We start from the raw sequence: 55,707 nt of genomic DNA, 5'->3' as shown, positions 1-55,707 counted from the left end.
ACCGCCGCGCGGATGGACGACGTCGCCCAGGCCGCCGGCATGTCCAAGCGCACGCTCTACCAGCACTACGCCTCCAAGTCCCTGCTGTTCGAGGCGGTGATGCAGGACAGCCTCTGCCCCGTCGGCATCGATCCGGCGGCGGAGGCCGAACCCGACCTCGCCACCGCGCTGCGATCCATGCTCGTCTCCGTCGCGCGGCACCTGTTCGAGCCGCAGCAGGTCGCGATCTTCCGCCTGATCATCGCCGAGGTGCGCCGCGCGCCAGAACTGGCCGACGCCTTTCACCGCGCCGGACCCGGCCGCGGCGCGAGCTCCATCGAACGCCGCCTCGCCGCCGAGATCGCGGCCGGCCGGCTGTGGCTGACCGATGCGCGTCAGGCGGCGCGCATGCTGTTCGGCGCGGCGATCGGGGCGGCGCACATGTTCCTGCTGCTTGGCCTGAACGGCCCGCCGACCGAGGCCGAGATCGAAAGGCTCGCCAGCGACGCCGTCGAGACCTTCCTGCGCGGGGCACTGGTCCCGGCGACGGGCTGACCCGCCCCGCCTTGCGCTCACGCAAGGCCGCCACGCCGCGCCGGGACTAAGCGCTTCGCAACCCCAACCGTGCCGGACGCTGCCCGTGAGGTCACGCCACCCCATCCTCAACACGCTCGTGGTCGCGGTGCTGCTCGCCGCGGCTGCGGCGGCAGCCTATGTCGGCTGGGAATCCGTGCGGCCCGCGCCGCTGCCGCCCGGCATCGCCCGCGGCAATGGACGGCTGGAGGCGGTAGAGATCGACGTCGCCGCCAAGATCGCCGGCCGCATCGCCGAGGTGCTGGTGAACGAGGGCGACGTCGTCGCCGCCGGCCAGGTCGTCGCCCGGATGGACACCGCCGCCCTCGAGGCCCAGCTGCGCGAGGCGGAGGCCCGGCTGCGGCGCGCCATGATCGGCATCGAGACCGCCAACGCCCTTGTCGTGCAGCGCGAGGCCGAGCGCGGCGCCGCCCAGGCCGTGGTCGCGCAGCGCGACGCGCAGCTCGACGCCGCGCGGCGTCGCCTATCGCGCACCGAGGAGCTCGCCGCCCGCGGCAACGCGCCGCAGCAGACGCTTGACGACGACCGCGCCACCTTCGAAGGCGCCCGCGCCGCCCAGGGTGCCGCGCGCGCCCAGGTCGCGGCGGCCGACGCTGCAATCAGCTCCGCCCGCGCCCTGGTGGTCGGCGCGGATGCCGAGGCCGAGGCCGCGCGCGCCACCATGCAGCGCATCCAGGTCGACATCGACGACAGCGCCCTGCGCGCCCCGCGCGCCGGCCGCGTCCAATACCGCGTGGCCGAAGCCGGGGAGGTGATCGCCGCCGGCGGCCGCGTGGTGAACCTGGTCGACCTGGCCGACGTCTACATGACCTTCTTCCTGCCCACGACCGATGCCGGGCGCGTCGCGCTGGGCACCGAGGTGCGCCTCGTGCTCGACGCCGTGCCGCAATTCGTCATCCCGGCGCAGGTCTCGCTTGTCTCCGACGTCGCGCAGTTCACCCCGCGCACGGTCGAGACGGCGGAGGAACGCCTGAAGCTGATGTTCCGCGTGCGCGCGCGCATCAGCCCCGAGCTGCTCCGCGAGCACGCCAGCCAGGTCAAGACCGGCCTGCCGGGCGTGGCCTATGTGCGCGTCGACCCGCGCGTCGAATGGCCCGCGCGCCTGCAGGTGCGGCTGCCCCGGCCATGACCGCGCCGGTCGCGAGGCTCCGCGAGGTCGGGCTGCGCTACGGCCGCACCGTCGCGCTCGACGCCGTCAGCCTCGACATCCCGGCGGGCTGCATGGCGGGGCTGATCGGCCCGGACGGCGTCGGCAAGTCGAGCCTGCTCGCCCTCGTCGCCGGCGCGCGGGCGATGCAGGCGGGCAGCGTGGAGGTCCTCGGCGGCGACATGCGCCGCGCCCGCCATCGCGCCGAGGTCGGCCCGCGCATCGCCTACATGCCGCAGGGGCTCGGGCGGAACCTCTATCCGACGCTCTCGGTCGCGGAGAACATCGACTTCTTCGGCCGCCTCTTTGGCCACGACCGGGCCGAACGCGAGCGCCGCATAGCGACGCTGACCGAGGCGACGGGCCTCGCCCCCTTCCTGGACCGGCCGGCGGGCAAGCTGTCGGGCGGGATGAAGCAGAAGCTCAGCCTCTGCTGCTCGCTCATACACGACCCGGACCTGCTGATCCTCGACGAGCCGACGACGGGCGTCGACCCGCTCTCCCGGCGCCAGTTCTGGGAGCTGATCGAGCGCATCCGCGCCGGCCGCCCGGGGATGAGCGTGCTGGTCGCGACCGCCTACATGGAGGAAGCGGCGCGCTTCGACTGGCTGGCGGCGATGGATGGCGGGCGCGTGCTCGCCACCGGCACGCCGGGCGACCTGCTCGCGCGCAGCGGAACGGCGACCCTTGAAGCCGCCTTCGTCGCGTTGCTGCCCGAAGACCGTCGGAACGGCCACAGCACGATCGACATCCCGCCCCGGCCCGCGGCGCTGGACGGTGAGACGGCGATCGAGGCCCGCGGCCTGACCATGCGCTTCGGCGACTTCACCGCGGTGGACCAGGTCTCCTTCCGCATCGGGCGGGGGGAGATCTTCGGCTTCCTCGGCTCCAACGGCTGCGGCAAGACCACGACGATGAAGATGCTGACCGGCCTGCTGCCGGCCAGCGAGGGCGAGGCCTGGCTGTTCGGCCGCCAGGTGGATGCCCGCGACCTCGGGACGCGCCGGCGCGTCGGCTACATGTCGCAGGGCTTCTCGCTCTACAGCGAGCTGACGGTGCGGCAGAACCTCGACCTCCATGCGCGGCTCTTCGGCATGCCGCACGCGGCGATCCCCGCGCGCATCGAGGAGATGGCCGCGCGCTTCGGCCTCGGTGGCATCATGGATGCGCTGCCGGACGCGCTGCCGCTCGGCCAGCGGCAGCGGCTCTCGCTCGCTGTCGCGATGATCCACGGGCCAGAGATGCTGATCCTCGACGAGCCGACCTCGGGCGTCGACCCGGTCGCGCGCGACGGCTTCTGGCGCATGCTGGTCGAGCTGTCGCGCCGCGACGGCGTGACCATCTTCATCTCGACCCACTTCATGAACGAGGCCGAGCGCTGCGACCGCGTCTCCTTCATGCATGCGGGCAAGGTGCTGGTCAGCGACACGCCCGTGGCGCTGAAGGCGAGGCGCGGTGTCGCGACGCTCGAGGACGCCTTCATCGGCTACCTCCAGGACGCGACCGGCGCGGCGGAGGCCCCCGCCGCCGCGCCCGTCGCGGCGCCCGCCGCCCCGCCGCCGCCGCGCCGCCGCTTCGACCCGCGCCGCATGGGCAGCTATGCGCGGCGGGAGGCGCTGGAACTGCGCCGCGATCCGGTCCGCGCCACGCTCGCCCTGCTCGGCACCGTCATCCTGATGGTCATCATGGGCTACGGCATCACGCTGGATGTCGAGGACCTGACCTTCGCCGTGCTCGACCGCGATCAGACCACGACCAGCCGCGACTACACGCTGAACATCGCGGGGTCGCGCTACTTCACGGAACGCCCGCCGATCACCGATTACGAGGAGCTCGACCGGCGGATGCAGTCGGGCGAGGTGACGCTCGCCATCGAGATCCCGCCCGGCTTCGCCCGCGACATCGCACGCGGCCGCCCGGCCAAGGTCGCCGCCTGGATCGACGGCGCCATGCCATCCCGCGGCCAGACCATCCGCGGCTACGTCCAGGGCATGCACGCGCAATGGCTGGCGCAGCGCGCCGCGCTGTCCGTCCAGGGCAGCGCCACGCCGCTGTTCACCATCGAGACGCGCTACCGCTACAACCCCGACGTCCGCAGCCTGGTCGCCATGGTGCCGGCGATCATCCCCATCCTGCTGATGATGATCCCCGCCATGCTCACCGCGCTCAGCGTGGTGCGGGAGAAGGAGCTGGGCTCGATCGTCAACTTCTACGTCACGCCGGTCACGCGGCTCGAATTCCTGCTCGGCAAGCAGCTGCCCTACCTGGCGCTGGGGATGCTGAACTTCCTGCTGATGGTGATCCTGGCGCTGACGCTGTTCGCCGTGCCGCTGAAGGGCAGCCTGCCGGCGCTGGTCCTGGCCACGCTGCTCTACCTGGGCGCGGCGACTGCGCTGGGGCTGCTGTGCTCGACCTTCCTGCGCAGCCAGATCGCGGCGATCTTCGCCACCGCCATCGTCACCATCCTGCCCGCGGTGCAGTTCTCCGGCGTGATCGATCCGGTGGCCTCGATGGAAGGGGTCGGCGCCGTCATCGGCCACATCTACCCGACGGCCTACTACGTCACGATCGCGCGCGGGACCTTCTCGAAGGCGCTGGATTTCGGCGACCTATGGCCGGCGATCCTGCCGCTGGCGGCGGCGGGCCCGGTGCTGATCGCCCTCAGCGCGGCACGGCTGCGCAAGCAGGAGCGCTGAGCGATGCGCGTGGCCAACATCGGCAATCTGGGCGTCAAGGAACTGCGCAGCCTGCTGCGCGACCCGGTGCTGCTCATCCTCATCGTCTATTCCTTCACCGTCGCGATCCACGCCGCCGCCACCGCGATGCCCGAGACGCTGAGCCGCGCGGCCGTCGCCATCGTGGACGAGGACCGTTCCCCGGTCGCCAACCGCATCGCCGGCGCCTTCTACCCGCCCTTCTTCCTGCCCCCCGTCGCGATCACCCAGGGGGAGATGGATGCGCGCATGGATGCCGGGCAGGACACCTTCGCGCTCGACATCCCGCCTGATTTCCAGCGCGACCTGCTGGCCGGTCGCAACCCGACCATCCAGTTGAACGTGGATGCGACGCGCATGAGCCAGGCCTTCACCGGCGCCGGCTACATCCAGTCCATCGTGACCGGGGAGGTGACGGACTTCGCGCGCCGCTACCGCGCGGTGGACCAGGCCCCGGTGGATCTGGTGCTGCGCGCGCGCTTCAACCCGCAGCTCGAACCCGCATGGTTCGGCGCGATCATGGAAGTGATCAACCACGTCACCCTGCTGTCGATCGTGCTGGCCGGCGCGGCACTGATCCGCGAACGGGAACACGGCACGATCGAGCACCTGCTCGTCATGCCCGTCACGCCGTTCGAGATCATGACGGCCAAGGTCTGGGCCATGGGCCTGGTGGTTGTCGCCGCGACCGCGATGGCCATGCTGGTCGTGGTCCAGGGCGTGCTGCGCGTGCCGATTCACGGTTCGCTCGCGCTGTTCCTCGCCGGGACGGCGCTGCATGTCTTCGCCACCACCTCGATGGGCATCTTCCTCGGCACCGTCGCGCGGTCGATGCCGCAATTCGGCCTGCTGGTGATCCTGGTCCTGCTGCCGCTGCAGATGCTGTCGGGCGGGGAGACGCCGCGCGAGAGCATGCCGCAGGGCGTGCAGCTGGTGATGATGGCCGCGCCGACGACGCACTACGTGATGCTCGCGCAGGGCATCCTGTACCGCGGCGCCGGGTTGTCGGTGGTCTGGCCGCAATTCCTCTGGCTGGGCGGGATCGGCGCCGCGCTGTTCGGCTATGCGCTGGCGCGGTTCCGCTCGACGGTCGGCAAGATGGCCTGAGCCTTACACCTGCGCCGCACCGAGGATGCGCCCCAGCGTCTCGCGCACATGGCTGACATGGCTCTGGAGGAGCGTGGCGGCGGCCTCGACCTCCCCCGCGCGGCACAGGCGCAGCAGCTCGAGGTGCTCGGCCTGCGCGCGGCGCTGGTATTCCGCGCTCGCGGCGAGCTGCACGCGGGTGTAGCGGTCGGATTCGCGCAGCAGCGTCGCCACCGTCGCTACCGCCCGCGGCCGCCCCGCGCGCGCATAGAGGCCGAGGTGGAACGTCGTGTTCAGCTCGCCCCACCGGTTCACCGCATGCGCCTCGATCGCCGCGGCATAGTCCGCAAGCAGCCGGTCGAGCGCGGCGAAGTCCTCATCGGTAAGCCGCGGCGCGGAGCAGCGCAGCAGGTAGGGCTCGAGGATCGCGCGCAGCTCCAGCGTCTCCGTCATCCGCTCGGGCGAAAGGGAGGAGACGGTGGCGCCGCGCTGCGGCTCGATCGTGACCAGACCCTCGGCGTCGAGCTGGAACAGCGCCTCGCGCACCGGGATGCGGCTGACGCCGAACTCCGCCGCCAGCATGTCCTGCTGCAGCTTCATTCCCGTGGCGTAGCTGCCGTCCAGGATGCGGCGCCGGATCGCCTCGGCAAGCGCGCCGGTGACGGTCTTGTGGCCTTCCCCGAGGGTGGCGGTGCGCGCGGCGCGGCGTCCCATGTCGTTGGATCCGTTGTGTTCGGTGAATTTATAAATTCTGCTTGACGACAGCAATTTATAAATTCTACACAGCGCCACACCCGAAGGAGGGACTGGCGATGGCGCAGAAGGTAAGCTGGCGGGGCGTCTTCCCCGCCGTGACAACGCAGTTCCGCGACGATTTCTCGCTCGACGTCGACGCCACGCGGAAGGTCATCGCCGGCCTCATCCGCGACGGCGTCTCCGGCCTCGTCGTCTGCGGCACCGTCGGCGAGAACTGCTCGCTCTCCACCGCCGAGAAGGTCCAGGTCATCGAGGCCGCCGTCGACGTCGCCAAGGGCAAGGTCCCCGTCGTCGCCGGCGTCGCCGAATTCACCACCGCCTTCGCCATCGACACCGCCCGCGCCGCGCGGAAGGCAGGCGTCGACGGCATCATGCTGATGCCCGCCCTGGTCTATTCCGCCAAGCCGCACGAGACCGCCGCGCATTACCGCACCGTCGGCACCGCCATCGACCTGCCGCTGATGGTCTACAACAACCCCCCCATTTACAAGAACGCGGTGACGCCCGAGATCCTCGCCTCGCTCGCCGATGTCGAGACCATCCAGGCCTTCAAGGACTCCTCGGGCGACACCCGCGCCTTCACCGACCTGCGCAACATGGTCGGCGATCGCTTCACGCTCTTCGCCGGCCTCGACGACACCGTGGTCGAGAGCATCATGCTCGGCGCCGTGGGCTGGGTGTCGGGCATGTCGAACGCCTTCCCCCAGGAAGGCGAGGCGCTGTTCCGCCTGGCCGCCGCCGGGCGCTACGCGGAAGCCCGCGCGCTCTACGACTGGTTCATGCCGCTGCTGCACCTCGATGCGCGACCCGACCTCGTGCAATGCATCAAGCTCTGCGAGCAGATCATGGGCCGCGGCTCCGCGCTCACCCGCCCGCCCCGCCTGCCCCTGCCCGACGCCGACCGCCGCGAGGTCGAGGCCCTCATGGCCTCCGCCCTCGCCAAGAGGCCCTCTCTGCCCGCACTCGCGGCCTGACCGGCCCGCGCGGCGCGCACACCGACTGACAGCCCCGGCCGCCGGCAAGAGCGGCAGGGGCAACGGAGCAGCCAGCCACCGGGCGACACTTCGATCCGGAGGCTCACATGACTTTCAGCCGTCGTTCCCTTCTCGCCGGCGGTGCCGGGCTCGCGCTGCCCGGCGCCGTCATCGGCACGGCGCGGGCGCAGCGTCCGGCGCCGCTGCGCTTCGTGCCGTCGACGCCGCTGCCGGCGCTCGATCCCATCGTCGCGACCAGCTACGTCATCCGCAACCACGGCTACCTCGTCTACGACACGCTCTTCGCGACCGACGAGACCTACCGCGTCCGCCCGCAGATGGTGGCGAACTGGGAGACGGCGGCCGACGGCCTCGCCTGGACATTCGCGCTGCGCGACCGGCTCGTCTTCCACGACGGTGCGCCGGTCACGAGTGCCGACTGCATCGCCTCCATTCGGCGCTGGTCCGCGCGCGATGCCTTCGGCCAGACCATGGCAGCGTCGGTCGAAGGCTATGAGGCAAAGGACGCCCGCACCTTCACCATCCGGCTGAAGCGCCCCTTCCCCCTGATGCTCGAGGCACTGGGCAAGCTCTCCTCCAACGTGCCCTTCATCATGCCGGAACGCATCGCGGCGACCGATCCCTCGCGCCCGATCACCGAGGCGATCGGCTCCGGTCCCTGGCGCTTCCTGCCCGGCGAATGGAATCCCGGCCAGCGCGCCGCCTATGAGCGCTTCGCGCAATACGTCCCGCGCGACGAAGCGCCCTCCTGGGCCGCCGGCGGCAAGATCGCGAAGATCGACCGCATCGAATGGCTCGGCATCACCGAGGCGCCCGCCGCCGCCGGCGCGATGCGCCAGGGCGAGATCGACTGGTGGGAGCAGCCGCCGGTGGACCTGCTGCCGGTGCTCAAGCGCGACCGCAACATCGAGATCCTGAACGTCCCGCTCGGCTTCAAGCTGCTGATGCGGTTCAACCACCTGCAGGCGCCGTTCAACAATCCGGCGATCCGCCGGGCGGTGATGATGGCGGTGAACCAGGACGACTACATGCAGGCGGTGGCCGGTTCGCCGGAATACTACGCGGCGTGCAAATCCTTCTTCACCTGCGGCACGCCGCTCGCGTCCGACGTCGGCTCCGCGGCCGTCGGCGCCAATGTCGAGCGGGCGCGGCAGATGCTGCGCGAGGCCGGCTACGCGAACGAGAAGGTCGTGCTGCTGGCCCCCGCCGACCAGCCGATCGCCTACAACCAGGCGCAGGTCAGCGAGAACCTGCTCAAGCGGCTCGGGATGAATGTGGACTTCATCACCACCGACTGGGCGAGCTTCGTCTCGCGCCGCAACAACCGCGGCCCGGTGGACCAGGGCGGCTGGTCGGCCTTCCACACGCTGTGGTCCGGCGCCGACCTGACCAACCCGGCGATCAATCCGCTGATCCGCGCCAATGGCACGGCGGCCTGGCTTGGCTGGCCGGACGACCCGACGCTCGAGGGGCTGCGCGACCAGTGGCTCGCGACCTCCGACGCGGCCGCGCAGCTGCGCATCGCGAAGGAGATGCAGGAACGCGCCTTCGAGACCGTGCCCTTCGTGCCGACCGGGTCGGTCGAGCAGCCCATGGCCTATCGCAAGGCGCTCACGGGGATGATCGTCTCCCCCGTGCAGTTCTTCTGGAACATGGAGAAGCGCTGAGCCTTCGGCCGGCGCGCGCTGCGCAGCGCGCGCCGGTCAGGGGTTACGCGGGAGGATCGAAGGCGCGGATCGGTGGCAGGTTGCCGGTGAAGCGTTCCACCTCGACGCTCGTCAGCTGCCCCGTGCATCCCTGCGCGAGGCGCGAGGTGCCCACGTCCCGCGTCAGCACGTTCGGGTTGCCGTGGACGCAGAGCGCCTTGTCGTCCTCCGGATCCTCCGGGTCGTACCAGGCACCGGTCGGCAGTTGCACGACGCCCGCGCGCACGTCTTCGGTCACCGCGGCGGTTGCAAGGCAGGCACCGCGCGCGTTGAACAACCGCACGATGTCGCCGTCCGCGATGCCGCGCGGCGCGGCGTCCCGCGGATGGATGCGCATCACCTCCCGCCCGCGTCGCTTCATGCCGCTGCTGTGGCCCCCGAAGTCGAACTGGCTGTGCAGCCGCGTCGCCGGCTGGTTCGCCACCAGCCACAGCGGACGACCTTCCGCCGGCGCGTCCGAGGGCGCGAGCCAGGCCGGATGGCCGGGGCAGTCGTCGTAGCCGAAGGACGCGATCGTCGGAGACGAAAGCTGGATCTTCCCCGTGCGCGTCGGCAGCGGCGCGCCTTCGGGGTCCTCGCGGAAGGCGCGCAGGATGCCGCCATCGTCGGCGTCCTGCGGCAGGATGAGCTCCCCTGCCTCCCAGAATTCGTCGAAGGAGGGCGCGGGCAGGCCCTTCTCCGCCAGCGCCTTGCGCGTCGGCTCATAGAGGTTGCGCAACCAGCCCTGCACGTCGCGCCCCTCGGTGAAGGCCTCCTGCTTGCCCAGTCGTTCGGCGAGGTCAGCGAAGATCGCGTAGTCGTCGCGCGCCTGGCCGAAGGGCTCCGCGATGCGGTGCATAGCGACCATCAGCGGGTCGGTCGGCGCGGCACCGATATCCTCGCGCTCGAGCGTCATCGTCGTCGGCAGCACGATGTCGGCGTGGCGCGCGGTGGCGGTCCAGGCGATCTCGTGCACCACCAGCGTGTCGACCGTCGCGAAGGCGCGGCGCATCCGGTTCAGGTCCTGGTGATGATGGAAGGGATTGCCGCCCGCCCAGTAGACCAGGCGGATGTCGGGATAGGTCAGCTTCTGGCCGTCATAGTCGAAGGCCGCGCCCGGGTTCAGCAGCATGTCGGAGATGCGCGCGACCGGGATGAAGGCGCCGACGCCGTTCTTCCCCTGCGGCAGCGCCGCGGCCGGCACCGCGTTGTAGCGCTTGCCGTAATGCGCGATGGCACCGAGCGCATAGTTGTAGCCGCCGCCCGGCAGGCCGACCTGGCCCAGCATCGCCGCCAGCACGCCCGCCATCCACACCGGCTGCTCGCCATGCTCGGCGCGCTGCAGCGAATGGGCCATGACGATCAGCGACCGCTTGCCCGCCATGCGCCGCGCGAGGCCCGCGATGGTCGCCGCCGGCAGGCCGCAGATCGCCGCCGCCCAGTCGGCCGTCTTCGCCACGCCGTCGGACGCGCCGGTCAGGTAGGCCTCGAATTCGGCCCAACCGGAGCAGTAGCGTTCGATGAAGACGCGGTCGTGCAGCCCCTCGGTCAGCAGCGTATGCGCCATGCCGAGCATCATCGCCGTGTCGGTGTTGGGCACCGGCGCCAGCCATTCGGCATGCGCCTCCTCCGGCAGGTCGTCCCGCACCGGGGAGACATTGACGAAGGCGCAGCCGCGCGCCGCCGCCGCGGCCATGGACCGCCGCTCGACATGCGCGCTGACGCCGCCCGAGGCGACCATCGAGTTCTTCAGCGCCATGCCGCCGAAGGCGACGACGATCTCGCTGTGCGCCACCACCTGGTCCCAGGTGACGTTGCGACGCGACACCGCCTCGAACGGCCCGAGGAAGTGCGGCAGGATCACCGCAGAGGCGCCCGCGCTGTAGGAATTCACCGACTTCACGTAGCCGCCGAGCGCGACGTTCAGGAAGCGGTGCACCTGGCTCTGCGCATGGTGGAAGCGCCCCGCGCTCGACCAGCCATAGGACCCGCCGAAGATCGCGCCGGGGCCATGCGCGTCCCGCACGCGGGCCAATTCGCCGGCGAGAAGGTCGAGCGCCTTCTCCCAGGACACCGGCACGAATGTGTCGCGCCCGCGCCTGTCGCTCGCGCCGGGGCCCTTCTCGAGCCAGCCTCGCCGGACCATCGGCTGGGCGACGCGGGCGCGGTGGCGCAGCGCCTCGGGGAAGTTCTGCAGGATGCCGTTGGGGTCGGGGTCGCTCGGATGCGGCTCGACCACCAGACGGTCGCCCTGCCACCCGGCGCGGAAGACGCCCCAATGCGAGGAATGCGGCTTGAGGCGGGGTGGTGCGTTCATCGGCGTCGGCGTTCCTGCGGGACCAAGGCGACCGTAGCGACCGGAAGCCGCCCGCGGCAATCCACCCCAGCCCTGCTGGACGGGGCGGCGGGGCCGCGGCATCGTGGCGATACAGCGGCTTGATCGCCGTCAAAGACCGCAACGGCCCGTCAGCCCCATCAAGAAGACTGCCGGAGCGCCGTCCACGGAGGAACAGTCCAACGCCATGTCCGCCACCGCCACCGAGGCGTCCGCGCCGACGCAGACCTATGACGCGCTCGTGATCGGCGCCGGCATGTCCGGCCTCTATCAGCTCATCCGCCTGCGCGAACTGGGCCTGAATTCCCTCGTGCTCGAGGCGGGGACCGGCGTCGGCGGCACCTGGTACTGGAACCGCTACCCCGGCTGCCGCTTCGATTCCGAGAGCTATTCCTACGGCTTCTCCTTCGACAAGGACCTGCTGCAGGAATGGAGCTGGAGCGAGCATTTCGCCCCGCAGCCCGAGACCGAGCGCTACCTCAACCGCGTCGCGGACAAGTACGACCTGCGCCGCGACATCCGCTTCCGCGCGCGCGTCACCTTCGCCCATTGGGACGAGGCGAGCCTGACCTGGACCGTCGGCACCGAGGACGGCAACCGCTACCGCACCCGCTTCCTCATCACCGCGATCGGCGCGCTCTCCGCGCCGACCATGCCGACCTTCCCGGGCATCGAGGATTTCAAGGGCCAGTCCTTCCACACCGGGCTGTGGCCGAAGGAACCGGTCGACTTCGCCGGCAAGCGCGTCGCGGTGATCGGCACTGGCGCCTCCGGCGTGCAGACCATCCAGGAAGTCGCGAAGACCGCGGCGCAGCTCACCGTCTTCCAGCGCACGCCCAACTGGTGCGCGCCGCTGCACAACGGGAAGATCACGGCGGAGGAGATGGCGGCGATCCGCGCCCGCTACGACGAGATCTTCGCCCGCTGCAACGAGACCTTCTCCTGCTTCCTGCACACCCCCGACCCGCGCGGCACCTTCGAGGTGAGCGAGGAGGAGCGCAACGCCTTCCTCGAGAAGCTCTACGGCGAGCGCGGCTTCGGCATCTGGGTCGGCAACTTCAAGGACATGCTGACGAACCGGGAGGCGAACCGCGTCATCTCGGACTTCGTCGCCAACAAGATCCGCCAGCGGGTGAAGGACCCGAAGGTCGCCGAGCTGCTGATCCCCAAGAACCACGGCTTCGGCACCCGCCGCGTCCCGCTCGAGACCCGCTACTACGAGGTCTACAACCAGCCCAACGTGCTGCTGGTCGACAGCAAGGCGACGCCGATCGAGCGCATCACGCCGACCGGCATCAAGACCTCCGATGCGGAATACGACTTCGACATCATCATCTACGCCACCGGCTTCGACGCCCTGCGCGGCGCCTTCGACCGCATCGACTTCCGCGGCAAGGACGGCGTGACGCTGAAGGAGCTGTGGAAGGACGGCGCGACCTCGCTGGTGGGGATGCTGCAGGACGGCTTCCCCAACATGTTCATGCTGCTCGGGCCGCACACGGCGCTGGGCAACATCCCGCGATCCATCGAGTTCAACGTCGACTGGGTCACCGCGCTGCTGCGCCACATGCAGACCCATGGCCTGACGCGGGCCGAGGCGACGTCCGAAGCGGTCGAGACCTGGATGGACCACGTCATGGAGGTGGCGCAGGGCCTGCTCTCCATGGAGGTCGATTCCTGGATGACCGGCGTGAACATCAACGTCGCCGGCCGCCAGGTGCGGCGCGTCGCGCGGTACACCGGCAGCGCGCCGACCTATCGCGGCTGGGCGAACGGCATCGCGGAACGCGGCTACGAGGGCGTGGCGCTCCGCTGAGCGCTTGCCAGGCAATGCGCCTTACGGCGCATTGCCCGCACCCCCACCCGGCCACCCAATCCAGGATCCTGACGTGGGTGGCCGGGTGGGGGTGCGGGCCGGTCTCGTCAAGCAGACGCATGCGCGCGCCTCACACCTCGACGCCATACTCCGCGAGATCGGGCGTCATCGCCTCGATGACGAAGTCGACGAAGGCGGCGGGGGCGTCGAGGTAGAATTCCCGGTCGGAATAGGCCCCGACCTGCGCCGCGATGCCGCGCGCCTCGAGCCATCCCTGCAGCACCACCAGGTCATGCTCCGGCGTGTCGCTCAGGAAGGACACCTGCGAGCGCAGCTTGTCCGCATCCCGCCCCGTCGTGTCGCTGCGGCTGAACTGCAGGTCGATGTTGCTGCCCGGCTGGCGCAGCCAGATCGCGCGTTCCGTCCGCCGCAGCGGAACGAAGCTGAGGCAGGTCGCGAGCATCTCGACGACCGTGTCGAAGTGCTCGCGCGCCAGGCGGTTGGCGACGTGGTTGAAGCGCATCCGACGTCCGGTCAGGCCGGCCGCACGCCCCAGGGATAGGGCATGCTGCCCTTCGCCAGGCCCGTGATGCTGCGCCGATGGGCGGTGCGGATGTAGAACTGGCCGAGCGGGATGGTCGCGACGTCGTCCTGCGCCAGCTTGTTGATCTCGTTCGCGAGGCTGCGCTGGCGGTCCGGCTCCCCGGCGTCGAGCCAGGCCTGGATCAGCTCCTCGGCGCGCGGGCTGGTGTACCAGCCGAACCAGCCATTCGCCCCCGGCCCCTTCACCAGCGAGGAAACCGCCGGGTTCAGGTAGGCGAGGGAGGAGCCATAGGTGTGGAAGATGCTCCACCCCCCCTGCTCGACCGGTTCCTTGCGCACGCGGCGCTGCACCACGGTGCCCCAATCGGTTTCCGCGAGCTCCACGTTCATCCCGATGCGGCGCAGGCGGTCGGCGGTGAGCTGCCCATGCGGGCCGATCAGCGGGAAGTCGGTCGGGTTGATGATGACGACCTTCTCGCCCTTGTAGCCCGAGGCCTGCAGCGCCGCGCGCGCGCGATCGAGGCTGCGCGGCGCGCGGTTGAACTCCGACAGGTCCTCGACGCCGAAGGGCGTGCCGCAGGGAAACAGGCTACGGCATTCGCGCCAGACCGAACGGTCGCTGCCGAGCGTCGCCTGCATGTATTCCGGCTGGTCCACCGACAGCGCCACCGCCTGCCGGACCTTCACGTCGTTGAACGGCGCCTGCAGATGGTTCAGGCGCATGATCGACAGCAGGCCGGCCGGGTTCAGGATGTCGATCGCGATGTTGCGGTTGCGCTGCAGCGTCGGGATCAGGTCCGACAGCGGCTGCTCCACCCAATCCACCTCGCCGCTCTGCAGCGCGGCGGACGCCGTCGCGGGGTCGGGCAGGATGTGCCACTCGATGCGCGGGAAATAGGCGACCTTGCCGCCCGAGGCCCAGTCCGACGGCTCCTGCCGCGGCACATAGGCATCGTTCTTCGCATAGACGACGCGGCTGCCCGAGACGAACTCGTCGCGCACGAAGCGATAGGGGCCGGACCCCACGACCTCGGACACCTGGGTGTTGGCGTCGGTCCGCGCCAGGCGCTCCGGCATGACGAAGGGCACGTTCGCATCGGGCTTGGCCAGTGCGTCGAGCAGCAGCGGGAAGGGCCGCTTCAGGCGGATCTCGATGGTGCGGTCGTCGCTCGCGCCCCAGCGGTCCACCACGGCGGCGAGGATCTGGCCGAAGGGGTCGCGCTTCGCCCAGCGCTCGAGGCTCGCGGCGCAGTCCTGCGCGCGGACGGGCTCGCCGTCGTGGAAGCGCAGCCCCTCGCGCAGGCGGATGTGCCAAACGCGGAAATCGGGGCTGACGCTGTGCCCCTGGGCCATCTGCGGCTTGGGCTGCTGGTTCCCGTCCACGGCATAGAGCGTGTCGTAGACGTGGTAGCCGTGCATCTGCGTCACGATGGCGCTGGTCCAGATCGGGTCCAGCGCCGTGAGGTTCGCCTGCGGCACGAAGCGCAGCGTCGCCGTGCGGGCGGGCTGGGCGATGGCGGGCGCGGCGGAGGCAAAGGCTGCAGCGGCGGCGCCCTGCAGCAGCGTGCGACGGTCCATGGCGTTTCCGGCCTTCTCTTCCCAGGGGCGATTGGACCGGAGCCTAGGTGCGCGGATGCGCCGCGGTCAAACGCCTCCGCCTGCGCCTATACTGCGCGCGACGATGCCCAGCCCCGCCATCACCCGCCGCGCGCTGCGGCGCGACGACGCCTTCCCCCTGCGCGCCGAGGCGCTCGGCTTCACCTTCCACACCCCGGACGGTCGCGAATACTGGGCGCGCGATGCCTGCTACGCGGTCACGCCAGAAGCCGTCGCGACGATGGAGGCGGCCGCGCGCGAGCTGAACGGCATGATCGCCGCGGCGGTCGACCGCGTCGTCGCGCGCGGCGACTACGCCGCCTTCGGCTTCACCCCGCGCCTCGCCGCCCTCGTCGAGGACTCACACCGCCTGCGCGAACCCTCGCTCTACGGCCGCTTCGACTTCCGCCTCGATCCCGCCGACGGTTCGGTCAAGCTGTATGAGTTCAACGCCGAGACGCCCGCCGCGCTGCTCGAGGCCGCGACGGTGCAGCTCGCCTGGTTCGAGGAAACCCCCGACGCACCCGGCAGCGACCAATGGAACGCGATCGACGACGCGCTGGTCGCGCGCTGGCCGCGGATGGGTCTGCCGCGCCGGATCCACTTCGCGGCCGAACGCGACCGGGAGGACGAGATCGCCCAGGTCGCCTACCTCATGGCCACCGCCCGCGCCGCGGGGCACGAGGCCGAATTCCTGCCCGTCGACGACATCTCCTGGCAGGCCGAGACCGGCTTCGTCACGCCGGATGGCGCCCCGCTCGCCGCCTGCTTCAAGCTCTACCCGTGGGACTGGCTCGATGCCGAGGAAGGCGGCCGCCTGCTGCCGCTCGGCCGCACGCGCTGGATCGAACCGGCGCGGCGGATGCTGCACGCGAGCAAGGCGATCCTCGTCACACTCTGGGAGATGTTCCCGCGCCATCCTCTGCTGCTGCCCGCCTCGCTCGACCGCGCGGCGATCGATGGGCCGGCCATCGGCAAGCCGGCGCTGGGGCTCGAAGGATGGGGCATGACGGTCGAGGGGACCGCGCGGGATGAATCGACCGAGGTCGCGGAAGGTTTGCCCCCCTCGCCCACCATCTGGCAACAATGGGCGCCGCTGCCGGGACATGCGACGCCGAAGGGCCTCGCCTATCCCGTCATGGGCGTCTGGATGGTCGGCGACGAACCCGCCGGCCTCGGGATCCGGGAGGGGGACGACAGGGTGACGACCTTCGAGGACCGCTTCGTGCCGCACGTCATCCTGTAGACGCGGCCGCCATGCCCTATCCGCCCTTCCGGCGCGAACCGGTGACGACGCCCTCGCTCTTCGAGGGTCGGCTGCGCGAGCTCGGCCTCAACGTGCCGAACCCCGATGGCGAGCCCTGGTGGGTGACGGACGCCGCCTACCTCATCGACGCTGCGGCGTCGGATGCGCTGCTCGAGGCCGCCAAGGGCATCCAGGCGCGCTGCTACCAGGCGGTCGAGGAACTCGTCGCCTCCGGCGACTACGCCTATTTCGGCATCCAGAGCCCCGCGATGCAGGAAGCCATCGCGCAATCCTGGCGCAGCAAGGATGCCCCGCTCTACGGGCGAATGGATTTCTCCTTCGCGCCCGACGGCACGCCCATGCTGACGGACTACGAGGCGGATTCGCCCTTCGGCCTCGCCGAGGCGTCCTTCGTGCAGTGGGAATGGTTCGAATCCTGGCAGTCCGCCAGCGGACGCAGCGGGGATTCGCAGGAAAACCTGCTCTACGAGAAGCTGTCCGAGCACATCCCGCAGATCGGCCTGCCCGCGCGCTTCATGATCGCCTGCGGCGGCGCGACGGAAGCGAACGGCCGTCCCGCCGACACCACGGAACGCTTCGACGCCGAATACCTCGCGGAGATCGCGGGCAAGACGAACCTCGCTGCGCGCATCTGCTCGATCGAGCAGGTCGGCTGGGACGCCGATGCCCAGCGCTTCACCGACGACCGCGACGAACCCCAGGATGCGATGATCAAGATCTATCCCTGGGACTGGATGGAGGACGAGCCGAACGCCGAGGTGCTGCCCCGCTCGCGCACCCGCATCTATCCCGGCGCCTGGGTAAGGCTGCTCGCCGACAAGACGATGATGGCGTTGCTCTGGCACATGTTCCCCGGCGCGCCGAACCTACTGCCGACCTTCCTCGACCGCCCGCCGCAGGGGGAGGTGGTCGCCAAGCCGCGCCGCGGCTGGGACGGCGAGCACGTCTTCCTCCCCGGCCAGCCGATCGGCCCGGTGCCGGAGGCCGAGGTCGGCCCGCTGCTCTACCAGGCCCATTGCCCGCTGCCGGTCTTCCCCTCGGCGCGCGGCCAGGTGCATTGCGCGGCCTCGGTCTGGATGGTCGGCGGGCAGCCGGCCGGCCTGTCCTTCCGGGAATCGCGCGGGCCCGTCACCGGCCCGGCCGCGCGCTTCGTGCCCCATATCCTGCGCGGCTGACGCGCCAAGAAGGAACGACCGGGATGACCGCCGCCGAGATCCTCGCTCATTTTCCCGCCACCCTGCTCAGCTTCCTCGTCGCCTTCTCGCTCGGCGCCGCGTTCTGGGTGGCGGGCCTCGTCATCGTCTCGTTCATCACGCCGCAGAAGGAACTGGAGCTGCTGCGCGCGGGGAACCTGCCCTGCGCGCTGGCCTTCGGCGGCAAGGCGGTCGGCATGGTGCTGCCGATCGCGGCGGTGGCGCGCTCGGCGGCCGGGCCGCTCGACCAGGTGATCTGGTGCATCGTCGCCATCGCGGTGCAGCTGCTCGCGCATCTCGTGCTGACCACGCTGCTCGCGGGCCGTCTGAAGCAGGAGATCGAGGAGGACAAGGTCGGTGGTGCGGCGGTCTTCATCGCCTTCATGCAGGTCGGCGCCGGGATCCTGAACAATGCCGTCATGTCCGGCTGAAACGGCCGGCGTGGCCCGGCGCCGGTCCCGCACCGTGCGGGCCGCGGCGCTGGTCACGCTCGGCATCGGCGCGACCGCCTGCGACGAAGCGCCGCCGCCCGACCTGCCGGGCCAGGCGGAAGCGCGGCTCGATGCCTGCCGCGCCGCGCATCGCCGCCTCGGCGAGGATCCCGCGCGCTGCGACGTGCTCGAACAGGTGATCGCGCGCGAACAGGTGGCGACGCGCCCGCAATTCACCACCGTCGCGGCCTGCGAGGCGACCTTCGGCCGCGGCGCCTGCGAGGGCGAGACCCTCGCCGCCACCGGCCCCAACTGGCGCCCGGTGCTGGCGGGCTGGACCAACGCGCCGGGGGACCAGCGGACGCTCGAACCGGTCCTGCAGGACCGCGCCGCGCGCTACTGGGCGTTGCCCGCCCCGGTGCAGCAGGCCGGCGCCGCCCTCGCGACGCAGCCCGCGCCGCGCAACGTGCAGGTGGCGCAGGTCTCCAGCGGCGCCGCCACCCCGGCGGCGCTGACCTTCGCCTATCTCCGCCTCGCCCCGATCTACCCGGACGAGGCGACCTGCAGCGCCGAATGGCAGGCCTGCGAGCGCAGCCCCGTGCCGCTGCCCAACCGCTTCGCGACGCAGGACTCCTGCCGCGCCGCCTGGGGCCAGTGCGTCGAGGTGGAACTGCCCGAAAGCGCGCTGACCATGACGGTCGCCGAGACCGTGCCGCCACCGACCACGGCAGGCACCACCGGCACCGCGTCGCGGGCGGGCTGGTGGATCGGCTACAATTCCGGCTACCGCAGCACCTATGCCCGCGGCATCGGGCCGCGCTACCAGGGTTGGACCTGGACGGCCGACCGCCAGCCCACCGCGGCCTATCGCCCGGCCAGCGGCACCGGGCCGCTGCAGGCCTGGGACAGCGGCACACGCCGCCTCGCCCCCGCCAATCGCATGGCAGTCTATTCCAGCGGCTCGGGGTCGCGGGTGAGCGGCACCACCGTCTCCCGCCCCGCCTCCACCATCTCCCGCGCAGGCTTCGGCTCGACCGGCCGCGCCTATTCCTCGGGGGGCTGAGCGATGGCCGCGAAGACCCGCGCGCCCACGGCACCGGCCCTGATGGGGGATTGGCAGCGGCGCGTGGTGCTGGTGCTGCTGCTCGCGGGTGTCGCCCTCGCCGCGGTCGGCGCGCTCGTGCCGCCGCGGGGGGGCCTCTACTGGCTCGCCGTGATCGTCGCGCCGCTGCTTGGCGGGGGGCTTGGCCTTGTCCTCGCCGGCGGTCCCGGCCGGGCGCTGGAAGCACGGCTGATGGCCAGCGACGCGCCGAAGGAGGCGCCGCGCCCACCCACGCCCGCCGCCCTGCCGCCGCCCCTGCGCGCCGCCCTGCAGACCGCGATCCTGCCGGTCCTGCTGGCGGAACTCGCCGGCGCCGCCGCGCGCATGGCCCCGCGCGAACGCGCCGCGGCCCTCGCCCTGGTCGAGGCCGGTGCCACTGCGCCGGAGGGCGAGGCCCGCCAGGCCCTGGCGCGCGACCTGCCGGGGCTGATCGCCGCCCTTGCCGCGGGTGGCGCCACGGCCGCCGGCGCGGCGGAGGACCTCGCCCGCCGCCTCGCCCTGCCGGGGGGCGCACGATGAACGACGTCCTGCCCCGCGTGCGGCTCTACCTGGTCGGCGGCGCCGCGATGATCTTCCTGGGCGGGCTGCTGGTCGCGATCGGCCGCTGGAACGGCGCCGAGACCGACCGCGCCTTCGTCGAGGCGTCCGCGCTCGCCGCGCGCTCCCCGCCGCCGCCCGGCGGCATGCGCTACTGGGCCCCGGCGGAGGGCAGCCTGCCCGCCCCCGCCGCGCGCGCCGCCATCGAGGCAACGGAGCGCCTGCGCCAGATCCCGTCCCTGCCCACCCGACCGGCACAGGTGCCGCGCGGCGCGCCGTTGCCCACCGAGAAGCCGCAGGCGGCGCCGCGATGATCCTCGGCATCCTGCTGCTGCTCGGCGGCGGCACCTTCCTGGTCCTGGCCTATCGGCGGCTGCGCGCGGCGCGGGACCCGGATTGGGTGCGGGCGGAGGCCACACGCCTGCGCATCGGCCCGATGCCCGGCCAGGACGAGCCGCGCCTGGCGCTGTGGCGCGGCGACCGCCTGGCCTTCGGCCCGGTCCCGGTCGCCTGGGATCCGCCCGAGGGCATGGCCGCCCTGCCCGCGCCGGTGACCGGCAGCGGCACCTACCGCGTCCTGGGCGCGGTGGACCTGGCCGGGGAAGACGCCTTCGGCACCGGCGATCCGCGCCTCGCGCAGGCGCTGCGCGGCGCGCTCGGGACCACCGCCATGCTGCTCGCGCCCGAGGGCGGGGACCGGCCGGTGCTGCTGCACGGCACCGGTCGCAACGCAGGCGGCAGCGCCGCGGGCTTCGGCATCAAGCAGGCGCAGCTGGATGCGCTGCTCGCTGCGCTGGGCGATCCGGCGGGGCTGCGCGTGGAGGTGGTGCGCCGGCGCGTCCAGCGATCGGGCTGGGGCGGCGCCCAGGGCCAGCGGCGCCGCGGGCGGCAATAAGGGCGACCGCACGCGTCGAGAGCGGGACCGGATGGTCGCCCGGCGCCGTCAGGCCGGGAAAGGCGTCAGCCGCAGGCCGCGCAGGTGAACAGCCCGCGCCGTTCCCGCAGCGGGTCGATGGCGTAGCCGCAGCGCATGCAGTTCGCGCCGTCATCGGCGGCGTCGAAGGGGTCGGCGACACGCCGTTCGGCCGCGCGTGGCGCCTTCTCCCGCCGCGGTGCGACGGCCCTGAGAGGGGGTTCCGGCGCTTCGGCGGGCGGGGCGGGCTCGGCCACGGCCGGCTCCCAGGCCGGCATCACATGGGCGGTCGGTTCCGGCGCCGCGGCGGCGGGCAGCGGCTCCGGCGCACGGGCGGGCGCCTTCTCGCGGGCCGGGAAGCCGCCTTCCCAGGTCAGGGCGCGGACCCGGAAATCCTTGCGGGGCGCGCGGTCCTGGCCGGCCTGGCCGCCGGCCGAGCGCACGTGCACCACTTCCACCGCCCGGCTGCCGGTCGCACCGCCTCGGCGGGGGATGCTCAGCGTCTCGCGGCGGTCTTCCGCGGCCTGCTTGTTGTCGGTGAACCGGGCGAAGACTCGATCAATTTCGGTCATGCATTCTTCGTGCTTCGAGGCGCGCTTCCGGACATGACGGCGCAGCCTGGGTCGATCCGGCCGTCTGCGCGGGGCGATATCGGCCATATGGCCACAGCCAGCGGATTCGGAAGGCCGGTAGCACCACATGGTTGTCGCGGAAAGGGGCGCGGCGTCAATGCCTTGGCACAGGGAGGGCGAACGGCGTCACAGGACGGGGCTGAACATGGTCAGTGTGTTCTCCCACAGCCGGCGGGGAATGGACCGCTTCCCCAGGCTCTCGGGCAGGATCTCGGTCGCGTTGCGCAGGTAGTCGTCCTGCCGGTCGCGCACCTGCCGCGCCACCGCCTCGGAGCACAGCAGGATGTTGTTCTCGAAGTTCAGGTCGATGCTGCGCCGGTCCATGTTGGCCGACCCGACCAGGGCCACGGTGCGGTCGGGCACCAGGGTCTTGGCGTGCAGCAGCCCGCCGTGGAACTCGAATATCCGCACCCCGGCCTCGAGCAGCTGCGGGTAGCAGGCGCGGCTGATCGCGCCCACCGCCCAGGAATCGTTGCGCGCCGGCAGGATCAGCCGGGTGTCCACGCCACGCCGCGCGCAGGCCACCACCGCCGCCAGCAGCGGGGTGTCCGGCACGAAATAGGGGGTCGAGATCACCACCTCGCGCTCCGCCGCGCCGAGCAGCGCGATGAACACGTCCGACATCGCCCCCTTCGGCGAATCCGGTCCCGTGCCGAAGGCGATGGCGGGGAAGCCCTGCCCGGACGCCGGCGCGGGGAGCGGCGTGGCGAACAGCCCCGTCAGGTCCTCCCCCGTCTCGGCCATCCAGTCGCTGGCAAACAGCAGCTGGTTCTCCAGCACCACCGGCCCTTCGAAGGACAGCATCACGTCGACCCAGGGGGCGAAGCGCGGCTTCACCCGGAACTCGGGGTCGGCGCAGTTCTGGCTGCCGCAGAAGGTCAGGCGGTTGTCGACGACGACGATCTTGCGGTGGTTGCGCAGGTCGACCCGGTTGCCGAGGAAGGCGATCGCCCCGCGGGCGATCGGCAGCGCGCTCTGCAGCCGCACCCCGGCGGCGTGCATCGCCGCCCAATGCTCCGAGCGCACCAGCGCGCGGGAGCCGAGCCCGTCGGCCATGACGCGGCACGTCACGCCGCGCCGCGCCGCGCGGCGCAGCGCCTCGACCACCTTCAGCCCGTTGGTGTCGGTGAGCCAGATGTAGAAGGAGATGTGGACGCTCTGTTCCGCCCCGTCGATCGCCGCGACCATGGCGTCGATGGCGGCGTTGGAATCCGGCGCGAGGGTCGCCGCATTGCCCGTCACGGCCGGCAGGCCCGAAAGCGCCTCGCACAGGCGGAAGGCCGCGCGGAAGCGGTCCGGGATCGCCTCCCGCGGCGCCACGGCCGGGGCGCAGGCGGCGCGCGCCGGCACCACCAGCCGGTCGGCCGCGGCCAGCGCGCGGTGCCGCAGTCGCCGGGTCAGCCGCGGTTCGCCCACCAGCAGGTAGGCCACGACGCCGAGCACCGGCACCAGCAGCAGCGCCAGCACCCAGGCGGCGCGCGACATCGGGTCCCGCCCGTCCACCAGCAGGGCGCGCAGGATGACCACCAGTTGCACCAGGGCGAAACCGGCGGCGAGGAGCAGGTGCGTCGAGGTCAGCATCGACGCCATCGCTGCCCTGCTTCCGGCCCCTTGTCCACTGTCGCGTGGCGGGGGCACCGGTCGGGCCGCCCGCCGCGCCTAGCGCAGCACCGCGATGGCGTTGTGGCGGATCAGGTCGAAGTCGATCGCGGCACCGAGCCCTGGCTTGTCCGGCGCGCGCACCAGGCCGTTCGCGTCGATCTCGATCTCCTCGAGCATGCCGTATTTCTGCGCCTCCTCTGGCAGCAGCACCTCGAAGAACTCGGTATTCGGGATGCACATGGCGAGGTGGAGGTTCGCCAGGTTGTTCAGCGAATTCCCGCCGTGGTGGATCTCGTAGTTCATGCGGAAGGCCTGGGCGAGGTGCGCCGTCTTCAGGCAGGTGGTCAGCCCGCCCTTCACGGTCACGTCGCCGCGCAGGTAGTCGGTCGCGTGGTTCATCAGCCAGACCGGATAGCTTTCGAGCCCGGTCATCGGATACTCGGTCGCCATGATCGGGATGCGCAGCGTCTGGCGCAGCTTGACGTAGTTGTAGACGTCCTGGTCGTGCAGCGGGTCCTCGTACCAGTAGAAGCCCATCTCCTCGATCGCGCGGCCCACCCGCAATGCGGTGGGGAAGTCGTAGCCCCAGGTGGAATCGAGCATCAGGCGGTAGTCGTCGCCGACCGCGCGGCGCACCGCCTCGCAGGCGGCGATGTCGTCGCGCAGGCGCTGCGGCGGATGGATCTTGTAGGCCGCCCAGCCGGCCTGCTTGATGCGCTGCGCTTCCTCGGCATAGGCGCTCGCCGAGGGCAACACGGCCGAGCTCGCATAGGCCGGGATCGCGTCGCGCACCTTGCCGATCAGCTTCCACACCGGCACGCCGAGTGCCTTGCCGGCGATGTCCCACAGCGCGATGTCGATGGCGCCGACGGCGCGCGTCGTGGTCTGGCGGATGCGGCTCCAGAGTTTCTGGTTGAGCCTTTCGCGCGCAAAGGGATCCTCGCCCAGCATCATCGGCTTCAGCGTGCGGATCAGGGACGCCGCCTCGCTGTCCGCGCCGTTGGTCGCGCTGCCGAGGAAGGCGTGGCCGGTCACGCCTTCATCCGTCTCGATGGCGAGCAGCCCCATCTTGGTCTCGCCGCCGCCGGCGGCATGCGCGCCGTAGCTGATCTTCGGCAGGTTGCTCCAGGTAAACAGCGTCAGCGTGATGTCGGTGATCTTCATGCGTTTCGTCCCCGTGCGGCACCATGACGCTGCAAGCCCCTTGAGCGGTTGTCAAATTGGCCCTACCAATCTGGTGGGACCAATTTGGACGGCCAGGACATGCCGCCAGCACACACGGCGATCTCGGTGCAGCCCGCCCGCGAGGACGAGCGGTCGGACCTCGTCGCGCGCATCCTCGCCTTCGTCGCGGAACGCCGCCTGACCTCGGGCGAGCGCCTGCCCTCGGAGCGCGAACTGGCCGAACGCCTCGAGGTCGGGCGCAACGCGATCCGCGAGGCGATCGCCGTGCTCGAGACCGTGCGGATGGTCGAACGGCGCCCGAACTCCGGCATCTACCTGCGCGCGATGGACCGCGACGGCAGCCTCGATGCGCTGGTGCTGCGGGCCGATCTCGGCGTGCCGCTGGACGAGGCCGAGGTCTCGGAACTGATCGAGCTGCGCCGCATCCTCGAGGTGCAGGGCACCGAGCTCGCCGGCCTGCGCCGCCGGGAGGAAGACCTCGCGCGGATCGACGCCGCGCTCGAAGTCGGGCGCCGGGCCGTCGCGGCGGGCGAGAACTTCGCCACCTGCGATGCGGAATTCCACCTGGCCGTCGCGGCCGCCACGCGCAACAGCGTGCTGCGGCGCGTGGTCAATTCCTTCTACCTGCTCTCGCGCACGCGGCGCTGGCACTACTTCGCCGATGGCCGCCGCGCGCCCGAGGCGCAGCGCCAGCACGAGGCCATGGCCGCCGCGATCCACGCCGGGAATGCCACCGCCGCCGCCGGCCTGATGCGCGCCCATCTGCAATCGGCCGAAGCCTATTGGCACGAATTGCTGCAGCAACGTCTTCCCGGGGGAAAAGCCGCTTCATGAAGGTCACGTCCGTCACCTGCCACCTGCTGCAATCGAAGGTCGAGAAGCCCTTCGTCTCGGCCCGCGGCTGGGTCTACTCCACGCGTTCCTCCTGCATCGTCGAGATCGCGACGGATGCAGGCATCACCGGCTGGGGCGAATGCTACGGCCCGGCGGCGGTGAACAAGGCGCTGATCGAGACGCAATACGCCCCGCGCATCATCGGCCGCGATCCCTTCGACGTGGAGGTGGTGTGGGAGGACCTGTACAACCGCATCAAGGACTATGGCGCGCAGGGCTTCGCCATCACCGCGCTGTCGGGCATCGACATCGCGCTGTGGGACATCATGGGCCGCGCGGTGGGCAAGCCGATCCACAAGCTGATCGGCGGCGCGCACCGCACCGAGGTCATGGCCTATGCCACCGGCCTGTACTTCATCGACATGAACCGCCTGGTCGAGGAAGCGGTGGAGGAAGCCGTCGGCTATGCCGAGCAGGGCTTCCGCGCCATCAAGATGAAGATCGGCCTGGGCGACCCTGCGCTCGACCATCGCCGCGTGAAGGCGGTGCGCGACGCGATCGGGCCGGACGTCAAGCTCGCCGTCGATGCGAACCACTGCTTCACCGTGCCCCAGGCGATCCGCCTCGGCCGCATGATGGAACCGCTCGACCTGCTGTGGTTCGAGGAACCGATCAGCCCCGAGGACCATGACGGCTATGTCGAGGTCACGCGCGCGCTCGACATGGCGGTGGCCGGCGGGGAGAACGACTTCACCCGCTGGGGCTTCCGCGACATCATCGCGAAGAAGGCGATGGACATCGTCCAGCCCGATGTCTGCGCCGCGGGCGGCATCAGCGAATGCCGCAAGATCGCGACGCTGGCCTCCGCGCATGGCGTGGAATGCGTCCCGCATGCCTGGGGCAGCGCGATCGGGCTCGCCGCGACGGTGCAGTTCCTCGCCGCCCTGCCCGACACGCCGCCCGCCTTCCGGCCTATCCCGCCCATGCTGGAATTCGAGCAGACGCCGAACCCGCTGCGCGACGACCTGGCGCAGGAACCGATCCGCCAGGTGAAGGGCATCGTGAAGGTGCCCGACGGTCCCGGCCTCGGCATCGAGGTGAATCGCGAGGTGCTCGCGCGCTGGAAGGTCGGCTGATGCGCGTCGCCCTGACCGATCCGGTCGAGCCCATCGCCGAACGCATCCTGACCGAGGCCGGGCACGAGATCACCCGCCTGTCGGGCTCAGGCCCCGATGCCTTGCGCGCCCTGTGCCGCGACGCCGATGCGGTGATGGTCCGCCAGAAGCTGCCCGACGACCTGCTGGACCACGCGCCCCGTCTGCTGGCAGCGGTGCGGCACGGCGTCGGCGTGGACATGATTCCGGTGGACTCCTGCACGGCGCATGGCGTGCTGGTCGCCAACGTGCCCGGTTCGAACGCCGATGCCGTGGCGGAATTCCTCGTCGCGCAGATGCTCGCCGCCGCACGGCATGTCGAGGCGATGCACGCCGACCACCTCGCCAAGGGTTGGGGGCCGGCGCGCAGCCGTTCCGCGACCGCGACCGAGTTGCGCGGCAAGACGCTCGGCATCCTCGGCGTCGGCGACATCGGCTCGCGGCTCGGGCGCATCGCCGCCCTCGGCTTCGGCATGCGCGTGCTGGGCCACCGGCGGCACGCCGCGGGGCTGCCGGAGCACATCGCCTATGCCGCCCTGCCGGACCTGTTCGCCGAGAGCGACTACATAGCCCTCGCCTGCCCGCTGACGCCGGAAACGCAGGGCATCGTCGATGCCGCGATGCTCGCCCGCATGAAGTCGACCGCCTGGCTGCTGAACGTCTCGCGCGGCCCGGTGGTGCAGGAAGGCCCGCTCGTCGCGGCGCTGCGCGAAGGGCGCATCGGCGGCGCGGCGCTCGACGTCTACTGGGCGCAGCCGCTCGCGACCGACCATCCGCTGCGCGCCCTGCCCAATGTCATCCTGACGCCGCACGCGGCCGGCCTGACCATGGAAAGCGTCGAGACGATGAGCCGCGTCTCGGCGACCGACACCGTGCGCATCCTCGCGGGCCTCCGCCCGCTCAACTTCTTCAACCCCGAGGCCTGGGAAGCGTCGCGCGCCCGTCGCCGCGCGCTCGGCCTGCCGATGCCCGAGGAAGGCAACGCCGCATGAAGATCACCCGCGTCCAGGCCACCTGGTGCCATGTGCCGATCCCCTATGAACGGCAGCACACCAGCGATTTCGGCCGCGTCACCTCCTTCGATTCCGTCATCGTGCGCATCGAGACCGATGCCGGCATCACCGGCTGGGGCGAATGCAAGGCCGGCGTCGGCAGTGCGGCGGCCTGCGCGGGCCTCGCGGCCATTGTGAACCTCGACTACGCGCCGCTGCTGGTCGGCCAGGATCCGCGCGACATCTCCCGCCTGTGGGACGTGATGTACAACACCCCGCGCGAGGGCTACGCGGTGGCCGAAGGCCATGTGCTGCCGCAGCTCGGCCGGCGAGGGCTGTCGATCTCGGCCATCGCGGGCGTGGACGTCGCGCTGTGGGACATCCTCGGCAAGTCGCTTGGCGTGCCGGTGTGGCGGCTGCTCGGCGGCAGGCGCGCCGAACGCATGCCGGCCTATGCCTCGGGCGGCTGGGCGGACGAGGCCAATATCGGCGCGCAGCTCAAGGGCTATTGCGACAAGGCCGGGTTCCGCGCGGTGAAGATGCGCATCGGCGTGATGGACGGATCGCCCGCGCGGTCCGCCGCGCGCGTGCGCGCCGCCCGCAAGGCACTCGGGCCGGATATCAAGCTGATGGCCGACGCCCACGGCACCTGGACCGTCGCCGAGGCCAAGGCCTTCTGCCGCATGGTCGAGGACCAGGACCTGTACTGGTTCGAGGAACCGGTCAGCGCCGACGACAAGCAGGGCCTGGCCGAAGTCCGCCGCAGCAGCGCCGTGCCGATCAGCACCGGCGAGAGCGAGTTCACCCGCCACGATTTCCGCGAGATCGCGGAGCTGCGCGGCGCGGACGTGCTGCAGCCCGACCTCGCCATCGCCGGCGGCCTGACGGAAGGCATGCGCATCGGCGCGATCGCGAGTGCCTTCAACCTGCGCCTCGCGCCGCATCTGTGGTCGGGCGCGCCGGCCTTCGCCGCCGGGCTGCACCTCGCGGCGACGCAATCGGCCGGCTTCATCCTGGAATACTCGCTCGGCCACAACCCGATGCTGCACGACCTGATCGAGGAGGATTTCCCCGTCGAGGATGGCATGGTCGCGATCCCCGATCGCCCCGGCCTCGGCATCACGGTGCGGGAGGCGTTCCTCGAACAGTACGGCCGCACGGCCTGACCCAGGCCCGCAGCGCGGCGGGCCACATCAACCGGGAATGGGAGGACAAGAATGACAGCATCACGGATACGGCGCCTGGGCCTGGCGGCCCTGGCGATCGCGGGGCTCGGGGCCGCGGTGCCGGCTTCGGCGCAGCAGGCCTTCCTGAACCGGGATGTCCGCTTCCTCAACGCCTTCGCGCCAGGCGGAACGTCCGACCTGCTCGGGCGCATCCTGGCCGAGCAGCTGTCGCAGCAGATCGGCCAGCGCGTGGTGGTGGAAAACCGCACCGGCGCCGCGGGCGTGATCGCCACGCAGGAGGCGGCGCGCGCCGCGCCCGACGGCCACACGATCCTGCTGGCGTCCATGGGCATCATGGCGATCACGCCGCAGATGCAGCAGGTGCCCTACAACGTCGACACCGACCTGACGCCGATCGTCAACGTCGCCTCGGTCTACAACATCCTCGTCGCCAATCCGAATGGCGAGATCCGCACCTGGCAGGACCTCGCGCGGATCGGCAAGGAACGCCCGCGCAGCCTGCGCTGCGCGACGGTCGGCCCGGGCTCGAGCCAGCAGCTCTCCTGCGTGCTGTTCATGTCGCTCACCGGCGCGCAGCTGGAACAGGTGCCCTATCGCGGCGGTGCGCCGGCGATCCTCGACATCGTCGCCGGGCGCGTCGACGTGATGTTCGGCAACATGCCCGAATACATGGCGCAGATCCGCGGCGGTGGTCTGCGCGCGGTCGCCTATGGCGCGGCCGAGGCCTCGCCGCTGATGCCGGACCTGCCGGTGATCTCGCGCCAGGGCCTGCCCCAGTTCGTCATCCACAACTGGTTCGGCATCGTCGGACCGGGGCGGATGAGCCCCGAACTGACCGCGCGCTGGAACGAGGAGATCAACAAGGCGATGCAGGCCCCGGACGTCCAGCGCCGCTTCGTCGAGAACGGGCTGCAACGGCTGGGCGGCACGCAGCAGGATTTCGTGCGCCAGATCATGGCCGACCGCGCGACCTGGGGCGAGGTGATCCGCGCGCACGACATCCGCCCGGAATAGGCGTGGGGGCGGGCGCTTCGCGGAGCGCCCGCCACCCCGTCAGCGACGCTCCCCGGCGCCGGCCGGGGAGGTGCCGAACAGCAGCCCCCACACCCGTTCCATGCCGATCGCGTTCGCGATGATGCGGAAGGCGCAGAAGGGCAGCATCGCGACGAAGAAGCTGGTCGCGGAGAAGAGCAGGCCCAGCGCGCCGCCGCCGCCGATCGCCGGCACGCTCGCCGACAGCGCTTCGCCGTGGATCCAGCCGCCGATCACATGTTCCAGCACGTGCATGGCGATGAACAGGATCGCGAGGATCAGGGATTCGAGCACGATCGGCCAGATCAGCGGTGTCGGCTTGATGCGGTGGCCAAGCCGCAGGCTCTCCACCACCAGCGCGACCTTGCCCAGCACCAGCGCGTTCACAAACGCGAAGCCATGGGGCCACAGCGCGACGTCGCCATGCGTCCGCAGGGCAATCTCCTCATGCATGGTGAACATGCCGAGCAGCACCCAGATGTAGAGGAAGGAGATCATGAAGCGGCGGAATTCATCCACCACGAACTCCTTCGCCTTGCCGAGCCTGTCATGGCCCGCCGCGCCGCCCTCGCTCATTACCCGCGATCTCCCCTGATGCGTGTCGTCGAAATCCGTTCCCCAAGGCTGTAGGCCGGCATGCCGAAAGCGGCGCTGCAGCGCCGCCCTGGCCAACGTCTTCGGGTGGAGGCCAAGGATCGCGCCCTTTGGCGTGGTAACGCAACCGGCATGCGGCAATCCGATCGCGGGGCGCGAGGGCCAGGCGCAGCGCCGCCGACGCGGGTCTTGGGCGGGAAGGTCACCCGCCCGGCCAGTCCGGTGAGCTCCCCCGGGCAACGTCGAGGTGCCGCAGGATGGCGTGACGCCAGGTGCCGCGGTGCGTCCCGCTCTGGCCGCGGGTTGCTGGCGGGAGCCTCTCAGCCCGGGCGCGCGCCCGTCGCATGACGGGCAGCGGCGAGGATCCGGTCGGACAGCGCCGCATCATCGACGGCCCGGGACAGGATCAGGGCGCCGACCAGCGTCGCGACCACGGCCAACGCCTCATCCTCGCGCTGCGGGGATGCGCGGCCGGGCAGGAGGTTCCCGATCCGGGCCGCCATGCGCCGCACGCCGGCCGTGAAGCTGTCGCGCACCGGCGCGTCCTGCCGCCGCACCTCGCTGCCGAGGGCGGCGAGCACGCAGCCCGCGCCCGCCGCGTCGCGGTGCCGGGGCGAGAGATAGCCGCCGACGAACTCCGCGAGGGTGCCCGCCTGCGAGGTCCCCGCGTCATTGCCGGCCGCCGCCCGCGCGACGGCCTCGGCCGCCAGACGCTCCTTCGACCCGAAATGACTGTAGAGGCTGCCATGCGTCATGCCGGCGGCCTCGGCCAGCGCATCGACGCCGGTGCCTGCGATTCCGCGTTCGCGGAACAGGCTTGCCGCCGCGTCCAGGATCCGCTCGCGGTTCGCTGCCGCCTGTTCCTTGGAGACCCTCATCACCGCCCATCCAGCGCATGGCGACGCATTGCCGCTTGACTCTTTTAATGACGAGCGCAATTTATGTCAATCATGGCGATCGTAATCAAACGGTCGCTCCTCTCACGAGATAGACATGACCTCCCCTGCTCCCGCCACCGCCCTCATCACCGGCGCCTCCTCCGGCATCGGCGCCACCTATGCCGACCGCCTGGCCAGGCGCGGCCACGACCTCGTCCTGGTGGCGCGCGACGTCACGCGGCTCGAGGCGCTGGCGAACCGGCTGCGCGCCTCGACGGGCGTCAGGGTCGAAGTGTTCCCCGCGGATCTGGCGCGGCCGGAGGATGTGCTGCGCGTCGCCGGACGGATCGGCGGCGACCCCGCGATCGGGATGCTGGTGAACAATGCCGGCATGGCCGTCTCCGGCCCGGTCGCGGCCGCCGATCCGGCGAAGCTCGCGGCCATGGTGCAGCTGAACGTCGCCGCCGCCTCGCAGCTCGCCGTCGCCGCCGCGCAGGCCTTCGCCGCCCGCGGCAGCGGGACCATCGTCAACCTCGCCTCGGTGCTCGCCCTCGCGCCCGAGCTCTTCAACGGCGTCTACAACGCGACCAAGGCCTTCATGCTGGTGCTGAGCCAGTCGCTGCAGCACGAGCTCGCCGGCAGCGGCGTGCGCGTGCAGGCGGTGCTGCCCGGCGCCACGCGGACCGAGATCTGGTCCCGCGCCGGCGTCGACGTAGCCACCTTCCCCGAGAGCTTCGTGATGGGCGTGGAGGAGATGGTCGATGCCGCCCTCGCGGGCCTCGACCAGGGCGAGCAGGTCACCCTCCCGGCCCTGCCCGAAGCTGCGGACTGGGCGGCATTCGAGGCTGCGCGCCTCGCGCTGCAGCCGAACCTGTCCCGTGATCGCCCGGCGGCGCGCTACCGCCCGCAGGACGTCGCGGCCTGACGCCGCCCCCGGTCGGCCGTCTGGCTCCTGGCGAGGCGCCAAAAGCAGAACCGCCGGATCGGCGCGAGCCGACCCGGCGGTCCGATACGCCTTGCGGCGAAGGGTGGCTCAGCCGCGGGCGGGCGGCACCGCGGCGGGCGGCGGCGGGGCCGGGGCCGGGGCGGGCGGCGGGGGCTGCTGCTGCGCGCAGGCGGCGACGAGCGCGAGCGCGGCCAGCATGGCCGCATTCCGGACAACCTTGGGGGCGCTGAGCATTGGACTCTCCATAACCAGAACACTCATGGACAGAAGCGACATCGAAGGGCAAATCTCGCCGAAGAGTCAAACGTTCAGTTGCATGGACCAGTAGAGGACGAGGCGTGGAACGGCTACGTGCGCCGGCAGGACTGGAACCCGACCGGCACCAGGTATCGCGGCGCGGCTTCGCGGGCGGAACGATGGTGCTGGCCGCGGCGACCGCGCTCGGCGCCTGCAGCGCGGATCGCGGGCCGGAACCCGTCGCCGCGCGGGCACCAGGGGGCGACGCACCCTTCGCCGCGCTTCGCGACAGCGGGGCCCAGGTCGTCGTCGCCGGCGAGAAGCTCGACACCGCGCTGCTGTGGCGCTTCTACGAACGACACGACTTCGCGCGCGTCTGGGCGAACCGGCCCGCCCAGGCCGAGGCTCTGGCGAATGCCGTGCTGCGCGCCGGCGACCATGGCCTCGATCCGGAGCTCTTCCACGGCAGCCTGCTGCAGCGGCGGGACACCTTCCCGCCGCTCCGCCGCGAATTGCTGGTGACGCACGCCGCCCTCACCTATGCCAAGGCGCTGGCCTTCGGCGCCGTTCCCCCCGACCGCCGCAAAGCCAGCGAGGCGCTGACGCCCGACCCGCTCGACGTGACGGAGGTCCTCGACGCAGGCATCGCCCGCCGCGATCCCGTCGCGGCGATCGAGGCGCTGGCCCCCGCGACGCCGACCTACCGGTCGCTGCGCGAGGCCCTGCGGCGCAACCGCCCCGGTGTCCCCGCCGCGCGCCTGCGGCAGGTCGAGGTGAACCTCGAGCGCCAGCGCTGGCTGCCGCGCGCGCTGCCGCCCGACCGCGTCTGGGTCGACGTCACGGACCAGCGCCTGACGCTGTATCGCGCCCAGCAGCCGGTCTTCTCGACACGCGTCATCGTCGGCGAGCCGGTCGAGCGCAAGCAGAGCCCCGAGCTCCGCGCCCTCATCGAAGCCAGCTTCTTCAACCCGCCCTGGGTCATCCCGAGGGACATCGTCGAGGCCGACATCCTGCCCAGGATCGGCCGCGAGCCGGACTACCTCGAGCGCAACAACATGGTGCTGCGGCCGAATGGCGAGGTGGAGCAGCGCCCCGGGCCCGATGCGGGTCTCGGGGTGGTGATGTTCGACATGCCGAACCGCTTCGACGTCTACCTGCACGACACGCCGGACAAGCACCTGTTCAGCCGCGACAACCGCCGCATCAGCAACGGGTGCATCCGCGTGCAGAACCCGCTGGAATTCGCCGCCCTGCTGATGCGCCAGCCGGTCGAGAGCTTCGAGCCGGTGCTCGCGACCGGGCGCACGACGCGCCGGAAGCTGCCCGCGCCCATGCCGGTCTTCCTGGTCTACCAGACCGCCGCCGCCGGGGCCGGCGGGGCGGTCGAGTTCCGCCCGGATTTCTACAACCGCGATGCGGATCTCTGGCAGCAGCTGCAGAAGCGCCCGCAGCCGCGCAGCGTGCAGGCGCGCGCGGAGCGCCAGGGCGCCGCACGGGCGGACGGGTAGCGTCCGAGGCCCTCGCCACGCGCCGGCCGCATCCGGGCGGGTGAGGCGGCGGGTTCGCACGGCGCCGTCGGCGCAACCGCGTCGGCGGTCCGCCACCGGGCAGGATCGGCCGTGGAGGATGCGCCGGAGGCGCTCCATGCTCTCATCCGGCGGGCACACCGGGCCGATCCGGTAGCGAGGCCGCCGTCTCCCGATAAGCGAGGCGCAGAGCGCCTAACCGCGCCGCGCCCGGGATCAGGCCCGGTCGACGAGACCTGGACGAAGGGCTGCGCCAAGCATGCGCCGCCCGCGGACCACGCGCTTCCTTCGCGGCGCCTCGCCTGTGCGGAGGCGCCGTCGTCTCATCCGATCGCCGCCACGTCGACCCGCCAGGTCCCACTCCCGCCATACCGCGCCACGACGTCCGGCTCCCCGATCGCGACCAGGTGCAGCCAGCCATTCTCGAACAGCGCCCGCACCTGCGGGTGGCGGCCGAGGATGGCGTCGATCGCCTCGCGCGGGGCGGCGACCACCACCGTCAGGCGCAGCGGTTCGTGGGCGAAGCCTTCCCCGTCATGCACGGACTGCCAGGGCAGGCCGGTGCGCAGCGCGCCGCCATTGCCTTCCAGGACACCGATGCCGCCGGTGACGTTGTGCAGCAGCTTGTTGCCGCCGCCGAAGGCCTCGGGTGCGACGACCGACCCGTAGTATTGCAGGCTGATCCAGCTCGCGACGACGACCGGCGCGGTCAGGATCAGCTCGAGCACGCGGAACCCCTCATCCGCCCGCCAGTCGTAGTCGTGCAGGAAGGCCCGCCCGCCGAGGTCGCGCCCCACGGTCATGGCGCGCGGCGCGGCGATGAAGGCGCGGCAGCCGGCGAGGCCCCATTCGGGCCGCGTCTCCGCCCAGTCGCGCCCGCGCCGGGCAACGGCCTTCCCGGTCGCGGCCCGCGGCAGCCGCAGCGCCCGTTCCGCCCGCGCCAGCGCCGCCGCGCGCGCGAGCCACGCCCGCGCCTGCCGCAGCGGCGCCTCGTGCGCGGCAGAGGCATGGTCCCCGGCGAAGACCGTCACCTCGTCGCTCGTCGTGTCGTGCAGCCCGGCGACGAAAAGCGTGTCCTCCGGAATGACGATGCCCTTCGCCGCGAGCCCCTGCCGCACCTCGGCCTCGTTCAGCAGCGCGGCGAGCAGCCTTGCGCTGACATCGCCCTGGTGCCCGCCGCAGGCGCCGCATTGCAGCGCGCTCGCATGGGGATTGTTCGTCACCCTCGCGCCGTGGCCGGCCAACAGGACGAGCGGCGCGAAGCCCTCGGTCAGCGACATGGCGCGCAGCACCGCCTCGGCAGTCGCGACCCGCGTCGCCGCCGGCAGCGCGCCGTCGAAGCGCGGCGCCGGCATGGCCTTCGCCGCGCGGCGAAGGCCGAAGGACTCCCGCAGCAGCGTCCAGCCATGCAGTAGCCCCGCCGATTCGACGAAGGCGAAGGAGGACACCGCCGCCTGGCTGAACCGCCCCCAGGCGCGCTTCGCCCGCGCCGTGATGCGCGCGCGCTCCGCCCCCTTGTCGCCCGGCACCGCGTCGCAGCTCATCAGGCCCGGGCGCAGCAGCACCGGCAGCCGGTTCTCGACCACGTCCGAGGCGAAGGGCCGGTGCGCCACCGGCAGGCCGAAGAAGCCCGCGAAGCCCTGGGTGCGGATGCCGGGGTCGAGGGATTCCAGCGCCCGGCGCAGCACCTCGGACCGCACGTCGATGCAGAAGGCCGCCTGCAGGGCGGGACGCGCCGGCGCGGCCACGACGGGCGCCGTCCCGACGGCGGCGAGCACCTCCCGCTGCGCCGCATGGTCCGCCGCCGCCTGGAGAATGGCGTCGATCGCGTCCTCCGCGGTCGGCAGCACGGGCTCGGCATGGGCGGCGAGCACCTCCCGCCACCGCGCCTCGATCGCCGGCGCGTGGCGGGCGTAGAGCGCCTCCTCCCAGACCAGCCGCACGGCCAGCAGCCCGGCGAGCGTGCCATCGGTCCCGCCGGCGAGTTCCGCCTCGAAGCCGCGCTGCCGGGCGAGCTGCGCCCAGCCGCCCAGCGTCATCAGCAGCCGGTGCAGCAGCGTCCCCAGCGCCGCCTCCGGCACGCCCAGCGCATCGAGCGCGCGGCCGGTCGCGGCCTCGGCCGCCTGCGGGGCCGCGGCGACATGGGCGCAGAAGCCGGACAGGCCGAGGATCTCGGGCGTCAGGTCGCGCAGCGCCGTCGCCCGCCAGGAGGCATAGAGCGAACCGCGGTCCTGCATCGGCCACAGCGCCTGGCCCGCATCGAACCAGCCCCCGGCGAAGGCACCGAGCCGCTCGGCGATGATGCCGGGCCAGTCGGTGCCGGTCGCCTCGGCGACGAGGTCGGCGACAGTGGGCAGCGCGACGGGCGGGGCGACGGGCGCGGCGAGCGCCTCGCGCAGCGCGGCGACATCCGCCGGGCGATGCGCCTCGGGCGCGGCGGCGAGTGCGGCGGCGAGGTCCGCCTCGGTGATCGCGCCGGAGGCGATGCGCCCCGCATACCAGGCGCGCGGCATGGTGGCGCGCAGCCCGCCGACGCGCCGCAGCCGCGCCGCGGTCGTGGCGAGGTCCTCGGCCGCCTGGCCGAGGAAGGGGTTGACCGCGACCGTGGCGGCCAGCGGCCAGGCCGGCGGAATGGCGCGCTCGGCCTGCATCAACGCGGCGGCGAGCACCGGCGGGGCGGAGGCGGTCTGATGGGTGTCGAAGGGCATCATCGGCCTCCTCTCAGGCGGCGTTGCGCAGCGACCAGCCCCGCAGGAGCCGGTCGGTCAGGGCGTTGACGTAGAGGCCATTGGCCAGGTGCACGCGCAGGCCGGCAGCGGCCGGGTGCTGCGCCCAGAGCGGGAAGGTCGCCTGCGCGAAGGCCGTCAGCCCGAAGCCGAGCACCGCGAGCACGATCAGCACCCATTCGAGCGCGCCGGGCGTGGGCGCCGGCGGCAGGATGCCGGCGGTCAGCGCCTCGGCCGCGCGCTGCAGGGCGAAGTAGCCCACCGCCGCCGCAGCCGCGGCGATCGAGGTGCGCAGCGCGAGCGGCCCCGGCGCCGCATCCGCGAAGCCCTGGGCGAGCAGATAGGCGACGCCGAGCACGAGGATGGCGCCGAGCGCGATCGCCTGCGGCGACTTGCCGTCGAAGCCGAAGGCGGCGCCGATCAGTGCATAGAGCGCGAGCGCCGCGAGGAAGGCCCGCCCGACCGCGCGCCCGCCGGGCACCGCGACCGGCCCGGGGCGCGGGATCGCCGCGACCTTCGCCACCGCCCCGCCCGCCGCGAGGAAGGCATGCGCCTTGTAGAGCGAGTGGGCGAGGATGTGCAGCAGCGCGAGCGGGAACAGCGCGAGCCCGCATTGCAGGATCATGAAGCCCATCTGCGCGATGGTGGACCAGGCGAGCGCCGTCTTGACCGCCGGCTGCGTCAGCATCACCAGCCCCGCGAACAGCGCGGTGAAGCCGCCGATCATCGCGAGCGCGGCGAGCACGCCGGGTGCGGCCAGCATCACGTCGGCAAAGCGGATCAGCAGGAAGCCGCCGGCATTGATCAGCCCGGCATGGAGCAGGGCGGAGACCGGTGTCGGCGTCTCCATCACCTCGGTCAGCCAGCCATGGGTGGGGAACTGCGCCGACTTCAGCAGCGCGGCGATGGCGAGCAGGGCCGCCGCGCCGGCCGCCGCGACGGGCGCCTGGCCGGCCCGCGCGCCCTCGAGGATCGCGCCGATATCGGCGGTGCCGAAGCCGAGGCCGAGCAGCAGCGCCGCCGCGGCGAGCGCGACATCGCCGGTCCGCGCGAAGATCGCCTTCTTGCGCGCCGCCCGCCGGGCCGCCGGCCGGTCCGGATAGAACAGCAGGAGCCGCTGCAGCCCGAGCCCCGCGCCGATCCAGGCCAGGACGAGCAGCACCAGGTTGCCCGCCTGCACCAGCAGCAACGCGGCGGCGAGCGTCAGGCAGAGCCAGCCGGTGAAGACGCCCTGCCGCGCCTCCCCGTCGAGGTAGGTCGCCGCGTAGCGCACCACCACCCAGCCGACGAAGGCGACCAGCAGCAGCATCGCCGCCGAGACCGCGTCGATGCGCGCCAGCCCCAGCGGGGCGCTGCCCGGCCCGGCGAGAAGCAGGACGCCGAGGCTCGCCACCGCCACGCCCAGCGCGGCGAGGGCGGCGAGGCCGGCGGCACGCAGGCTCGCAGCCGGCCGCAGGCCGGGGCCGCGGAGGGCGACCAGCGCCGCGGCGGCCAGCGCCAGCGGGGCGAGGAGGGGCAGGAGATGGCTCGGCATCGGCGTCGGGCGCTCCGTCGGGCTTGGGACGGGCGCCGGATAGCAATCGCCGATATTGCAAGAAATGACATTGTTTCTATCATATCGTTCACATGGATCGAACAATATGCCCGAGCTGAACTACCACCACCTGCGCTACTTCCACGCCGTCGCGCATGAGGGGAACCTCACCCGCGCCGCGGCGCGGCTGAACCTCGCGCCCTCGGCGCTGTCGGCGCAGATCCGCACGCTCGAGGACCGCCTGGGTCAGCCGCTGTTCGAGCGCAGCGGCCGGCGGTTGGTGCTGACGGAGGCCGGGCGCATCGCGCTCGCCCATGCGGATGCGATCTTCGCGGCGGGGGAGGAACTGGTCGCGACCCTGCAGGAGACGCGCCGCGCCCAGCGCATCCTGCGCGTCGGCGCGCTCGCGACACTGTCGCGCAACTTCCAGCTGGCCTTCCTGCGTCCCGTGCTGGGCCGGCCGGATGTCGAGGTGATCCTGCGATCGGGCGGCATGGCGGAACTGCTGCGCGCCCTCGCCGACCTCGAGCTCGACGCGGTACTGACCAGCGAGGCGCCGGCGGCCGGCGGCTTCGTCGCGCACCGGCTGGCCGAGGAGCCCGTCAGCCTGGTCGGCCGCCCCGCGCTCCTGGCCGGGCGCGCGAGCCTCGCCGAACGGCTCGCCGCCGCGCCGCTGATCCTGCCGACGCCGGACAGCGGCCTGCGCGCGGGCTTCGAGGCGCTGCGCGAGCGGCTCGGCGTCACGCTGCTGATCGCGGCGGAGGTGGACGACATGGCGATGATGCGGCTGCTCGCGCGCGAAGGCGTTGGCCTCGCGGTGCTGCCGCCGATCGTCGTGCGCGACGAGCTCGCCTCGGGCGAATTGCAGGAAGCCGAGCGCCTGCCCGGGCTGGTCCAGCCCTTCCATGCCGTGACCGTCGCGCGGCGATTCCCAAACCCGCTGTTGCGGGAACTGCTGCGGGGCGAGGTGATGGTGCGGTGAGGATGGGCGGCGGTGGCGGCGCGCGCGACCGCTTCGCGCTGATCCTCCCGGTGCGGATCCTGGCGGCGTTGCGCTTCGGCTTCGGCAGGCCGGACCGAGATGTCGGTGCCCGATGCGCTGGCCGACCGTCTCTTCTTCCATCGCGGCATGTCCTGGGCGCGCTTTCGCAAGGTGGGGACCGGTGATGATGGCGACCATGGGCAGCACCGCACCGCTTCGCCGATTGGATGCCAGCGACGCTGCAGGAACCCCGGCCGGTGATCCTGGCCATGAACTTCATCACGCTGCTGATCGGCGGCCGCCGGATCTCGCGCCGATCGTCGTCCCCCCGACCGCCGGCCACGCCGCGCTCCCGGCATCGTTACGTCGACGTTGCCGATGCCCCGGCCTTCAATGCAGACTGCCAAGGCGGGCAGGGCCCACGGGAGGAAACCAATGAACACAGTCAAGGACGCCCTGGCCCAGAAGCGGGGCGCTCTGATTCACGTGCGTTCGGACGAGATGGTCGTCGAGGCCCTGCTCAAGATGCGCGACAACCGTGTCCGGTCGGTGCTGGTCATCGACGAGGGCGTCCTGGTCGGAATCATCACCCAGGGCGACTGCGCCATCAAAGTGCTGCTGCCCGGCCTGGATGCGAAGCAGACGCCGGTGCGCCAGGTGATGACGGCCAACCCGGTGACGGTCCAGCCGGACGACCGGCTGGAAGGCTGCATGACGATGATGGCTGCGCGCGGCTTTCGGCATCTGCCGGTTGTGGACGCAGGCAAGGTCGTGGGCGTGATCTCGATCGGAGATGTCGTCAAGGAGATCATCCGGTATCTGGAGCGCAACGTGGGCGACCTGATGGGCTACATCCTGACGGACAGCCCCGGCGGCTGAACGACGAAGGGCGGTGCCGTCGCCGGCGCCATCCTGTGCCCCGCCAAGCCTGGCGTCATTCTGGCCGGGTCCCGCTCAGGACCGGCTCTTGGTGGGCGCCGGCGCGGACTGTCCCGCTGGCAAGGTGATGCGGCTCGCTCCGGTCAGGTGCTGCGACCGTGCGCGCCGCGCGGACGGGACCAGCTCGCGACGCACGACGCCCCCAGCTTGACGGGACTCTCGAACGGGCGCGTGACCCGCCGATCCGCAGGCTCCTGTGGGCATCATGCGCAGGGAGGCGACGCGGCGACCTCGAGAGAGGGACCGGCGACGTCGCCGCGCTGCACTCCGCACCGTGACATGGAACTTGGCCGTCGCGCCGGCGTCAGGGCTCGGCAGGTCCCACCGCGTCTGCAGCGCCCCGCGCTCGACCTGGCCGTCGAAGCCGATGATGCCGATCTGCGCGCAGACCGTGTCAGGCAGCAGGATGATCGCACCCTTCGCCTGTCCCGCCGATCGATGCAGTACGGCGCCCTCGTCCGACAGGGCGGCATGGGTGCCCAGCGTCAGGCAGCCGGCGCCGCGGTTTCCCGAAGCGCCTCGCTTCGCTAGAAGTCGCCATGGACAACAGCATGGCGACCAGGCCCTACAGCAAGCTGAAGGGCGACCCCTATCGGGCGTATGAGGAGCTCCCGCTCGAGGTTCGCCGCGCCTTGCAGGAAGCCTTGGTGGACTGGTGTCCCCTGCGCGCCCGCGAATGGCACATTCACCTGCTGCGTGAGCGGCGGCTGCGGCCGGCGCAGATCACCTCCTTGCTCGTCCAGACCATCCGCAGACACGATCACGCCGAGGTCTCTGCCTTCGCAAAGACATGGCCGAGAGGCCCGAAGGCCTATCCGCACCTCGCTGCCGGCGCGACGCTCCAGCGTAATGTCGGGACCGACGGAATCCCGGCAGCCGAGCCGGTTCACGTCGCCCCGAAGGAAAAGCGGTCCAAGGCAGCGGGCAAGCGGAAGGCAGGCAAGCGGAAAGCAGGGCGTTCCGCCCGGCGCTGATCCAGGGCCGGCTGCCACGCGGCCACATGCCGGCGTGATGCAGCGCAACCCAGCCGATCCACGCGCAGGCCGGGCAGGCCAGAGGCCCGCGCTTCTCCCGCCCCGGCTCGGTCGCATGGCCGCCGCGCAGGCGGTTCGCGCCATCGTCAGCGGTGTCGAAGGGGTCATCCGCCACGGCGATCCGCGTCGACCAGGGCAGCGAGTTCGTGTCACGCGAGTTGGATTTGTGGGCCTACCAGCGCGGGGTGACGCTCGATTTATCGTGGCCCGGCAAGCCGACGGACAACGCGTTCATCGAGAGCCTGAACGGGAAGTTCCGGGCGGAATGCCTGAATGCGCACTGGTTCATGAGCCTCGATGACGCACGGGCAAAGTGCGAGGCTTGGCGTAGAGACTACAACGAGGTTCGACCGCACAGCGGGATCGGCAACATGCCGCCGGCCAGCCTGGTGAAATCGGTCAGCGCCATGCGGCCCACGCCGACCGAATAGCGCTGGAAGAAGCCCGCCAGGGCGGTCCAAGGATGGGTAGCAGGCCAGATTGAGAAAAGGCTCTGCCCATGAACGAGCGCAATTCTGGGGCAGGGCCACCAGGGGCCTGCTGGAGCAGATGCCGGCGCCGCGCGAGGCGATCGCGCTCGGGACCAGGACGGCGCCCGGATCGCCCTGCGCATCGCCACGGCGGGGCCGCGACCACCGTCGACGAGACCATGATCGCGGCCCGGACCAGGGCCGCGCGCAGTGCCGTCAGGCGTGAAGGCCTGGTGCCTCCTGACCCGTGCGCGCGACGTATTCGGTGTAGCCGCCGTCATACCGGTGCACGCCGTCCGGCGTCAGTTCCAGGACGCGGTTGGACAGGGCCGCCAGGAAGTGCCGGTCGTGCGAGACGAAGAGCATCGTGCCTTCGTACTGCGCCAGCGCCGCGACCAGCATCTCCTTCGTCGCCATGTCCAGGTGGTTCGTGGGCTCATCGAGCACGAGGAAGTTCGGCGGATCATAGAGCATCTTCGCCATCACGAGGCGTGCCTTCTCCCCACCGGACAGCACCCGGCAGCGCTTCTCGACGTCATCGCCGGAGAAGCCGAAGCAGCCCGCCAGCGTGCGCAGCGATCCCTGGCCGGCCAGCGGGAAGTCGCTTTCCAGCGCCTGGAGCACGGTGAGGTCTCCGTCCAGCAACTCCATCGCGTGCTGCGCGAAGTAGCCCATCTGGACGCTACCACCCACGGATACCGTTCCCTCGTCCGGCTGCGCCACGCCGGCAATCAGTTTCAGCAAGGTGGACTTCCCGGCGCCGTTGACGCCGAGCACGCACCAGCGCTCGCGCCGACGCACCATGAAGTCCAGCCCGGCATAGATCGTGCGCGTGCCATAGCGCTTGTGGACCTGGCGGAGGTTCACGACGTCCTCTCCGGAGCGCGGCGCCGGGGGGAAGTCGAAGGAGACGGTCTGTCGCCGCTTCGGGGGCTCGACGCGCTCGATCTTGTCGAGCTTCTTCACGCGGCTCTGGACCTGGGCCGCGTGCGAGGCCCGCGCCTTGAACCGCTCGATGAAGCTGATCTCCTTCGCCAGCATGGCCTGCTGCCGCTCGAACTGCGCCTGCTGCTGCTTTTCGTTCAGCGCCCGCTGCTGCTCGTAGAACGCATAGTCACCGGAGTAGGTGGTCAGGGCACCGCCATCGATCTCGATGATCTTCCGGACCACGCGATTCATGAATTCGCGGTCGTGCGAGGTCATGAGCAGCGCGCCCTCGTAGCCCGCCAGGAACTGCTCGAGCCAGATGAGGCTCTCGAGGTCCAGGTGGTTGCTCGGCTCGTCGAGCAGCATGACGTCGGGCCGCATGAGAAGGATGCGGGCCAGCGCCACGCGCATCTTCCAGCCACCGGACAGGGCGCCGACGTCGCCGTCCATCATCTCCTGGCTGAAGCCCAGGCCGGCCAGAACCTCCCGGGCACGTCCATCCAGTGCGTAGCCGCCGAGTTCCTCGAAGCGGGACTGCACTTCGCCGAAGCGCTCGATGAGGCTGTCCATGTCGTCGGCGCGTTCCGGGTCCGCCAGGGCGGTCTCGAGCGCCGCAAGCTCCGCAGCCACGGCACTGACCGGGCCGGCGCCGTCCAACACCTCGGCCACGACCGGGCGCCCGGCCATTTCGCCGACGTCCTGGCTGAAGAAGCCGATGGTGACGCCCCGATCCACGAGGACCTGGCCCTCATCCGCGGCGTCCTGCCCGGTGATCAGTCGAAAGAGGGTCGTCTTGCCCGCACCATTGGGGCCGACGAGACCGATCTTCTCTCCCTTCTGCAGCGCCGCCGAGGCTTCCACGAAGAGGATTTGTCGTCCGTTCTGCTTGCTGACGTTGTCGAGGCGGATCATGGGGCGTGGAAGGCTCGTAACTGTGGCGGCGGCCTTATGGCATGAGAACCTGCCGAATGCAGGTCCGACCCGCGCCTGAAGTCTGCCCCGGACCGCGCCAGCAGGAAGGTGCCCGTGCAGCTGGCCCCGATCCAGGCGCCGGCCGCCCACTGGTCCCGCAGCCGGGCATACGACCGGTGGCTGCACACCGGCGACATCGCCACCATGGACGCGGATGGCTACGCAACCATCGTCGATCGCAAGAAGCACATGATCCGGACCGCCGGCTTCAACGTCTGTCCGGCGGAGCTGGAGCGCGTGCTCCGCATGCATCCGGCCGTCGCCCTCGCTGCGGTGGGCGGCATCCCGGACGCAGCCAAGGGTGAGCTCGCCACGGCCCATGTCATCCGGCGTGCCGGCGCGACAGTCACCGCGAACGAGCTGATTGCGCATTGCCGCGAGTGCCTGGCGGCCTGCAAGGTCCCCCGCGCGTTGCAGTTCGAGGAAGCCGTCCCGATGGCGGCGTCGGTGAAGATTATGCGGCGCATGCTGGCGGCCATCGATGATGGCAGCGGGCTGCCGCTCTGCGAGGGGATCCGTCATCCGACCAGGATGGCCGCCGCGGGGCTCCGCCGAGCAGCGCTCCTGGCAGCGCTGCCACTCATCGACGCGAATTACCTGATGCAGCGCCGGCGGCCCGAGAAAACGGAGGATGCCCGGCTGGCTACAACCGGCCCGCGCCGGGTTTCGCGCGGCTCAAATGGCGTCCCGCGGGGATGCGCGAGCCAGTTGCCGCCAACTGGACCATCAGGCGAGGGCCGACAATGTGAACCGCCACCTGCGCCCAGCGCTTCTGGGCGCCAATCGAACCACAGTCGGAACTACGCGGCTGAGCCTTCGCAAGGCGAGGCAACTGCGTCAGCCCTCCCCACACCGAACAGGGCCGCCGGATTGGCGGAGGACATTCGACGAATTTCCGCCTCGGAGAAACCCTCGCTCTCAACGAGCATGAGAAACTCCCGGAACGCCTCGACGGGCGGCGGAAGCAGATAGACGCCGGCGTCCGTGGACAGGATGGCGCGGTCGCCCGCGGCGCGCAGTCGGGGCGTATAGTCCTGGATCACGCTGCTCGCGGCGATCTTGTGCTTCTCCTCATCCACATGCGTCAGCCCGACCTGCGTCGCATGGGTCAGCACGAAGAAGGAAAACTCGGCATAGCCGCCCAGCGCCACGATCGCGGCAATCGCATCGGGCGCGTAGCGCGTGCAGTGCGTGCGCAGGCGCGTGACGCCGCGGCGCCTTGCCTCCTCGGCCAGGGCCACCGCCTCATGCGCCGCGACGTGGCCGCAGTCGAACACGACATCCTTCGCCGCGCACAGATCCATGATCGCGGGTACGGGATCGGGCACCTTGCCGCTGTCGGGGACCGAGAAGGTCGTCTCGAGGAAGGCAGGGCTTCGGCCCTCGCGCGTCGCGACGTGGCGCGTGTGGTGCGTCGGAAGGCTGACGAACCGCGCGCCGGTGCCGGGACCATACCCGTAGCCGATGGCCGTCCTTGCGGCTTCCAGCGTCACCCCGCCCGCGGTCGGCTGCATGATCAGGCCGCCGAACGCTTCCACGCCCAGATGGCCGAGCTCGTCATTCGCCAGCGCCGCGAGACCGGATGTGTTCTGGAAATTGCACATGATGCCGATGGCGCGCATGCCCGCGGCGGCGGCCTGGCGCACGGCGTCGAACACGTTCACCGACCGCCCGCTCAGATGCGGTGCGCAATGAACGTGGCAGTCGATGGCACCCTTCAGGAGATGCGTACCGGGGGGGACGAACGGCATGGCGATGATGCTCCTCAGGCCTTGGCGCGACGGCCCAGGCGCGCTTCCAGCCTTTCGCCGAGGCGCTTGGTGGGCCAGCAGATCAGGAAGTAGACGACCAGGATGGTGCCGAAGCACAGCAGCGCGGAGAAGCCGCGCGTGTTCAGGATCTTGGCCGCGTAGGTCAGTTCCAGCACCCCGATCTGCGATGCGATCGAGGTGGATTTGATGAAGCCCACCGCATAACCGAACAGGGGCGGCAGCGCGACACGCCAGGATTGCGGCGCGACCACGCGCGTCAGCACCCGCCAACGGGAGAAGTTCATCGCCTCCGCCGCGTCCCATTGCGGCGCGGGCACGGATTCGATGCCGGCGCGCGCGATCTCGGCGGCGAAGGCCGCGGCCGAGAGGACCACCGTCACCAGCGCGACGGTGAACAGCGAGGCCTGCGCACCCGAGAGCTGGAAGGCGAAGAACACGCACATCAGCTTCACCAGGAAGGGGATGCGGCGGAAGATCTCGACATAGGCGGTGGCGGCGATGCGCAGCGGCAGCACGCCGTACAGCCGCGGATGCCGCCCGATCGCGAGGCCGAAGCCGATGACGAAGCCGATCCCCGCGCCGAGGTATGAGAGCAGCAGCGTGTTGACCAGCGCCTCGCCCAGGAACAGCAGGTTCCAGGGACCGAAGAAGCGCGGCGCGTCCTCGATGACCTGTTCCCACATCAGAGGATGCGCGCCTTCACGCGGAACAGCCAACGCCCGAGCAGCGCCAGCGCCATCGAGCAGGCCAGCGTCAGCACCACGTAGATCACGGCGGTGATCGAGAAGACCTCGAGCGACCGGAAGGTCAGCGAGTTGACGTTGTAGGCGCGCCCGGTCAGTTCCTCGACCGCGAAGATGGCAGCGATCGACGTCGTCATCACCTGGATGATGAACTGGTTGGACAGCGGCGGGTACAACGCCTTCGCGATATGCGGAAGGATCACGTACCAGACCATCTGCGGCACGGAAAAGCCCATCGCGGTCGCGGCGTCGATCTCCTCCCGCCGCAGCGACTGGAAGCCGGCCCGCTGGATCTCCGTGAGATACGCCCCCGCGTTCAGCGACATGCCGATCGCGACGGCGGCGTAGGGCGACAGCAGGATCCCCGCATCCGGCAATACGAAGAAGATGAAGAAGATCTGCACCAGCAGCGGCGTGTTGATGAAGAAGGTGACGTAGCCCTGCACAGCCAGCCGCGCCGGTCGCGGCCCGAAATGCAGCACCGAGGCATTCACCAGCCCAATCGCCCAGCCCGCCAGGAAGGAGATCACCGCGAGTTGCAGGGTCAGCGCCGCGCCCCCCAGCAGATAGGGGATATGCGGCGTGACCTGCGACCAGATGAGGCTGTAGTTCACCCGGCGCTCAGAAGAACGGGCTCACCGGCACCTTGGTGAACATCGGGCCGTCGAACCATTTCTCCCACAGGCGCTCGATGGTGCCGTCCGTGTGCAACTCGTACAGCGCGATATTGAGCCACAGGCGCAGTGAATCATTGTTCTTCGCGACACCAAGGCCGGAATAGGTCACGCCGAAGGCCGGCACGGCGGTGACTTCCCATTGCACCTGGCGGAACGGGCGCAGCGCGAAGCGCACGGAATCGATGCCATCGAAGGAGGCCTGCGCGCGACCCTGTGCGATGGCACGATTGCGGTCGGGGTAATTGTCCAGCAGCAGCACCTGCGCATTCGGGATGGCGCGCTGGATGTAGGGGATGGCGGTGGTGCCGCGCACTTGCGCCAGCGTCACCTCCGGCTTGTTCAGCGCCTCGATCGTCGTCAGGCCGCGCCCGGCGACGGAGACGATGCCGTAGTTCTCCGAATGCACCGGCACCGTGTAGTCGATCACCTTGGCGCGTTCGCTGGTGCGGGACATCGCGCCCATCACGAAGTCGATGCGCCCGGACGCGACCATCGGGATGCGCTCCGGCGAACCGACCGCCTGGAGCACCAGTCGCACGCCCATCTTCTGCGCGATGGCGGCGGCAACCTCGGGCTCGAAGCCGTCGATCACGTTGCGGTCGTTGAACAGCGCGCGCGGTGGCAGGGTCGGGTTGACGCCGACGCGCAGTTCGCCGGCGCGCAGCACATCTTCGAGCGGGCGGGCGGCGGCCTCCTTTGGCGTCAGCAGCGTGGCGGCGGCCGCAGCGGCGGCGGCGCCGCCCACGAAGATGGCCCGGCGGTCGGTCATGTTCGTTCTCCTTGGAAGCGCCGCGCCGTCAGTGGCGCAGGATGCGGGATGTGAAGTCGCGCAGCCGCGGGCTGGTCGGGCGGTCGAAGACGTCGGCCGGCGGGCCGACCTCCACCACCGATCCCTGGTCGAGGAATGCAACGCGGCTCGCCACCTCGCGGATGAAGCCCATCTCGTGGCTGACGATCAGCATGGTCATGCCGTCGCGCTGCAAGGCACGGATGGTGTCCAGCACCTCGCCAACCAGCTCGGGATCGAGCGCCGCCGTCACTTCATCGAGCAGCAAGATGTCGGGCTTCAGCGCCAGCGCGCGGGCGATGGCCACGCGCTGCTGCTGACCGCCGGAAAGCTCATCCGGATAGGCGTTCACCTTCTCCGCCAGGCCGACACGCGCCAGCAGCGCGCGGGCCTCCGCTTCCACCTGCCCGCGGTCGCGCTTCTTCACCAGAGTCGGCGCGATGGCGACATTGCGAAGCGCCGTCATGTTCTGGAACAGGTTGTATTGCTGGAAGACGATGGCGAAGCGATCGCGGGCGGTCCGCAGGCTGCTGCGGCTGGCGTAGTCCACCGGCGCGCCATCGACTGTCACCTGCCCGGCCTTCGGCTTCAGCAGCCCGACCAGCGTCCGCAGGATGGTCGATTTTCCCGAACCGGACGGGCCGATCAGCCCGATGACCTCGCCGCGCTCGACATCGAGCGAAACGCCGCGAAGCACATCGGCCTTGCCGCCATAGCTCACGGTCAATCCTGCGATGGAGAGGAATGCCAAGCGCGATGCCCCGGTTTTATTGTTGTCAGTTCAACATGGTTCAGGGCGAAGCGCCGCGCCGTCAAGCCCGCGTGACGGTTGCGCGCGGCGGCCCGTCGCCTATCCTTGCCGCATGGACCAACGCATCGCCGGGTTCTCGCGCCCCGATCCCGTCACCATCATGGTGCGCGGCCGCCCGTTCGTGGCGCATCCGGGTGAGAGCCTGGCCGCCGCGCTGATCGCCGCGGGGCTGTGGCGCTTCGGCGAGGGTGAGGACCCGGCCCGGCCGCGCGCGCCGGTGTGCATGATGGGCGTGTGCCAGCAATGCCTGCTGCGCGTGGATGGACGCCTGGTCCAGGCCTGCCTGACACCGGTCGTCGCGGGCCAGGTGGTGACGCCGGCATGATGCATGACGTCGCGGTGCTGGGCGGCGGCCCGGCGGGCATGGCAGCGGCGTCCGAGGCCGCTTCGGCTGGCGCCCGCACGGTGCTGCTCGAGGAATCCCCGCTGCCCGGCGGGCAGGTGTATCGTGCGTTGCCGGCCGGCTTCGCAGGCCCTGTCGATGCGGACCGGCGGACCGGCGATGCGCTGCGTGCGGCGCTGGCGGCGAGCGGCGCGGAACTCCGCACCGGCTGCCGCGTCTGGGGCCTGGGCGGCGGGCCGCTGGTGCCCCAGGGAACGGAGGCGTCGCCCTTCACGCTGTCCGCGCTCGGCGCCGATGGCGTGCCCTTCACCGTCACGGCACGCGCGCTGGTGCTGTGCACCGGCACGCATGAACGCATCATCCCGTTCCCGGGCTGGACGCTGCCCGGCGTGATCGGCCTGGCCGCCGCGACCATCCTGCTGAAGGCGCAGGGCGTGCTGCCGGGGCGTTGCGTGGTGGTGGCAGGCGTGGGGCCGCTGCTCTACGCGGTCGCTGCGAAGATCCTGGCCGGCGGCGGGCGCGTGGCGGCGGTCGTTGATGCGGCCAGCCGTGGCGAATGGCTGCGCGCCCTGCCGGCGCTGGCCGCGCGGCCGGACCTGCTGGCCCAGGGCCTTGCCTGGCGGGCGAAGCTGGTGGCGGCGCGCGTGCCGGTGCTGCCCGGCGGGCAGATCACCGCGGCAGAGGGCGACGGCGTGCTGGCCCGCGTGCGCGTCGGCGGCCGCGTGATCGAAGCCGACGCGCTCTGCATCGGCCATGGCCTGGTGCCGGCGACCGAAGCGACCCGCACCTATCGCGCGCGCCACGAACATCGCCCGGCGGATGGCGGCTGGGTGCCGGTGCTCGATGCGCGCCAGCGCACCTCCGTGCCGCTGCTCTACGCCGCAGGCGATGGCGCGGGCGTGCGCGGCGCGGCGGCCGCGCCGCTGGGCGGACGCATCGCGGCTCGCGCGGCGCTGGAAGACCTCGGCATCGCGGGCATGGGCGCGGCCAGCGATGCCGCCGCCCTGGACCGCGCACGCCGGGCGGGTGCCGCGATGGCGCGCATGATGGCGCTGCGTCCCGCCCTGGTCGAAGCCATCCCGGCGGAGACCGTCATCTGCCGCTGCGAAGGCGTCACGCGCGCGGCGATCGACACCGCGGCCGCCACGGGCGCGGCCACGATCAACCAGCTCAAGCATTTCACACGCTGCGGCATGGGCCCCTGCCAGGGGCGCATGTGCGGGGAGGCAGCCGGTGCGCTGCTCGCCGCCGCGCGCGGCGTGCCGGTCAGCGAGGTGGGCTTCGCCACCGGCCGCATCCCGCTGCGCCCGGTGCCGATGGAAGCGATCCTCGGCGCCTTCGACTACGCCGATATTCCCGTGCCGGCGGCCGCGCCGATATGACCGCGACCTTCGACGTGGCGGTGGTCGGCGCCGGCGTGATGGGATGCGCCACCGCGCTGTTCCTGGCGCGGGGCGGCATGAAGGTCGCGCTGCTCGATCGCGGGGAGATCTGCCGCGAGGCGTCGGGCGTCAATGCCGGCACTCTGACCATGCAGATGACCCGCGCGGCGCTGATCCCCTATGCGCTGCGCGCGCACGAGATGTGGCTGACCATGCCGCGCTGGTGCGCCGGCGGCGACGTGCTGGCCACCGCCTGTCCCGGACTTTCCGTCGCCTTCACCGATGGCGAGGTCGCGATGCTGGAGGAACGCGCGCGCATCCGCCGCGCCGCCGGCGCGCCGATCGAGCTGATCGACGGCCGCGCCGCGCAGGCGATCGAACCCGGCCTGGCGGATGGGGTGAAGCTGGCTGGGCACTGCCCGATCGACGGCTTCACCTCGGCCTATCTGACCGGGCGCGCCTTCCGGCCCGCGCTGCTCGAGGCGGGTGTGGCGCTGATGGAAAACACGCCGGTGCGCGGCGTGGATGGGCGCTTCGCGCTGGAGACGCCATCGGGCGTGGTGCGCGCCACGCGCCTGGTGCTGGCCGGCGGCGTCTGGCTGCAGGACATGGCGGCCTGGCTTGGCATAGACCTGCCGATCAAGGTGCTGGTGAACCAGCTTGTCGTGACCGAGCGCATGGCGCCGGTGATGCGCACCGTGCTGGGCGTGGCCTCGGGGCTGCTCAGCCTGAAGCAGTACGCCAATGGCAGCGTGCTGATCGGCGGCGGCTGGCAGGGCATAGGCGACCGCGCGCGGGGCGGCGTCGCCGTGCGGCCGGAGAATTTCCTCGGCAATGTCCGTCTCGCCGCGCATACCGTGCCGGCGCTTCGCGAAGCGCGGGTGCTGCGCTCCTGGCTCGGCCTGGAAGCGGAGACGGCGGATGCGCTGCCCGCCATCGGCCCGATCCCCGGGATCGACGATGCCTGGATCATCGGCAGCGTGCATTCGGGCTATACCAGCGGCCCCTACATGGGCCGGATCCTGGCGCAGGCGGTGCTGGGCGAGGCCCCTGACCTGCCGCTCTTCCCGATCGATCGCCTGCTGAACGCCCGGAGCAACGCCGCATGAAGTTCCACGGCATCTATCCCAGCACCGTGCTGCCGATGCGCGCGGATTTCTCGCCCGACTGGGACGCCTATGCGGCGCACACCGCCCATTGCGTCATGCGCCCGGGCATCCGCGGCGTGCTGATCAACGGGCATGCCGGGGAGAACTACGTCATCTCCCGCGCCGAGAAGGCCCGCGCGGCGGAGGTCACGCGCGCCACCGTCGATTCGTCGCGCCTGGTGGTCGCCGGCGTGAACGCGGAATCGAGCCTTGAAGCCGCGGAGGAAGCGAAGGACGCGAAAGCCGCCGGCGCCGACGCCATCATGGTCTTCCTGCCCAATGCCTTCGCGCTGGCACACACCACGGCGATGGCGGTGCTGCACCACCGCATCATCGCCGATGCCGTCCCCGGCATGCCCATCTTCCTGTTCCAGGCGCATCACGCCGCCGGCCGCATGGGCTTCACGCCCGAGACGATGGCCGAGCTGCTGAAGATCGAGACCGTCGTCGGCATCAAGGAAGGCGGGTGGGAGGTCGATGGCTACGACGCGCTGCGCCGCCAGGTGAAGCACCTGCGGCCCGATGTCGCGGTCTGCGCCAGCGGCGACGAGCACCTGCTCGCCTGCATGGTGCATGGCAGCGACGGCTCGCTGGTCTCGCTGGCCGACCTGATGCCGGACGAGATCGTGGCGCTCGATGCCGCGGTGCGCGCCAACGACCTGCCGACGGCGCGCGCGCTGCACGAGAAGCTCGAGCCGCTCGCCGAGGCGATCTACGGCGCCCCGCCCGGCGGACGCGCCACCGCGCGCCTGAAGTGGTGCCTGCGCGAGATGGGCATCATCCCCAACGCCACCGTCCGCCCGCCCCAGCCGCCGGTGGATGCGGCGGACGCGGCGGCGCTGAAGGCCGCGCTCAAGGCGTCGGGATTGTAGGCACCGGGCGCGCCACCAGCCGCCGCTCCGCCGCCCGGGCGAGCGAGGCCAGCGCCCAGGAGACGCAGAAGTACAGCACCAGCGCCGTGCCGTAGGTGAGCATGGCGCTGAAGCCGCGCTGCGTCAGCATCTTGGCGGCGAAGGTGATCTCGATGAAGCCGATCTGCGAGACCAGCGAGGTCTCCTTCACCATCGACAGTACATGCACGATCGATGGCGGCAGGATCACGCGCCAGGATTGCGGCAGCACGACGCGGCGCAAGGCGGACAGCGGCGGGAAGTTCATCGTCAGCGCGGCCTCCCATTGCTGGGGGCGCACGCTCTCGTAGCCGGCGCGGACATTCTCGGCGGCCAGCGCGCTCATGCGGATGGCGACCGCGGTGACGGCGATGGCCCAGAGCGGCGCCTCGATCTTCAGCGCCTGGCTCAGGAAGAAGACCAGCAGCAGCAGCACCAGGAAGGGGATGCGGCGGAAGGCCTCGACCCACAGTATCGCCGCGGTCCGCACCGCGGCCAGCGGCATCACCTGTGGCAAGCGCAGCGTGGCCAGTACGAAGCCCAGCGCGTAGCCGATCGCACAACCCACCACCGAGGCGACCAGCGTGTTCAGCACCGCCTGGCCAAGGAACAACATGTTCCACCAGGTGAAGAAGCGCGGCGCCTCGTTGGCCAGGATCTGCCAGGCGGACATGGCTCAGAAGGCTCGCGCCTTGACGCGGAACAGCCAGCTCCCGAGCCCCCAGAGCAGCACCGAGGCGATGATCGTCAGCGCGATGTAGATGAGCGCGGTGATCGAGAAGATCTCGACCGAGCGGAAGGAGATGGCGTTGGCGTTCAGCGCCCGCCCGGTGAGTTCCTCCACCCCGAAGATGGCGGCCATCGAGGTGCCGAGCGTCATGATGATGTAGTGGTTGGACAGCGCCGGATAGAGCGTGCGCACCACATGCGGCGCGATCACGTACCAGACCGTCTGCGCACGGGAGAAGCCGAGCGTCTCCGCCGCGTCCAGTTCGGCCTGCGGCACGCTCGCGAAGCCGGCGCGCTCGATCTCGGTCAGGTAGGCGCCGGCGTTCAGCGTCATGCCGATCAGCACGGCCGCGATGGGGGAGAGGATCACGCCGAATTCCGGCAGGGCGAAGAACAGGAAGAAGATCTGCACCAGCTGCGGCGTGTAGGTGAAGAAGCGCACATAGCCGAGCATCGGGATGCGTGCCCAGAAAGGCCCCTGCGTCAGCACCGCCGCACCGAACAGGCCGATCAGCAGCCCGCCGGCGAAGGCCACGAGCGCGATCCACAGCGCCATGCCCGCGCCGACCAGCAGGTCGGGCAGGTAGTGCAGGACCTGCCCGTATTGCAGCGTCACGTCAGAACATCGGGTTGAAGGGGATGGGCGTGGTCATGGGCACGCCGAACCACTTCTCCCAGGTGGTGTTGACGAAGCCGCTGCGGTGCATTTCGAACAGCACCACGTTCAGTGGATCGCGCAGGGAGTAGTTCCCCTTCTGCACGCCGATGCCGACCCAGAAGCTGGCCAGGACCTGGTCCAGGATCTTCCACGGCACGACCTGGAAGTTGCGCATCGGGATGACCACCGATTCCGCGACATCCACCATGGCGTCCGCACGGCCCTGCGCCAGGGCGCGGAAGCAGTCGGGGTAGTTGTCGAGCAGGGTGACCTGCGCCTGCGCGGCATTCGCCTGGAGCCAGGGCACGCCGACCGTGCCGCGCACCTGCACCATGCGCACCGCGCGGTTGTTGAGATCCCCCGGCGCGTTGATAGGCACCGCCGTGCCGCTCGCCTTGGTCAGCACCACCATGGACTGGGTGTGCAGGGGCTGGGTGTAGTCGATCACCAGCGCGCGCTCGACGGTGCGGGTGATGGCGCCCAGCACGATGTCGATGCGGTCGGCCTGCAGGAAGGGGATGCGGTCCGGGCTGCCGACCTGCACGATCTCCAGTTCGACATTCATCCGCCGCGCGATCTCGCGCGCGATGTCGGCGTCGAAACCGTCGATCTGGTTGCGGTCGTTGAAGGTGCCGAAGGGCGGCAGGGTCGGGTTGATGCCGGCACGCAAGCGCCGGCTGGACAATACCTGATCGAGCGGGCGGGCGGATGCGGGCTGCACCGCGCCTGCGGCAAGCACGCCGGCGGCAAGACCGAGGACGGAGCGGCGATGGGTTCGGTGCATTGGGGGACCTCAAGCTGACGGGCCGCGGCCGCGCTGTGCCGCCGCATCCAACGACGCGTAGCCTAAGTAGAGCCCTCGCCTGCCGCAAGATCAGTGCGGCCGGGCTGCACACCAAGGGCGATGATGGACGCGTCGCTCCGCGCGTCTCGAGTTAGGCCCCCGTGGGGGGTGGCACGCCCGGGCGCTGGATCGACGGAACACTGGAATCAGCAAGGCATCCGCATGGACATGATCCGCCGGCCGCGAAGAGGGTCGCTCACGCGGCCCATCCCCCATCGTGCCGAGCGCCTGATCAACAACGGTATCGAAGCATGGCCTCATTGTAATTGGCGTCGCCGGACTCGTCGTAGGCTCTCTGGTTTCCTCGCCCATGCGCAAGCACGGGACATCTCGATAGACGCGCCGGAAGTGCTGTCGCCAGGGCAAGTTGCGGGCGATGGCCGTGGCGGCGCCTAACGCAAGGACCAGGCCGCTGACGTGTCGGTCGGCCATCTCATCGGGTCGTGCCTGATCGATTGGTCGCACCTTCTCGGCACGCTGGCCAGGATCGACGGGCGGGACGATCGCGCTTGGCGGGAGGGGGCAGATGAGGTGAAGCGGCCGGATGCGAGATCGCATTGTCCAACGATGCGGCGACGCGAGATCTCCCCGGAGAGAGCAACAGCATGATCCGCCGTTTCGCCTGGCTTCGCGCCACCTCGGGGCGAATGGTCGGGTGCGCGACGATTGTTGCGCGGCCCCGCCGTGGCCTGACCTGCGGGGCTCGGGCTGGTAGTACCCGGATCATCCGGTGCCGAACCGGAGCCCGAAGATGACGCCGCTTTCCGACACGCAGCGCGTGATCCTGAGCAAGGCCGCGCAGCACGAGGCGCTGCTCGCCACCCCGCCTGACAAACTGCCCGTCGCGGCGCGGCAGTCCGTCCTGCGCGGCCTGACGACGAAGGGGCTGCTCGAGGAGGTCCCCGCCCCTTGCGAGGCACCCTGGCTGGCTCGCAGCGGGCGCCGTGCACCACGCGCGACCCCCCACCCCGCGCCTTCTGCGCAGCGGCACCAAGCAAGAGGCCGCTCTGACCCTGCTCCGCCGCGATGAAGGCATGACCATCGCTGAGGTGATCGAGGCCACCGGCTGGAACCCGACACGCTCCGCGGCTTCCTCGCGGGGCTCAAGCGTCGCGGCATCACTTTCGCGGTGCTGGAGCGCATCCGGCAGGTCGGGCCCGGCAAGCAGGGCGCGAAAGGCTCCTACTCGATCTACCGGATCACTGCGGCGGTCAGCACGGCCGGCTCGCTGGCCGAGGCCGGCTGGTGCGCCTCAGGGCAAAGGCACCTCGCCTGGCGGTCGGGCCCATCCGGGTCTCGACCGCCGAACAGGGGAATAGCGGGCTGGGTCGCGAGACCCAGCAGGCCAGCATCCAGTCCTTCGTCGCAATACAAGGCTGGACGCTGATAGCGGAGTATTCCGACATCGCCTCCGGCAAGGACGACCGCCGGCCGGGCTTCCAGGCGGCGCTGGCCCGCTGTCGACAACCGGATGCCGTGGAGATGGCAGAGCGGATCGATTGCATCACTCGACGCGCGCACCCATGAACAGCGCATTCGCAGAAAGCTCCGGCGGATGGAGCACGACGACAAGCAGGAAGTCGCCAACAGCCCTCTTGAGGCGGCCATCCGTGCAGCGCGAACCCGTCTCAATGGGACGCATCGGGATCTCCCGGCGGAGGAAATCGAGCGGCGCGTTCAGGCCGTGCATGGGCGCGGCTTGAGGCCAACGACCGCGACTGTGAAGTCATCGCCGGGCAACCCCCACCGACGTCCGTGCGAGACGAAAGGCCGCAAGGAAAGCCGAGGGCGCCAAACGGCGATCCGCGCGTCGAGGATGGTCTGGACTGGGGCTGTGCATCAGCACCAATC

Annotated in this window: 51 protein-coding genes and 2 pseudogenes (1 of these 53 cut by a window edge); 32 read left to right on the top strand and 21 right to left on the bottom strand. The window is 71.1% G+C overall.

The genetic code is table 11. From position 1 onward, the window contains the following. The 4 genes from GWK15_RS13535 to GWK15_RS13520 form a co-directional block, all read left to right on the top strand. Positions 1-534, top strand: the 3' portion of a protein-coding gene (locus GWK15_RS13535; protein ID WP_168041857.1) for a TetR/AcrR family transcriptional regulator. The gene continues 105 nt to the left of window position 1, outside the view; 534 of the gene's 639 nt are visible here — the last part of the coding sequence; its start codon lies off the left edge, out of view; it ends in the stop codon at positions 532-534. A gap of 85 nt (positions 535-619) precedes the next feature. Then, entirely contained in the window at positions 620-1,702 is a 1,083-nt protein-coding gene (locus GWK15_RS13530; RefSeq protein WP_338147247.1) for an HlyD family secretion protein, read from the top strand. Further along, positions 1,699-4,416, top strand: coding sequence for a ribosome-associated ATPase/putative transporter RbbA (gene rbbA / locus GWK15_RS13525; RefSeq protein WP_168041856.1), 2,718 nt, complete (start codon positions 1,699-1,701; stop codon positions 4,414-4,416). The genes GWK15_RS13530 and rbbA overlap by 4 nt, the downstream gene beginning before the upstream one ends. A 3-nt stretch (positions 4,417-4,419) precedes the next feature. Continuing rightward, positions 4,420-5,541: an ABC transporter permease gene (locus GWK15_RS13520; protein WP_168041855.1), complete on the top strand. Its 1,122-nt coding sequence runs from the start codon at positions 4,420-4,422 to the stop codon at positions 5,539-5,541. 3 nt (positions 5,542-5,544) lie between these two features. Here the strand turns inward: GWK15_RS13520 and GWK15_RS13515 are convergent, their stop codons facing one another. After that, positions 5,545-6,234, bottom strand: a complete 690-nt coding sequence (locus GWK15_RS13515; protein ID WP_168041854.1) for a GntR family transcriptional regulator — start codon at positions 6,232-6,234, stop codon at positions 5,545-5,547. 98 nt (positions 6,235-6,332) lie between these two features. Here GWK15_RS13515 and GWK15_RS13510 point away from each other — a divergent pair, with 98 nt between their 5' ends. Together GWK15_RS13510 and GWK15_RS13505 are read left to right on the top strand one after the other, a co-directional pair. Further along, positions 6,333-7,250, top strand: a complete 918-nt coding sequence (locus GWK15_RS13510; RefSeq protein ID WP_168041853.1) for a dihydrodipicolinate synthase family protein — start codon at positions 6,333-6,335, stop codon at positions 7,248-7,250. Between the two features lie 107 nt (positions 7,251-7,357). Then, entirely contained in the window at positions 7,358-8,938 is a 1,581-nt protein-coding gene (locus tag GWK15_RS13505) for an ABC transporter substrate-binding protein (RefSeq protein ID WP_168041852.1), read from the top strand. A gap of 43 nt (positions 8,939-8,981) precedes the next feature. On the opposite strand, the gene GWK15_RS13500 is transcribed toward GWK15_RS13505, so the two are convergent. Next, positions 8,982-11,273, bottom strand: a complete 2,292-nt coding sequence (locus GWK15_RS13500; protein ID WP_168041851.1) for a molybdopterin guanine dinucleotide-containing S/N-oxide reductase — start codon at positions 11,271-11,273, stop codon at positions 8,982-8,984. 205 nt (positions 11,274-11,478) lie between these two features. Here GWK15_RS13500 and GWK15_RS13495 point away from each other — a divergent pair, with 205 nt between their 5' ends. Then, positions 11,479-13,107, top strand: coding sequence for a flavin-containing monooxygenase (locus GWK15_RS13495; protein ID WP_168041850.1), 1,629 nt, complete (start codon positions 11,479-11,481; stop codon positions 13,105-13,107). A gap of 130 nt (positions 13,108-13,237) precedes the next feature. Here GWK15_RS13495 and GWK15_RS13490 read toward each other — a convergent pair whose 3' ends face one another. Next, positions 13,238-13,630: a hypothetical protein gene (locus GWK15_RS13490; RefSeq protein WP_168041849.1), complete on the bottom strand. Its 393-nt coding sequence runs from the start codon at positions 13,628-13,630 to the stop codon at positions 13,238-13,240. Positions 13,631-13,641: 11 nt separating this feature from the next. Next, positions 13,642-15,228 carry an ABC transporter substrate-binding protein gene (locus tag GWK15_RS13485; protein ID WP_168041848.1) on the bottom strand — a complete coding sequence of 529 codons (1,587 nt, stop codon included), beginning with the start codon at positions 15,226-15,228 and terminating at the stop codon, positions 13,642-13,644. Between the two features lie 103 nt (positions 15,229-15,331). Here GWK15_RS13485 and GWK15_RS13480 point away from each other — a divergent pair, with 103 nt between their 5' ends. Genes GWK15_RS13480 through GWK15_RS13450 form a run of 7 tightly spaced genes read left to right on the top strand, consistent with a single transcriptional unit; the run spans position 15,332 to position 20,671 of the window. Continuing rightward, positions 15,332-16,492: a glutathionylspermidine synthase family protein gene (locus GWK15_RS13480; protein WP_168041847.1), complete on the top strand. Its 1,161-nt coding sequence runs from the start codon at positions 15,332-15,334 to the stop codon at positions 16,490-16,492. Positions 16,493-16,503: 11 nt separating this feature from the next. Beyond that, positions 16,504-17,688, top strand: a complete 1,185-nt coding sequence (locus GWK15_RS13475) for a glutathionylspermidine synthase family protein (protein ID WP_168041846.1) — start codon at positions 16,504-16,506, stop codon at positions 17,686-17,688. Positions 17,689-17,711: 23 nt separating this feature from the next. Continuing rightward, positions 17,712-18,137: a DUF350 domain-containing protein gene (locus GWK15_RS13470; protein ID WP_168041845.1), complete on the top strand. Its 426-nt coding sequence runs from the start codon at positions 17,712-17,714 to the stop codon at positions 18,135-18,137. Positions 18,138-18,147: 10 nt separating this feature from the next. After that, on the top strand, positions 18,148-19,200 hold the full coding sequence (locus GWK15_RS13465; protein ID WP_168041844.1) for a DUF1190 domain-containing protein: 1,053 nt from the start codon (positions 18,148-18,150) through the stop codon (positions 19,198-19,200). 3 nt (positions 19,201-19,203) lie between these two features. After that, the gene (locus tag GWK15_RS13460; protein ID WP_168041843.1) at positions 19,204-19,758 is read left to right on the top strand and encodes a hypothetical protein; all 555 of its coding nucleotides are present in this window, start codon (positions 19,204-19,206) and stop codon (positions 19,756-19,758) included. Continuing rightward, positions 19,755-20,090, top strand: a complete 336-nt coding sequence (locus GWK15_RS13455) for a hypothetical protein (RefSeq protein ID WP_168041842.1) — start codon at positions 19,755-19,757, stop codon at positions 20,088-20,090. The genes GWK15_RS13460 and GWK15_RS13455 overlap by 4 nt, the downstream gene beginning before the upstream one ends. Continuing rightward, positions 20,087-20,671, top strand: coding sequence for a hypothetical protein (locus GWK15_RS13450; protein ID WP_168041841.1), 585 nt, complete (start codon positions 20,087-20,089; stop codon positions 20,669-20,671). Before GWK15_RS13455 ends, GWK15_RS13450 begins: the two co-directional genes overlap by 4 nt. 65 nt (positions 20,672-20,736) lie before the next feature. On the opposite strand, the gene GWK15_RS13445 is transcribed toward GWK15_RS13450, so the two are convergent. The 3 genes from GWK15_RS13445 to GWK15_RS13435 form a co-directional block, all read right to left on the bottom strand. Next, the gene (locus tag GWK15_RS13445; RefSeq protein ID WP_168041840.1) at positions 20,737-21,261 is read right to left on the bottom strand and encodes a hypothetical protein; all 525 of its coding nucleotides are present in this window, start codon (positions 21,259-21,261) and stop codon (positions 20,737-20,739) included. A 186-nt stretch (positions 21,262-21,447) separates the two neighbouring features. Then, positions 21,448-22,911 carry a cardiolipin synthase gene (gene cls, locus GWK15_RS13440; RefSeq protein ID WP_168041839.1) on the bottom strand — a complete coding sequence of 488 codons (1,464 nt, stop codon included), beginning with the start codon at positions 22,909-22,911 and terminating at the stop codon, positions 21,448-21,450. 69 nt (positions 22,912-22,980) lie between these two features. Continuing rightward, positions 22,981-24,087, bottom strand: a complete 1,107-nt coding sequence (locus GWK15_RS13435; protein WP_168041838.1) for an enolase C-terminal domain-like protein — start codon at positions 24,085-24,087, stop codon at positions 22,981-22,983. 99 nt (positions 24,088-24,186) lie between these two features. Here GWK15_RS13435 and GWK15_RS13430 point away from each other — a divergent pair, with 99 nt between their 5' ends. The 5 genes from GWK15_RS13430 to GWK15_RS13410 are packed head-to-tail and all read left to right on the top strand — an operon-like array spanning position 24,187 to position 29,289. Beyond that, the gene (locus tag GWK15_RS13430) at positions 24,187-24,942 is read left to right on the top strand and encodes a FadR/GntR family transcriptional regulator (RefSeq protein ID WP_168041837.1); all 756 of its coding nucleotides are present in this window, start codon (positions 24,187-24,189) and stop codon (positions 24,940-24,942) included. Continuing rightward, positions 24,939-26,078, top strand: coding sequence for a mandelate racemase/muconate lactonizing enzyme family protein (locus tag GWK15_RS13425; RefSeq protein WP_168041836.1), 1,140 nt, complete (start codon positions 24,939-24,941; stop codon positions 26,076-26,078). Before GWK15_RS13430 ends, GWK15_RS13425 begins: the two co-directional genes overlap by 4 nt. Further along, complete coding sequence (locus GWK15_RS13420; protein ID WP_168041835.1) at positions 26,078-27,088, top strand: hydroxyacid dehydrogenase; 1,011 nt, start codon at positions 26,078-26,080, stop codon at positions 27,086-27,088. Before GWK15_RS13425 ends, GWK15_RS13420 begins: the two co-directional genes overlap by 1 nt. Then, positions 27,085-28,254, top strand: a complete 1,170-nt coding sequence (locus GWK15_RS13415; RefSeq protein ID WP_168041834.1) for a mandelate racemase/muconate lactonizing enzyme family protein — start codon at positions 27,085-27,087, stop codon at positions 28,252-28,254. The genes GWK15_RS13420 and GWK15_RS13415 overlap by 4 nt, the downstream gene beginning before the upstream one ends. Before the next feature lie 51 nt (positions 28,255-28,305). Beyond that, on the top strand, positions 28,306-29,289 hold the full coding sequence (locus GWK15_RS13410) for a Bug family tripartite tricarboxylate transporter substrate binding protein (protein ID WP_168041833.1): 984 nt from the start codon (positions 28,306-28,308) through the stop codon (positions 29,287-29,289). Positions 29,290-29,328: 39 nt separating this feature from the next. Here the strand turns inward: GWK15_RS13410 and GWK15_RS13405 are convergent, their stop codons facing one another. Together GWK15_RS13405 and GWK15_RS13400 are read right to left on the bottom strand one after the other, a co-directional pair. Continuing rightward, positions 29,329-29,883 carry a hypothetical protein gene (locus GWK15_RS13405; RefSeq protein WP_168041832.1) on the bottom strand — a complete coding sequence of 185 codons (555 nt, stop codon included), beginning with the start codon at positions 29,881-29,883 and terminating at the stop codon, positions 29,329-29,331. A gap of 338 nt (positions 29,884-30,221) precedes the next feature. Continuing rightward, positions 30,222-30,779: a TetR/AcrR family transcriptional regulator gene (locus GWK15_RS13400; RefSeq protein ID WP_168041831.1), complete on the bottom strand. Its 558-nt coding sequence runs from the start codon at positions 30,777-30,779 to the stop codon at positions 30,222-30,224. A gap of 115 nt (positions 30,780-30,894) precedes the next feature. On the opposite strand from GWK15_RS13400, the gene GWK15_RS13395 reads away from it, so the two are divergent. Next, positions 30,895-31,704, top strand: coding sequence for an SDR family NAD(P)-dependent oxidoreductase (locus GWK15_RS13395; protein ID WP_168041830.1), 810 nt, complete (start codon positions 30,895-30,897; stop codon positions 31,702-31,704). 359 nt (positions 31,705-32,063) lie between these two features. Continuing rightward, the gene (locus GWK15_RS13390) at positions 32,064-33,470 is read left to right on the top strand and encodes a L,D-transpeptidase scaffold domain-containing protein (protein WP_168041829.1); all 1,407 of its coding nucleotides are present in this window, start codon (positions 32,064-32,066) and stop codon (positions 33,468-33,470) included. A gap of 341 nt (positions 33,471-33,811) precedes the next feature. Here the strand turns inward: GWK15_RS13390 and GWK15_RS13385 are convergent, their stop codons facing one another. Continuing rightward, complete coding sequence (locus GWK15_RS13385) at positions 33,812-36,196, bottom strand: YbcC family protein (protein WP_168042111.1); 2,385 nt, start codon at positions 36,194-36,196, stop codon at positions 33,812-33,814. A gap of 13 nt (positions 36,197-36,209) precedes the next feature. Further along, the gene (locus GWK15_RS13380) at positions 36,210-37,748 is read right to left on the bottom strand and encodes a proton-conducting transporter transmembrane domain-containing protein (protein ID WP_168041828.1); all 1,539 of its coding nucleotides are present in this window, start codon (positions 37,746-37,748) and stop codon (positions 36,210-36,212) included. Between the two features lie 106 nt (positions 37,749-37,854). Here GWK15_RS13380 and GWK15_RS13375 point away from each other — a divergent pair, with 106 nt between their 5' ends. The 4 genes and pseudogenes from GWK15_RS13375 to GWK15_RS13360 form a co-directional block, all read left to right on the top strand. After that, a complete protein-coding gene (locus GWK15_RS13375; RefSeq protein ID WP_168041827.1) occupies positions 37,855-38,730 on the top strand; it encodes a LysR family transcriptional regulator in 876 nt (291 codons plus the stop codon). A 435-nt stretch (positions 38,731-39,165) separates the two neighbouring features. Beyond that, the gene (locus tag GWK15_RS13370; protein WP_168041826.1) at positions 39,166-39,609 is read left to right on the top strand and encodes a CBS domain-containing protein; all 444 of its coding nucleotides are present in this window, start codon (positions 39,166-39,168) and stop codon (positions 39,607-39,609) included. A gap of 599 nt (positions 39,610-40,208) precedes the next feature. Next, positions 40,209-40,643 carry a DUF6525 family protein gene (locus GWK15_RS13365; RefSeq protein ID WP_168041825.1) on the top strand — a complete coding sequence of 145 codons (435 nt, stop codon included), beginning with the start codon at positions 40,209-40,211 and terminating at the stop codon, positions 40,641-40,643. A gap of 179 nt (positions 40,644-40,822) precedes the next feature. Continuing rightward, positions 40,823-41,134: pseudogene (locus GWK15_RS13360) on the top strand (integrase core domain-containing protein); the annotation flags it as partial. Between the two features lie 255 nt (positions 41,135-41,389). Here the strand turns inward: GWK15_RS13360 and GWK15_RS13355 are convergent. Beyond that, the gene (locus GWK15_RS13355; protein ID WP_168041824.1) at positions 41,390-43,012 is read right to left on the bottom strand and encodes an ABC-F family ATP-binding cassette domain-containing protein; all 1,623 of its coding nucleotides are present in this window, start codon (positions 43,010-43,012) and stop codon (positions 41,390-41,392) included. Between the two features lie 204 nt (positions 43,013-43,216). On the opposite strand from GWK15_RS13355, the pseudogene GWK15_RS26695 reads away from it, so the two are divergent. Then, positions 43,217-43,513: pseudogene (locus GWK15_RS26695) on the top strand (AMP-binding enzyme); the annotation flags it as partial. A 359-nt stretch (positions 43,514-43,872) separates the two neighbouring features. Here the strand turns inward: GWK15_RS26695 and GWK15_RS25975 are convergent. The 5 genes from GWK15_RS25975 to GWK15_RS13330 are packed head-to-tail and all read right to left on the bottom strand — an operon-like array spanning position 43,873 to position 47,772. Next, a complete protein-coding gene (locus tag GWK15_RS25975; protein WP_245211627.1) occupies positions 43,873-44,823 on the bottom strand; it encodes a DUF6282 family protein in 951 nt (316 codons plus the stop codon). Positions 44,824-44,837: 14 nt separating this feature from the next. Further along, complete coding sequence (locus tag GWK15_RS13345) at positions 44,838-45,527, bottom strand: amino acid ABC transporter permease (protein WP_168041823.1); 690 nt, start codon at positions 45,525-45,527, stop codon at positions 44,838-44,840. Next, positions 45,527-46,201 (bottom strand): ABC transporter permease subunit, encoded by a 675-nt coding sequence (locus tag GWK15_RS13340; protein ID WP_168041822.1) that lies wholly within the window; start codon positions 46,199-46,201, stop codon positions 45,527-45,529. The genes GWK15_RS13345 and GWK15_RS13340 overlap by 1 nt, the downstream gene beginning before the upstream one ends. 7 nt (positions 46,202-46,208) lie before the next feature. Continuing rightward, positions 46,209-47,033, bottom strand: a complete 825-nt coding sequence (locus tag GWK15_RS13335; protein ID WP_168041821.1) for a transporter substrate-binding domain-containing protein — start codon at positions 47,031-47,033, stop codon at positions 46,209-46,211. A gap of 28 nt (positions 47,034-47,061) precedes the next feature. After that, positions 47,062-47,772: an amino acid ABC transporter ATP-binding protein gene (locus GWK15_RS13330; RefSeq protein ID WP_338147246.1), complete on the bottom strand. Its 711-nt coding sequence runs from the start codon at positions 47,770-47,772 to the stop codon at positions 47,062-47,064. A gap of 142 nt (positions 47,773-47,914) precedes the next feature. Here GWK15_RS13330 and GWK15_RS13325 point away from each other — a divergent pair, with 142 nt between their 5' ends. The 4 genes from GWK15_RS13325 to GWK15_RS13310 are packed head-to-tail and all read left to right on the top strand — an operon-like array spanning position 47,915 to position 51,607. Continuing rightward, positions 47,915-48,187, top strand: coding sequence for a 2Fe-2S iron-sulfur cluster-binding protein (locus tag GWK15_RS13325; RefSeq protein ID WP_168041819.1), 273 nt, complete (start codon positions 47,915-47,917; stop codon positions 48,185-48,187). Continuing rightward, complete coding sequence (locus GWK15_RS13320; protein ID WP_168041818.1) at positions 48,184-49,587, top strand: FAD-dependent oxidoreductase; 1,404 nt, start codon at positions 48,184-48,186, stop codon at positions 49,585-49,587. The genes GWK15_RS13325 and GWK15_RS13320 overlap by 4 nt, the downstream gene beginning before the upstream one ends. After that, positions 49,584-50,696 carry an NAD(P)/FAD-dependent oxidoreductase gene (locus GWK15_RS13315; protein ID WP_168041817.1) on the top strand — a complete coding sequence of 371 codons (1,113 nt, stop codon included), beginning with the start codon at positions 49,584-49,586 and terminating at the stop codon, positions 50,694-50,696. Before GWK15_RS13320 ends, GWK15_RS13315 begins: the two co-directional genes overlap by 4 nt. Next, the gene (locus GWK15_RS13310; protein WP_168041816.1) at positions 50,693-51,607 is read left to right on the top strand and encodes a dihydrodipicolinate synthase family protein; all 915 of its coding nucleotides are present in this window, start codon (positions 50,693-50,695) and stop codon (positions 51,605-51,607) included. The genes GWK15_RS13315 and GWK15_RS13310 overlap by 4 nt, the downstream gene beginning before the upstream one ends. On the opposite strand, the gene GWK15_RS13305 is transcribed toward GWK15_RS13310, so the two are convergent. The 3 genes from GWK15_RS13305 to GWK15_RS13295 are packed head-to-tail and all read right to left on the bottom strand — an operon-like array spanning position 51,588 to position 53,796. Further along, positions 51,588-52,298 carry an amino acid ABC transporter permease gene (locus GWK15_RS13305; RefSeq protein ID WP_168041815.1) on the bottom strand — a complete coding sequence of 237 codons (711 nt, stop codon included), beginning with the start codon at positions 52,296-52,298 and terminating at the stop codon, positions 51,588-51,590. The two genes, GWK15_RS13310 and GWK15_RS13305, sit on opposite strands and share 20 nt — an antisense overlap. 3 nt (positions 52,299-52,301) lie before the next feature. Continuing rightward, a complete protein-coding gene (locus GWK15_RS13300; RefSeq protein WP_168041814.1) occupies positions 52,302-52,970 on the bottom strand; it encodes an ABC transporter permease subunit in 669 nt (222 codons plus the stop codon). A gap of 1 nt (position 52,971) precedes the next feature. Further along, on the bottom strand, positions 52,972-53,796 hold the full coding sequence (locus GWK15_RS13295; RefSeq protein ID WP_168041813.1) for a transporter substrate-binding domain-containing protein: 825 nt from the start codon (positions 53,794-53,796) through the stop codon (positions 52,972-52,974). A gap of 1,004 nt (positions 53,797-54,800) precedes the next feature. On the opposite strand from GWK15_RS13295, the gene GWK15_RS26690 reads away from it, so the two are divergent. Further along, positions 54,801-55,175: a DUF3489 domain-containing protein gene (locus GWK15_RS26690; RefSeq protein WP_168041812.1), complete on the top strand. Its 375-nt coding sequence runs from the start codon at positions 54,801-54,803 to the stop codon at positions 55,173-55,175. After that, positions 55,102-55,383 (top strand): recombinase family protein, encoded by a 282-nt coding sequence (locus GWK15_RS26685; RefSeq protein ID WP_168041811.1) that lies wholly within the window; start codon positions 55,102-55,104, stop codon positions 55,381-55,383. Before GWK15_RS26690 ends, GWK15_RS26685 begins: the two co-directional genes overlap by 74 nt. On the opposite strand, the gene GWK15_RS13280 is transcribed toward GWK15_RS26685, so the two are convergent. After that, on the bottom strand, positions 55,361-55,546 hold the full coding sequence (locus GWK15_RS13280; RefSeq protein ID WP_168041810.1) for a basic helix-loop-helix domain-containing protein: 186 nt from the start codon (positions 55,544-55,546) through the stop codon (positions 55,361-55,363). The two genes, GWK15_RS26685 and GWK15_RS13280, sit on opposite strands and share 23 nt — an antisense overlap. Between the last annotated feature and the right edge of the window lie 161 nt (positions 55,547-55,707).

This window comes from Neoroseomonas oryzicola (genome assembly GCF_012163135.1).
Classification (GTDB): Bacteria; Pseudomonadota; Alphaproteobacteria; order Acetobacterales; family Acetobacteraceae; genus Neoroseomonas; species Neoroseomonas oryzicola.
Note: the sequence above shows the minus strand (reverse complement) of the source record. Positions and strands in the feature narration are given on the sequence as shown.

Coding starts and splice junctions, on each gene's coding strand:
- rbbA (WP_168041856.1), top strand. CDS start 1,699: ATGACCGCGCCGGTCGCGAGGCTCCGCGAGGTCGGGCTGCGCTACGGC.
- GWK15_RS13520 (WP_168041855.1), top strand. CDS start 4,420: ATGCGCGTGGCCAACATCGGCAATCTGGGCGTCAAGGAACTGCGCAGC.
- GWK15_RS13515 (WP_168041854.1), bottom strand. CDS start 6,234: ATGGGACGCCGCGCCGCGCGCACCGCCACCCTCGGGGAAGGCCACAAG.
- GWK15_RS13510 (WP_168041853.1), top strand. CDS start 6,333: ATGGCGCAGAAGGTAAGCTGGCGGGGCGTCTTCCCCGCCGTGACAACG.
- GWK15_RS13505 (WP_168041852.1), top strand. CDS start 7,358: ATGACTTTCAGCCGTCGTTCCCTTCTCGCCGGCGGTGCCGGGCTCGCG.
- GWK15_RS13500 (WP_168041851.1), bottom strand. CDS start 11,273: ATGAACGCACCACCCCGCCTCAAGCCGCATTCCTCGCATTGGGGCGTC.
- GWK15_RS13495 (WP_168041850.1), top strand. CDS start 11,479: ATGTCCGCCACCGCCACCGAGGCGTCCGCGCCGACGCAGACCTATGAC.
- GWK15_RS13490 (WP_168041849.1), bottom strand. CDS start 13,630: ATGCGCTTCAACCACGTCGCCAACCGCCTGGCGCGCGAGCACTTCGAC.
- GWK15_RS13485 (WP_168041848.1), bottom strand. CDS start 15,228: ATGGACCGTCGCACGCTGCTGCAGGGCGCCGCCGCTGCAGCCTTTGCC.
- GWK15_RS13480 (WP_168041847.1), top strand. CDS start 15,332: ATGCCCAGCCCCGCCATCACCCGCCGCGCGCTGCGGCGCGACGACGCC.
- GWK15_RS13475 (WP_168041846.1), top strand. CDS start 16,504: ATGCCCTATCCGCCCTTCCGGCGCGAACCGGTGACGACGCCCTCGCTC.
- GWK15_RS13470 (WP_168041845.1), top strand. CDS start 17,712: ATGACCGCCGCCGAGATCCTCGCTCATTTTCCCGCCACCCTGCTCAGC.
- GWK15_RS13460 (WP_168041843.1), top strand. CDS start 19,204: ATGGCCGCGAAGACCCGCGCGCCCACGGCACCGGCCCTGATGGGGGAT.
- GWK15_RS13455 (WP_168041842.1), top strand. CDS start 19,755: ATGAACGACGTCCTGCCCCGCGTGCGGCTCTACCTGGTCGGCGGCGCC.
- GWK15_RS13450 (WP_168041841.1), top strand. CDS start 20,087: ATGATCCTCGGCATCCTGCTGCTGCTCGGCGGCGGCACCTTCCTGGTC.
- GWK15_RS13445 (WP_168041840.1), bottom strand. CDS start 21,261: ATGACCGAAATTGATCGAGTCTTCGCCCGGTTCACCGACAACAAGCAG.
- cls (WP_168041839.1), bottom strand. CDS start 22,911: ATGGCGTCGATGCTGACCTCGACGCACCTGCTCCTCGCCGCCGGTTTC.
- GWK15_RS13435 (WP_168041838.1), bottom strand. CDS start 24,087: ATGAAGATCACCGACATCACGCTGACGCTGTTTACCTGGAGCAACCTG.
- GWK15_RS13430 (WP_168041837.1), top strand. CDS start 24,187: ATGCCGCCAGCACACACGGCGATCTCGGTGCAGCCCGCCCGCGAGGAC.
- GWK15_RS13425 (WP_168041836.1), top strand. CDS start 24,939: ATGAAGGTCACGTCCGTCACCTGCCACCTGCTGCAATCGAAGGTCGAG.
- GWK15_RS13420 (WP_168041835.1), top strand. CDS start 26,078: ATGCGCGTCGCCCTGACCGATCCGGTCGAGCCCATCGCCGAACGCATC.
- GWK15_RS13415 (WP_168041834.1), top strand. CDS start 27,085: ATGAAGATCACCCGCGTCCAGGCCACCTGGTGCCATGTGCCGATCCCC.
- GWK15_RS13410 (WP_168041833.1), top strand. CDS start 28,306: ATGACAGCATCACGGATACGGCGCCTGGGCCTGGCGGCCCTGGCGATC.
- GWK15_RS13405 (WP_168041832.1), bottom strand. CDS start 29,883: ATGAGCGAGGGCGGCGCGGCGGGCCATGACAGGCTCGGCAAGGCGAAG.
- GWK15_RS13400 (WP_168041831.1), bottom strand. CDS start 30,779: ATGAGGGTCTCCAAGGAACAGGCGGCAGCGAACCGCGAGCGGATCCTG.
- GWK15_RS13395 (WP_168041830.1), top strand. CDS start 30,895: ATGACCTCCCCTGCTCCCGCCACCGCCCTCATCACCGGCGCCTCCTCC.
- GWK15_RS13385 (WP_168042111.1), bottom strand. CDS start 36,196: ATGCCCTTCGACACCCATCAGACCGCCTCCGCCCCGCCGGTGCTCGCC.
- GWK15_RS13380 (WP_168041828.1), bottom strand. CDS start 37,748: ATGCCGAGCCATCTCCTGCCCCTCCTCGCCCCGCTGGCGCTGGCCGCC.
- GWK15_RS13375 (WP_168041827.1), top strand. CDS start 37,855: ATGCCCGAGCTGAACTACCACCACCTGCGCTACTTCCACGCCGTCGCG.
- GWK15_RS13370 (WP_168041826.1), top strand. CDS start 39,166: ATGAACACAGTCAAGGACGCCCTGGCCCAGAAGCGGGGCGCTCTGATT.
- GWK15_RS13365 (WP_168041825.1), top strand. CDS start 40,209: ATGGACAACAGCATGGCGACCAGGCCCTACAGCAAGCTGAAGGGCGAC.
- GWK15_RS13355 (WP_168041824.1), bottom strand. CDS start 43,012: ATGATCCGCCTCGACAACGTCAGCAAGCAGAACGGACGACAAATCCTC.
- GWK15_RS25975 (WP_245211627.1), bottom strand. CDS start 44,823: ATGCCGTTCGTCCCCCCCGGTACGCATCTCCTGAAGGGTGCCATCGAC.
- GWK15_RS13345 (WP_168041823.1), bottom strand. CDS start 45,527: ATGTGGGAACAGGTCATCGAGGACGCGCCGCGCTTCTTCGGTCCCTGG.
- GWK15_RS13335 (WP_168041821.1), bottom strand. CDS start 47,033: ATGACCGACCGCCGGGCCATCTTCGTGGGCGGCGCCGCCGCCGCTGCG.
- GWK15_RS13325 (WP_168041819.1), top strand. CDS start 47,915: ATGGACCAACGCATCGCCGGGTTCTCGCGCCCCGATCCCGTCACCATC.
- GWK15_RS13320 (WP_168041818.1), top strand. CDS start 48,184: ATGATGCATGACGTCGCGGTGCTGGGCGGCGGCCCGGCGGGCATGGCA.
- GWK15_RS13315 (WP_168041817.1), top strand. CDS start 49,584: ATGACCGCGACCTTCGACGTGGCGGTGGTCGGCGCCGGCGTGATGGGA.
- GWK15_RS13310 (WP_168041816.1), top strand. CDS start 50,693: ATGAAGTTCCACGGCATCTATCCCAGCACCGTGCTGCCGATGCGCGCG.
- GWK15_RS13305 (WP_168041815.1), bottom strand. CDS start 52,298: ATGTCCGCCTGGCAGATCCTGGCCAACGAGGCGCCGCGCTTCTTCACC.
- GWK15_RS13295 (WP_168041813.1), bottom strand. CDS start 53,796: ATGCACCGAACCCATCGCCGCTCCGTCCTCGGTCTTGCCGCCGGCGTG.
- GWK15_RS13280 (WP_168041810.1), bottom strand. CDS start 55,546: ATGCACGGCCTGAACGCGCCGCTCGATTTCCTCCGCCGGGAGATCCCG.